The sequence below is a fragment of the Pseudomonas sp. NFR09 genome (assembly GCF_900111535.1).
In the GTDB taxonomy this organism is placed as follows: Bacteria; Pseudomonadota; Gammaproteobacteria; order Pseudomonadales; family Pseudomonadaceae; genus Aquipseudomonas; species Aquipseudomonas extremorientalis.
On sequence record NZ_FOIH01000013.1, the window covers coordinates 114,521 to 172,191 of the forward strand.

38 protein-coding genes, 1 tRNA gene and 4 pseudogenes (2 of these 43 running past the window's edge) are annotated in these 57,671 nt (G+C 58.7%); 30 read left to right on the plus strand and 13 right to left on the minus strand.

The genetic code is table 11. The features are described from left to right. Positions 1-513 carry the 5' portion of a helix-turn-helix domain-containing protein gene (locus tag BMX59_RS25615; protein WP_093127236.1) on the minus strand. It extends 45 nt beyond the left edge of the window, so the window shows 513 of its 558 coding nt (coding positions 1-513); it begins with the start codon at positions 511-513; its stop codon lies beyond the left edge, outside the window. Positions 514-598: 85 nt separating this feature from the next. Next, on the minus strand, positions 599-4,852 hold the full coding sequence (locus tag BMX59_RS25620; RefSeq protein WP_093127240.1) for a dermonecrotic toxin domain-containing protein: 4,254 nt from the start codon (positions 4,850-4,852) through the stop codon (positions 599-601). Positions 4,853-5,026: 174 nt separating this feature from the next. On the opposite strand from BMX59_RS25620, the gene BMX59_RS25625 reads away from it, so the two are divergent. Then, a complete protein-coding gene (locus BMX59_RS25625) occupies positions 5,027-5,335 on the plus strand; it encodes an RcnB family protein (protein ID WP_092249723.1) in 309 nt (102 codons plus the stop codon). Positions 5,336-5,412: 77 nt separating this feature from the next. Continuing rightward, positions 5,413-6,606, plus strand: a complete 1,194-nt coding sequence (locus BMX59_RS25630; protein WP_092249726.1) for an MFS transporter — start codon at positions 5,413-5,415, stop codon at positions 6,604-6,606. Here BMX59_RS25630 and BMX59_RS25635 read toward each other — a convergent pair. After that, positions 6,569-6,841, minus strand: a complete 273-nt coding sequence (locus tag BMX59_RS25635) for a DUF1652 domain-containing protein (protein ID WP_071489650.1) — start codon at positions 6,839-6,841, stop codon at positions 6,569-6,571. The genes BMX59_RS25630 and BMX59_RS25635 overlap by 38 nt on opposite strands. Before the next feature lie 102 nt (positions 6,842-6,943). Beyond that, entirely contained in the window at positions 6,944-8,440 is a 1,497-nt protein-coding gene (locus BMX59_RS25640; protein ID WP_071489649.1) for a PAS domain S-box protein, read from the minus strand. Between the two features lie 119 nt (positions 8,441-8,559). Here BMX59_RS25640 and BMX59_RS25645 point away from each other — a divergent pair, with 119 nt between their 5' ends. Continuing rightward, the gene (locus BMX59_RS25645; RefSeq protein WP_093127246.1) at positions 8,560-9,180 is read left to right on the plus strand and encodes a transglycosylase SLT domain-containing protein; all 621 of its coding nucleotides are present in this window, start codon (positions 8,560-8,562) and stop codon (positions 9,178-9,180) included. Positions 9,181-9,415: 235 nt separating this feature from the next. Here BMX59_RS25645 and BMX59_RS25650 read toward each other — a convergent pair whose 3' ends face one another. The 3 genes and pseudogenes from BMX59_RS25650 to BMX59_RS25660 form a co-directional block, all read right to left on the minus strand. Further along, a complete protein-coding gene (locus BMX59_RS25650) occupies positions 9,416-10,588 on the minus strand; it encodes a hypothetical protein (protein ID WP_170856120.1) in 1,173 nt (390 codons plus the stop codon). A 14-nt stretch (positions 10,589-10,602) separates the two neighbouring features. Continuing rightward, entirely contained in the window at positions 10,603-11,490 is an 888-nt protein-coding gene (locus BMX59_RS25655; RefSeq protein WP_092249731.1) for a nitrilase family protein, read from the minus strand. Positions 11,491-11,602: 112 nt separating this feature from the next. Then, positions 11,603-13,551: pseudogene (locus BMX59_RS25660) on the minus strand (flavin monoamine oxidase family protein). 524 nt (positions 13,552-14,075) lie between these two features. Between BMX59_RS25660 and BMX59_RS25665 the strand changes: the two are divergent. The 8 genes and pseudogenes from BMX59_RS25665 to BMX59_RS25705 all read left to right on the plus strand — a co-directional run. After that, a pseudogene (locus BMX59_RS25665) lies at positions 14,076-14,203 on the plus strand (type II toxin-antitoxin system HicA family toxin); the annotation flags it as partial. A gap of 11 nt (positions 14,204-14,214) precedes the next feature. Beyond that, positions 14,215-14,349, plus strand: a pseudogene (locus tag BMX59_RS25670) (type II toxin-antitoxin system HicB family antitoxin); the annotation flags it as partial. A 39-nt stretch (positions 14,350-14,388) separates the two neighbouring features. Then, on the plus strand, positions 14,389-14,733 hold the full coding sequence (locus BMX59_RS25675) for an FKBP-type peptidyl-prolyl cis-trans isomerase (protein ID WP_092249737.1): 345 nt from the start codon (positions 14,389-14,391) through the stop codon (positions 14,731-14,733). 446 nt (positions 14,734-15,179) lie between these two features. After that, positions 15,180-17,885, plus strand: coding sequence for a magnesium-translocating P-type ATPase (mgtA, locus tag BMX59_RS25685; RefSeq protein ID WP_093127253.1), 2,706 nt, complete (start codon positions 15,180-15,182; stop codon positions 17,883-17,885). Positions 17,886-17,901: 16 nt separating this feature from the next. Continuing rightward, on the plus strand, positions 17,902-18,618 hold the full coding sequence (locus BMX59_RS25690) for an MgtC/SapB family protein (RefSeq protein ID WP_092249743.1): 717 nt from the start codon (positions 17,902-17,904) through the stop codon (positions 18,616-18,618). A gap of 301 nt (positions 18,619-18,919) precedes the next feature. Continuing rightward, on the plus strand, positions 18,920-19,546 hold the full coding sequence (locus BMX59_RS25695; RefSeq protein WP_093127259.1) for a response regulator transcription factor: 627 nt from the start codon (positions 18,920-18,922) through the stop codon (positions 19,544-19,546). Position 19,547: 1 nt separating this feature from the next. Continuing rightward, a complete protein-coding gene (locus BMX59_RS25700) occupies positions 19,548-23,162 on the plus strand; it encodes a transporter substrate-binding domain-containing protein (protein ID WP_093127262.1) in 3,615 nt (1,204 codons plus the stop codon). 134 nt (positions 23,163-23,296) lie between these two features. Next, positions 23,297-23,719, plus strand: coding sequence for an ANTAR domain-containing protein (locus BMX59_RS25705; protein ID WP_092249752.1), 423 nt, complete (start codon positions 23,297-23,299; stop codon positions 23,717-23,719). Here BMX59_RS25705 and dkgB read toward each other — a convergent pair. After that, positions 23,716-24,531 carry a 2,5-didehydrogluconate reductase DkgB gene (gene dkgB, locus BMX59_RS25710; protein ID WP_093127267.1) on the minus strand — a complete coding sequence of 272 codons (816 nt, stop codon included), beginning with the start codon at positions 24,529-24,531 and terminating at the stop codon, positions 23,716-23,718. The genes BMX59_RS25705 and dkgB overlap by 4 nt on opposite strands. Positions 24,532-24,717: 186 nt before the next feature. Between dkgB and BMX59_RS25715 the strand changes: the two genes are divergently transcribed. The 6 genes from BMX59_RS25715 to BMX59_RS25740 all read left to right on the plus strand — a co-directional run bounded on the left by BMX59_RS25715 (position 24,718) and on the right by BMX59_RS25740 (position 31,918). Beyond that, positions 24,718-25,356 carry a TetR family transcriptional regulator C-terminal domain-containing protein gene (locus BMX59_RS25715; RefSeq protein WP_092249758.1) on the plus strand — a complete coding sequence of 213 codons (639 nt, stop codon included), beginning with the start codon at positions 24,718-24,720 and terminating at the stop codon, positions 25,354-25,356. A 150-nt stretch (positions 25,357-25,506) separates the two neighbouring features. Next, positions 25,507-26,298, plus strand: coding sequence for an enoyl-CoA hydratase/isomerase family protein (locus BMX59_RS25720; RefSeq protein ID WP_093127272.1), 792 nt, complete (start codon positions 25,507-25,509; stop codon positions 26,296-26,298). A 27-nt stretch (positions 26,299-26,325) separates the two neighbouring features. Beyond that, on the plus strand, positions 26,326-27,486 hold the full coding sequence (locus BMX59_RS25725; RefSeq protein ID WP_093127277.1) for an acyl-CoA dehydrogenase family protein: 1,161 nt from the start codon (positions 26,326-26,328) through the stop codon (positions 27,484-27,486). 18 nt (positions 27,487-27,504) lie between these two features. Then, positions 27,505-29,613, plus strand: a complete 2,109-nt coding sequence (locus BMX59_RS25730; RefSeq protein WP_093127282.1) for an acetate--CoA ligase family protein — start codon at positions 27,505-27,507, stop codon at positions 29,611-29,613. Further along, positions 29,603-31,210 (plus strand): 5-guanidino-2-oxopentanoate decarboxylase, encoded by a 1,608-nt coding sequence (locus BMX59_RS25735; protein ID WP_092249770.1) that lies wholly within the window; start codon positions 29,603-29,605, stop codon positions 31,208-31,210. Before BMX59_RS25730 ends, BMX59_RS25735 begins: the two co-directional genes overlap by 11 nt. A gap of 9 nt (positions 31,211-31,219) precedes the next feature. Continuing rightward, positions 31,220-31,918, plus strand: a complete 699-nt coding sequence (locus BMX59_RS25740) for an NAD(P)H-dependent oxidoreductase (RefSeq protein WP_093127286.1) — start codon at positions 31,220-31,222, stop codon at positions 31,916-31,918. 15 nt (positions 31,919-31,933) lie between these two features. Here the strand turns inward: BMX59_RS25740 and BMX59_RS25745 are convergent, their stop codons facing one another. After that, a complete protein-coding gene (locus tag BMX59_RS25745; RefSeq protein WP_092249776.1) occupies positions 31,934-33,004 on the minus strand; it encodes a 3-deoxy-7-phosphoheptulonate synthase in 1,071 nt (356 codons plus the stop codon). A gap of 608 nt (positions 33,005-33,612) precedes the next feature. Here BMX59_RS25745 and BMX59_RS25750 point away from each other — a divergent pair. Then, positions 33,613-34,362: a carbon-nitrogen hydrolase family protein gene (locus tag BMX59_RS25750; protein ID WP_092249779.1), complete on the plus strand. Its 750-nt coding sequence runs from the start codon at positions 33,613-33,615 to the stop codon at positions 34,360-34,362. Then, the gene (locus tag BMX59_RS25755) at positions 34,363-34,794 is read left to right on the plus strand and encodes a GNAT family N-acetyltransferase (RefSeq protein WP_092249782.1); all 432 of its coding nucleotides are present in this window, start codon (positions 34,363-34,365) and stop codon (positions 34,792-34,794) included. It abuts the gene before it with no gap. A 35-nt stretch (positions 34,795-34,829) separates the two neighbouring features. Here the strand turns inward: BMX59_RS25755 and BMX59_RS25760 are convergent, their stop codons facing one another. Then, entirely contained in the window at positions 34,830-35,069 is a 240-nt protein-coding gene (locus BMX59_RS25760) for a DNA-binding protein (RefSeq protein WP_071489635.1), read from the minus strand. 82 nt (positions 35,070-35,151) lie between these two features. Between BMX59_RS25760 and BMX59_RS25765 the strand changes: the two genes are divergently transcribed. From BMX59_RS25765 to BMX59_RS25790, 6 genes and pseudogenes are all read left to right on the plus strand, one after another. Then, positions 35,152-35,517 carry a helix-turn-helix domain-containing protein gene (locus BMX59_RS25765; RefSeq protein WP_092249785.1) on the plus strand — a complete coding sequence of 122 codons (366 nt, stop codon included), beginning with the start codon at positions 35,152-35,154 and terminating at the stop codon, positions 35,515-35,517. A 151-nt stretch (positions 35,518-35,668) separates the two neighbouring features. Further along, positions 35,669-36,310 (plus strand): response regulator transcription factor GacA, encoded by a 642-nt coding sequence (uvrY, locus tag BMX59_RS25770; RefSeq protein ID WP_003190387.1) that lies wholly within the window; start codon positions 35,669-35,671, stop codon positions 36,308-36,310. A 1-nt stretch (position 36,311) separates the two neighbouring features. After that, positions 36,312-38,135 (plus strand): excinuclease ABC subunit UvrC, encoded by a 1,824-nt coding sequence (gene uvrC, locus BMX59_RS25775; protein WP_092249788.1) that lies wholly within the window; start codon positions 36,312-36,314, stop codon positions 38,133-38,135. Between the two features lie 32 nt (positions 38,136-38,167). Continuing rightward, complete coding sequence (gene pgsA, locus BMX59_RS25780) at positions 38,168-38,728, plus strand: CDP-diacylglycerol--glycerol-3-phosphate 3-phosphatidyltransferase (RefSeq protein ID WP_003232771.1); 561 nt, start codon at positions 38,168-38,170, stop codon at positions 38,726-38,728. Between the two features lie 63 nt (positions 38,729-38,791). Then, positions 38,792-38,867: transfer RNA gene (locus BMX59_RS25785), tRNA-Gly, on the plus strand. Between the two features lie 235 nt (positions 38,868-39,102). Beyond that, positions 39,103-40,614: pseudogene (locus tag BMX59_RS25790) on the plus strand (tyrosine-type recombinase/integrase); the annotation flags it as partial. A 168-nt stretch (positions 40,615-40,782) separates the two neighbouring features. Here the strand turns inward: BMX59_RS25790 and istB are convergent. From istB to BMX59_RS25805, 3 genes are all read right to left on the minus strand, one after another. Beyond that, positions 40,783-41,586 (minus strand): IS21-like element ISPsy20 family helper ATPase IstB, encoded by an 804-nt coding sequence (gene istB / locus BMX59_RS25795; RefSeq protein ID WP_093127298.1) that lies wholly within the window; start codon positions 41,584-41,586, stop codon positions 40,783-40,785. Further along, positions 41,579-43,078 carry an IS21 family transposase gene (gene istA / locus BMX59_RS25800; RefSeq protein WP_139212934.1) on the minus strand — a complete coding sequence of 500 codons (1,500 nt, stop codon included), beginning with the start codon at positions 43,076-43,078 and terminating at the stop codon, positions 41,579-41,581. The genes istB and istA overlap by 8 nt, the downstream gene beginning before the upstream one ends. A 103-nt stretch (positions 43,079-43,181) precedes the next feature. Further along, positions 43,182-44,528 carry a hypothetical protein gene (locus tag BMX59_RS25805; RefSeq protein WP_175486710.1) on the minus strand — a complete coding sequence of 449 codons (1,347 nt, stop codon included), beginning with the start codon at positions 44,526-44,528 and terminating at the stop codon, positions 43,182-43,184. 88 nt (positions 44,529-44,616) lie between these two features. Here BMX59_RS25805 and BMX59_RS25810 point away from each other — a divergent pair, with 88 nt between their 5' ends. The 5 genes from BMX59_RS25810 to BMX59_RS25830 form a co-directional block, all read left to right on the plus strand. Beyond that, a complete protein-coding gene (locus BMX59_RS25810; RefSeq protein ID WP_093127301.1) occupies positions 44,617-45,393 on the plus strand; it encodes a dermonecrotic toxin domain-containing protein in 777 nt (258 codons plus the stop codon). Between the two features lie 132 nt (positions 45,394-45,525). Next, positions 45,526-47,928, plus strand: a complete 2,403-nt coding sequence (locus BMX59_RS25815; protein WP_139212932.1) for a hypothetical protein — start codon at positions 45,526-45,528, stop codon at positions 47,926-47,928. A 677-nt stretch (positions 47,929-48,605) separates the two neighbouring features. After that, entirely contained in the window at positions 48,606-49,631 is a 1,026-nt protein-coding gene (locus BMX59_RS25820; RefSeq protein ID WP_093127309.1) for a GNAT family N-acetyltransferase, read from the plus strand. A gap of 646 nt (positions 49,632-50,277) precedes the next feature. After that, positions 50,278-50,658: a bleomycin resistance protein gene (locus BMX59_RS25825; protein ID WP_054097938.1), complete on the plus strand. Its 381-nt coding sequence runs from the start codon at positions 50,278-50,280 to the stop codon at positions 50,656-50,658. Between the two features lie 163 nt (positions 50,659-50,821). Continuing rightward, positions 50,822-57,671, plus strand: the 5' portion of a protein-coding gene (locus BMX59_RS25830; RefSeq protein ID WP_093127313.1) for a non-ribosomal peptide synthetase. Its footprint extends 2,576 nt past the window's final position; only the first 6,850 of its 9,426 coding nucleotides appear in the window; it begins with the start codon at positions 50,822-50,824; its stop codon lies off the right edge, out of view.

Sequence of the window (57,671 nt, forward strand, 5' to 3'; positions counted from 1 at the left end):
GGCGTAACGGCAGTGAGCGAAGCTGGCCAGGTGAAAGCTGTCGCCAGGACCGAGGGTGACTGAGCCGGCTTCACCTTCCACCCACAACGTCAACTCGCCCTCCAGCACAAACCCGGCTTGTTCGGCGCGGTCGCTCATGGTCTGTTCACCGCTGTTGGCACCGGGGGCCAGCAGGCTGTCGAGCATCGAGAAGGCGCCGTTCATGCTTGGCGAAACGAGGATGTCGGTGATGCCGTTAGCGTAATACACCGTGCGCCGCTCGTTCGGGCGGGTGATCCAGTCCACGGCCTTGGGTCTGGGCTGGCTGTAGAAGTACGTGGTAGGTACCCCGAGGGCGTGGCTGATGGCGGTCAAGTCGGCCACGGTCGGGCGTGACAGGCCGCGCTCGACCTGGGACAGGAAGCCCACCGAACGCTCGATTTTCTGTGCGAGTTGGGCGAGGGTGAGCTTCTTGTGCTTGCGCAGGTCATGGATCAGCGCGGCAAGGGTTGCAAGTTCTTCTTGAGGCGTCATGAAATTAATTTCAAATAATTTCATGAAAAATTACAGGAATTATTTCACGCAGACAAGCCGCTTTGTCTCCATCCACTCGCGGTGCTCAGGGTCGGAAGATGAAAGGTGATACCTGCGCCTGGCCGCTGCGTTGCACACCACCGATCAGCAGCTGCAGGTTGCCTGTGTTGCGTGCCTGGACAAGCATATCGCTCATCGGCGCCTGCTGTTTGCGCAGGTTGGCGGAAGTGGGAACCTCAGGGTTGTATTTGCGCGATGAAAGGACCCGGGCGTCCGTGTTGCGCAGCGTCATCCAATACACGGTCGGTTGGCCGGGTCGACGGAAGACCAGCTCGGTGTTGAACGCAGAGTCGAAGACTTCATAGTGACTGCCCACCAGCAGCTCTTTCATCAGCATCTTGGTGTTGGTGTTGGTAGTGCGTTCCAGCAGGTTGGCCATCAAGGTGGGTCGCAGGCCCTCGGTGTTGAACCGTATCAGTTCGAATTGATTGGAAACGTCCAATGACCATTCGAACGGGCTCAGTCCCCTGGACAACGTGGGCATCAGCGCCAGCGGGTCGCTCGCCAACACCGCGCTTTGCTCAGTCAGTGCCGCACCAACGCCCTTCGTCCAGGCCCTCCAGTCATGCACGTTCTTGATCAAGTGAGCGAAGCCATTCGCGTTCAACCCCAATGGGTTGGCCCGGTCGAACAGGCGCTGGCTCAGTTGCCCCAGCGTGTGCGGGGTGAAAAGAGGGAACATCTGGCTCATATGCCGGGTAAGGGGACGGGGAAAGGGCACTTGGGGGACCACGAGCCAGTTATCCAGTTGAGCGTTGTATTCCACGATTCTGGGTTGTTCCAGGTTGGCATTCGCGAGGACATCTTCGAACTGCGCGAACGTCGAGTGCGGTCGGTTTGTCGGTGTAATGACGGTCTTGGCGCCTTGTACGGCGACGACGGTATCGCCGGGCAGAATCGCGTAGTAATGCTCGCCGATCTTGATGTAGTCCCGTAACGCGTGGCTGGGGGTGGCGTTGCTCCGCCGCCAGATGCCCGGGCGTCCCGGTACGGCGGTCATTGCCTGGTGTTCAAAGGCTTGCCCCCACTCCAGGAAGCGCTCGGCGGCCGGGCGTTGGGTGACCGTGGGCGGCGCGGGCGGCCGGTGCGGGCCGGGCGCGGGGTCGATTGTGCCGGCCGCGTGTGAGCCCGGCAGGTCTGTGCCTCTCAAACGTGCCCAGAAGCGCTCCTGGGAAATGCGCAGGTAGGTGAAGCTTGTATCGAGCTGGTCTGGCGCCAGCCTGAGGTGCAGCACCGTTTGCATTTGATGTTCCAGCACGCGGTTCACGGGAAAATCGAATGACTCGAATACCCGTCGGGCCTGCTGCTGATCCAAATGCGGGAAGAGGTCTATCAAGGCTCTTTCGGGCTGGGTCGGGTAAGAGTTTCCACCGCGCAAGCCCAGGTACGGAGAGCGTATTTCCCACACACCTTGTGCGGTGCGGAAAAGCGGGTCGCCTTTGTAAGCGCTGGGCGCCCGCCGTGGGTCCCTCAGCCGCCAGACTTGCGCGTCGTTATCCCGGCGGATCGAATACCAACGCTTGTTCTCCAGCAGAAAATGCCGGGGCGCCTCATAGGTGCCCGGCGTCACAGTGTCTTGCACGTAAATCTGCTGACCCGCCCAGCCCGCCAGGGGGGAGATGCCTTCCGGCTTCTTCCTTAATGCCAGCATTGGGTTGATCGCACGGCCGCGGCCTATGGCAGTACCTGTGGGCGTGACGCGTGCAGCCCCCATGACGCCATCCAGCACGGCCCCGACCATCTCACCCAAGGCACGCACGACGTACCCAGCGGCGGCCGCACGGTCGCCGAGCTGTGCGGCTTCCACGGCATTGATGATCGACAGCAGACTTCTGGACAGACCGATAGGCAACATCACCTTCACCGGGAAAAACAGGGTCGCGAAGTCCAGGGCCGCGGTGAGGACGGTCGTCGCGCTCTCGAGATTGGCCTCCTGGGTGCTGGTCGACTGTGCATTCGCGTCATTGATCACCGCCGACGCTTCTGCCTGGTAGGCCTCTTCAAGAAAATGATCGGCGATGCGGCTCAAGGCGATCACTGTCTCGTTGGCGCCGCCTTTGAGCAGGCGCTGGATACGCGGGCGTGCGCTGAGTTCTACGCGGGCGGTCAAGTAGTCACGCCACGCCGCATGATTGATGAAGTCGCGGTGCATGGCCGATGCGTCGGCGTACTCGTGAAACAACCGCCCATTGGCGGCACCAGGGGTATACACCACTAGTGACGCGACACTCTGCGTCGCAGTGGAAAACACCAGGACGCCACGAACGCGTTCACCGCGCAGCTTCAGGCGGCTGACCATGATCCGGTGTTCTTCGACGGTAGGGCGCTTGTCGTCATCGACAGGCCCGGCGAGGGCGCTCATCACCCACTTGTAGCCGCGGTCCAGGCGGTCCGGCAGGAAGTCACCGGCGATTTTCGCTTCGATGGCGTCCACCCGCAGTTGCAGGGCCATGCACCGGACGTAACGATCTTGCTCGGCTTGCGCTTCGTCGGAACTGATCAGGCGCTTTTTCAGGAATTGCTCGTAGCTGTTGCCAATGTTGACGCTGCGCACCAGGTCTTTGATTTGCTGCATCGTCAAGGCGGAGTAAGGTTTCTGTTCGGTGTCCGTCAGCCGCGAAAAGTGGGTGAAGTTGAGATCCAGCCATTCGACGTTTTCAAGCGCCAACTCCGTCAGGCTGAGTGCGCGCTGCGTGTAGACCGGCGTGCCTGGCTCAGATGGATGCGGCTTGCCGCCGGGCACATAACTGCCGGTAGGCCGAAGCGCATAGGTTTTGGTGTGGATGATGAGGGTGTCGGGGTCGACCGCCAGGCTGTGGTCGTCGATAAGTCGCTGGCGCAGTTGTTCATTGCTGTAGGACAGCAATACGGAGGGATCACTGAATTGGGACAACGAAGGCAGCCCTTCCGACACGGTCAGGCCTTGTAATTCATCGGTGTAGTCCTTCACCGCATGCGCCCAGGTCTGCTGGTCGTCACGGCTTGCTTCCTTGAGAAACTGCTGGAGTTGGCGCCGCAGTTTCTTGGTGTGCCGGGCTATCAATACCCCACCGACGTCGAATGCGCGGGTGAAATCGGTCACCCTGTCGAGACTTGCCGGCAAGAGCCAGGCATCCAGCGTTGCGGCCTGACGCTGGTAGTGAGTGACCATCCAGGTGAAGTCCGCTTGCGTCCGTTCATGCAGTGAGTCCTGGCTATAGAGGAAGATCGATTCCAGCCGCTCGATGTAGCGAAATTGACCGCTGGCGATCTGTTGTTGATGAAACGCCAGGCCGCTCGCCCGGTCGTTTTCGCCCATCAGGCCCAGAATATCGGTGAACGCTTGGGGGTCGTTGAGTCGACGATGCAATTCGCGATCGAGGCTTGCCAGCGAATCGAAGGCTTCGAAGCCGCTGTTCGGCAGAAACAGCAAGACGCTGCCGACATTGGCCTGGGGTGTGATGTCACGCACCTGCGGTGGCGGCTCCTCACCCGCGCGGTGTACCTGGTCATCGTCCTGGTCACGGGCCGTGAGCACGAATGCGCCATACAGCGGGATATCCCGGGACAATTTGTCCTTGACCGCCAGCCCGTAGGCACAGGGACGATAGCCGTTCAAGGCACGACGGGATGCGGCATCCGGGTAGCCCATGACGCGCAGGAGCAGCAACTCGCTCGCTACATCGAGCACGCCATCAAGCTTCAACAGTTCCGCTTCGGCCCTCATTACGTCCAGGCGTTTCTCGGCCAGCCATTGCTTGCAGGTCTGCGTATCGTGGGGGCCGATGGGGGCGTTCCAGAAGTGCTCCACATAGGTCTTGAAGCCCACGGCCAGGGTGCTGGTGAAGGTGTCGAGAAAACGGTCGAATGCTTGCGGGGTAAGACCCTGTACGGCACCGTCGTCACGGCCGTCGCTGGTCAGGTGGAAATGGGTCGGTTGCCCGGCATAGTGGGCGGACTTTCGGGTTACCAGGCGTTCCACGACCGCATCCAGGAGGGTGGGTAGTAACGGGGTGGATGCGTCCTGCCGTGCGGTGGTGGTCGTGTTTGCTCCATGAGCTGTGGGCGCGGGGTCGATCCTGAGAAATGTCTTGGTCAGGTCGAGGGGCGTGGCCAGTGTGTTGAACGATTGATTGAACGCGTCCTGCACAAAGCTGCGGAAGGTGGGTTGTCGTTGGAACTGCTCGTTGATTTGGGCATTCAGCGTCTGGATTTTTTCGGTCAGGCGCGTTTCCCGGCGGCTGTCGCGTGTGTGCAAAGTGGTGAGCATCGGGCTGGATAGGGCGTTGCTGTATCCCATGGCAATTACCTGCAAAGAAAGGTGAGCGGCCATGGTGGTGCTGGCGCGGGCACGCCGTGCGCTACTCAGGTAACACGTCAAGGCGGCACCTGGGAGGCGTCTGTCGCGGCGACGGAATGTTTGCGTGGCGCAGCGGTCCCAGCCTGGTAAGCCCCCATCATTGAAGGAGCACCCATGAAATCCAGATCCCTCGCTGCCTGCCTGCTGGTCGCCACCAGCCTGTCCACCGCCAGCTTTATCGTGCAGGCCGGTGACACCCCACAGGAAACCGTACAACCTTCGAACATCAATACCCGTGACTTGAAAGAAGGTGACCGTGCCCCGGATATCCTGATGCGCAAGGAGTCGGCCGTCAGCGACTGGAAAAAGCGCGGTCTCAAACAGCCTGAAGAAGACAGCCAGTGGGCGCGGGTAGGCGATAAGTTCGTGCTGCTCAAAACCACCAACGGCACCATTCTCGAGATCACCCCTGTCAAGAAATGACCTTGCATTTGTGCCCTGTTCCTGAGTTAAGGTAGCCGGCTGAAACGGCCGTGTTACCTTCAAGGAAAGAGAGCAGGATGCTTGCGACAATAAGAAACTACCCCCGCACTGTTAACCTGTTGCTGTCCGCCACATTGCTGCTCACGCTGGCCAAGGCAATCACGTTTCCCTACCTGGTGATCTACCTCACCCACCATTTTTCCCTCGACATCACCCAGGTTGGCCTGGTGATCGGCAGTTCGTTGATCGTCGGCTCGCTGCTCAGTGTGTATGGCGGTTTCCTGGTCGACCGTATCAACAGTTATCGGTTGTTGCTGACCTTCAGCGTGCTATTTGTGCTGGGCTTTGTCGGTACTGTTCTGGCCCAGAACATCTGGGCGTTCTACAGCTGCCTGATCCTGATCAACCTGGCTTATGCGGTGATCGATATCGCGGTCAAGGCCGGTTTTGCCAGCCTGTTGCCCGAAGACGCCCGCAGCGAAGTGTTTTCCATCAAGTACACCCTGACCAACATCGGTTATGCGGTTGGGCCCGCTTTCGGGGCGGTGCTGGCCAAGCTGGATATCAGCGTGCCGTTTATCCTTTCGGCGCTGTTGGGGGTAGGGTTTTTCCTGCTGTATTGGCGCTGGGGCGACCGTACCCTGGCCACCGTTGACGCCACGCAAAAGCCGGTGCCATTCCTTGCCGTCGGGCGAGTACTTTTAAGGGATCATCGTCTCGTGTGCTTCACCCTCGGCGGTGTACTCAGTGCCGTGGTGTTCGGCCAGTTCACCGCGTGGCTGTCGCAATACCTGGTGACCACCACCACCGCCGAATACACCTACACCGTGGTCAGCGCCGTGCTGACCACCAACGCGGTGTTGGTGATTGCCCTGCAATACCTGATCGGGCGGCGTATATCGCACCGTTACCTCGGCCAGTGGCTGGTCGCGGGCCTGGGCATGTTCATGCTGGGGATCATCGGGTTTGCGCTGTCCACCAGCGTACTGTGGTGGGTGCTGGCGATGGCGGTGTTCACCGTGGGGGAGATCATTGTGTTCCCGGCCGAGTACATGTTCATCGACCGGATCGCTCCGGACCACTTGCGCGGCATGTACTACGGGGCACAGAACCTGTCCAACCTGGGCGCCGCGCTGGGGCCGGTGTTGTGCGGGCTGGTGCTGGCCAGCCTGCCGGCCCATTACATGTTCTGGATGCTGGGAGCGTTTATCGTCGGGGGCGGGGTGTTCTACTTTATTGGGGCGTCGTTGAAGGCAAGTCATCCAGCGTGAGCTTGCCCATGGTGTTGCTCTGCAGTTCGTAACGCAGCTCTTCCACCATCTTTTCCACTTCTTGCGGGGTCTGCAGGCGGTTGGTGCTGATCCCGGTGACGACCAGGTCGACCCGGCCGGTTTCGGCGTCATAGACCTTGAGGGTCAGGGACGCATCCCGGCACAGGGTGAACTCGCACGTCAGCGGCGACAGGCCTTCTTCGATGCAGTTTCGCAGTTGAGAGAGGGTAAACATGCGGGTTCCTTCAGGCATTCAGTTTGATACCTTGAAGGTTATTGACTAGCCGTCGCCGCAATAAGGCGAATTCGCACTAGGTGCACTAGTGCATTTGCACTGTCACGGCTTGTTTTTGACCCGCAATTCCCCGGCGAACAGCCCGCGTTCACGGGCCCAGACGATGGCAGCGCTGCGGCTGTGCACCCCCAGTTTGGAGTACACCGTGGCCACATGATTACGCACGGTGTTGGGCGCCAGTTTCAGGCGCGAGGCGATCTCCTTGTCGGCCAGCCCCTCACAGATCAGGCCCAGTACATCGCGCTCGCGGGCGGTAAGGTCGGTAAAGGCCACGTTCGTTTGGCTGGCGCTGTTGACGCTCTTGGCGTTGGCCAGTTTTTCGATCAACGTCTGGCTGAACCACGAGGCGTCCTGCATCACTTCCTCGATGGCCGCCACCAGCTCCAGCTCCGAGCGTTTGCGTTCGGTGATGTTCATCATCACCATCAGGTAGCAGGGCACGTCCTGGATGATCACGGTGTCGGCGGAGACCACGCAGTCGATCACCTCGTTGCCTTTCTTGCGCACCTTGAGGTCCTGGCCGTCGAGGTTGCCGGCTTTTTCCAGGCTGGCGAACAACTGTGCGGCAGCCTGGGGGCTGTCGATAAAGTCGATGTCCTCGATCGATTTGCCGATCAGCTCTTCACTGATGTAGCCGGTGATGCTCATGAAGGCTTCGTTGATATCCACCACCTGGCGGTTACCGGCGCTGCACACCAGGGTCGGCACCGGAGTCAGGCGGAAGGATTTGGCGAAGCGCTCCTCACTCTGACGCAGGGCAATTTCCGCTTTGCGCCGTGGCTCCAGGTCCATGAAGGAAAACAGCATGCAGTCCTCTTCGTTCATGTCCAATGGCTGGCCAGCAACGATTACCAGCTTGCTGCCGCCTCCGGGCAGCCGTAGCTCCGCCTGCATCTGCGGGATGGTCGCGCCTTCGCCCAGGCGCTGGATGGCCAGGTCCTTGCGTTCGGCCTGTTCCAGTACATCCAGTTCATACACCGATTTGCCGATGACCTGGTCGCGGTTGTAGCCGGTCATCTCCAGGAAACCCTGGTTGACCTTGATATAGCGCAGGTCGCTGAGGCGACAGATCACCGCCGGCGCCGGGTTGGCATTGAAGGTTTTTTCGAAGCGCTGCTCGGCGCTGGCCCACTCGGTGGCGTCGCTGAGGATCAGCACCAGCAGTTCCGGTTCACCGTGGGAGTCGGTGATCACCAGGCTGCGCAGGCGGTGCACCCAGGTTTTTTCTTCGTCGGCGGTGGGCGTGACTTCCACCACCACGTCGCTGAACTCATCGCCCGCCGCGGCCCGGGCCAGCGGGTAGTTGTCTGCCTGCACCGGGTGGTTGTTGCGGTAGCGCAGGGCAAAGCGTTCGGCGTATTGCTGCCCGTTGGCCCCCAGCCCCATCACGTCACCCACGCCATGCATGGTCAGCGCGGCCTCATTGGCCCACAGGATGGTCTGGTCGACCTCGGCCAGAATCACCCCGTCGGACAGGCCGGAGATGATCTGCTGCAACTGGCGGCGGTTGGTTTCCTTGGCAAGCACATCCTGGGTCATAGGTCTTCCTGAGAGTGGGCGCATGGAATTACGACACCTAGGGCTCAGGATAGTGCAGGTGCACCAGGCGCAGACCTGCGTAAAATGCCCGTTTCATACGTATCAGGCACAGGTGCATTTTGAGCGCAGGCAAAGCCGTCGGACTGTTGTTACTCACCTCACTGCTGACGGCGTGCGGCACCTCGCCGCCACGTACGCCAAATGATCTGTGCGGCATCTTCCGCGAAAAAGACGACTGGTACGACGCTGCCAAAGTCACGCAAAAACGCTGGGGCGTACCGATCCAGGTGCCGTTCGCGATCATGTATCAGGAGTCCGGCTTCCATCAGGACGCCTTGGCCCCGCGTAAATACCTGCTGTGGATCATTCCCTGGGGCCGCGTCTCCACCGCCGCCGGCTACGCCCAGGCCAAGGACGAGGTGTGGAACGACTACCGCAAGAGCACCGGCCGCAGCGGCGCCAGCCGCCAGGACTTCGACGACGCCATCGACTTTGTCGGCTGGTACATGGACAAGACCTACACCATCAACGGCGTCTACAAATACGACGCCTACGGCCAGTACCTGAACTACCACGAAGGCTGGGGCGGCTATCGCCAGCGCACCTACGCCGCCAAGGCCTGGCTGCCAACGGTAGCCAGCAAGGTACAGGCGCGGTCGCAGATGTATGCGGCGCAATATGCGCGGTGCAAGGATGACTTGGGGCGGGGGTTCTGGAGTCGGTTCTGGCATTGGTTTTAAGGGGCAGCCCTTTCAAGGTCTTAAGGTCACAGGCGGTAAGTACCCTGTGGCGAGCGGGCTTGCCCCGCGTTGGGTCGCGAAGCGACCCTGGAGGAAGGAATGCGGTGAATCAGGCACTCCTCGGCCGCTGGTTTTGGGGCCGCTTCGCAGCCCAACGCGGGGCAAGCCCGCTCGCCACAGTGGCAGTGACCGCCCTATTGGGAGGGTATCGTGAAGAGCACAGCGTGGGGATGAGCTACATCTGAATCAACCAACCCACCAAAGGCACTATCATCAGCGTACTCAACGCCATTGAGGTGACATTGCCAATGTACGGGTGAAAGTGTGCGGGCAAGCGACCTGCAATTGCACAGGCCAGTGGCGGCGCGATCAAAGCCCCGAGCAGTGCACTTGAACCGATGACGGTCCAACTGCCACCGTGGGTCAATACAGCCGCCGGGACCACTGAGACCAGTGGAACGTAGGTCGGATACCATCCGCGTTTCTTCCACTGTTTTCGCCAGATCGCGACACCCAGTGCCGATGTCAGCGCCTGGGCCGCTATCAGGGGCAACACCAGGCCTGATCCATACGCCGGGCTGATCGGGTTCAGCGCATAGGCTACCAGTACACCTGCCAGCAACCCGAGACTGGCAAGTTCGTTCCCGAAAAAAGGCGCTTCGGAAAAATCTGCGAGCACCCGACGCAGACTCCAGGCAATACCATAAGTGGGGGGCGGGGCGGGGGCCGGTTTGGCGAGGGCTATGTAATCAGAACTCACCAACGACGGCACTCGGCGACAAAGTACAAACGCAATGACGCTGCCGAGTGCCATGCCCACCACGTTGCCGATCACCACTGGAAGACCCAGTGGAACGCATACGAAGTTCACGATCAGCAGACAAAGGGGGGTCACCAGCAATGCGCCGAATACCGCACCGTTTACGGCAACTTTCCAGCCGCCGCCGAACATCAGCACCATGGCTGCCGGTAACGAGACGAATGCCGCAAACGTGGGTTGCCACGTTTGTGCGGTGACGCTCCAACCCCACAGAAGATTGCTCAACATCAGCCCCAGCAGTGAACTTGTCACCAACCAAGGCCATAGCCCTGTTCCGTAGGAAATAGAAAACCCTTGCCAGGCTTTACCGTGCTTGCTCGCCCACCATGCAAGGTAGGCGCCGCCCAACAAACCGAGCGATGCCAGTTCGTGCTTGTAGAAGGCTACTTCACTGATATCCCCGACTATCCACCGCAGCCAGGCAACGGGATGGGGCAGGCTTGTGATCATCTCGGTATAGCCCGGCCAGGACCACTGGTTGCTAAGTGCAACCCACAGCATCAATAGCACGCTGGCTAATCCCAACATCAGGACGGTTATATCGGCCATGGACCGGCGGGGCCTCGTTTCTGTAATGAGTGTTTTCATACAGAGCCCTCCGATCAGCGTGGAAGGGCAGGGTGGCGGGAGTAGCCAAGCATTTGATCGTAGAGATCATTGCGTCGATCACGCTGCAGGTCATTAAGGCTGTTCCAGATCGGAGCACTGCGGGCGCTGGTGATATCAATGTCGGCGAACAGGATTTCCTGGCGATTGGCTGAAGCTACCGGGCCTATAGGCCAGCCGTTGGTTCCGGCAATCAACGAGCATCCGAGGTAGCGCGCTTCCCGCTCTTCGCCAATGCGGCTGGCGGCAGCGATAAACACGTTATTGACGTGGGCGGCGGTCATCGTCAGGTACGACGCCATGCATTTGCCTGCCTCATCGAACAGGGGCGGAGGCGTCCACACCCAGTTGTTCAGGCTGCAAATGATATCGGCGCCCTGCTGGCTGAGAATACGTGGCACCTCCGGGAACCAGATATCCCAGCAAATCAGCAAGCCAATGCGGCCTATCGGCGTTTCAAATACTGGAAATCCGCTATCACCAGGCGTGAACCAGAGCTTTTCCAGGTTCCATAGATGTGCCTTGCGGTATTTGCCGATGAACCCATCGGGACCTAGCAGCACAGCCGTATTGAATAACTGCATACCGTCTATTTCGCACAGGCCCGCCACCAGGTACACCTGGTGCTTGCAGGCAAAATCTGCCCACGCCCGCACACTATCGCCGCCTGGTATCAGCTCTGCATGATCAAAGGCGTCCTGGCGGCTGCTGAAGAAATACCCGCAATTGGTAAGTTCGGGCAGTACGATCAGATTCGCTCCACCGTTTGCCGCCTCGGTCGCCAGTGCAAGACTTTGACGCAGGTTGTTGGTTCGGTTGTTCATGCCAACCTGAGGGTCCAGTTGGATGACGGCTACGCGGGCGGGGCTTGCTGGTTCGCTCATGGCGGTGACCTCTTATTGTTATGCAACCGGGAGTCGGTTGGGCGTTTATAAGAGGCGAACAAATGTTTAATTAAAAGTCAGGTGATTCCCGTTGCGTTGTAGTCTCTTTCTTTTACGGTTCAGCTTTGTAGAGTGGGTAGTCATGCATCGTAAAGTCGCCATTGAAATCGGCTTGGGTTTTACTGCAAATGTTTATCACGGTATCAATTGCTCCCCTGAAGCAAGGTTCCGTCCAACCCGCATCTACGGAGAAAGATTCACCGCAGAGATACAAACCTGAGGTGTGAGAAAAATCTCGATTGTACTTCAGTAGCTTCATGGCGTCGTAATAAGTACCTGCACGATAAAGTTTTGCACAGCCAAGGGAGTTTTTATCATTCATCCACCGTTGAACCACCGCGTTATCGCGTCCGATATACGGTGATATTCTTTCCTTTATATTGGCAGATTTCAAAAGAATTCTGTCGAGGTCTTCGATGCACCGGTCAACCAGTTCTTTGTCAGTAAATATCGATAGTTTGGTAGCGTCGTCTTCCCATGTGTAGCTGAGAAGGATGCAATCGTAGGTATTGGTAGCGTTGTAGCGGTAAGTGTATACGTCATGAATCAAGCTATCTGTGACGATGGCTTGAGGGATTTTTTTATTTTGAGAGAGAAACGACTTTTTGAGAGGTGCGTACACCTTGCAGCTGGTTTCCCAGTGGGCTGACTTATAGGCTTCTATGACTTCAAATGGAAGCATTTCCTGGCTGAAGTTTTCAATTGATATGTGTGTTTCGATCAGCCACGAAGGCAGTGTCATTACCACAGAGTCGTAATCGATGAACTCTTTCTTTGCCTGTTCTTTTTGTGTGATGTTCCAGTCGAAATAGACCCGTATTTTCCCGTTCTTTAGTTTCTTGAGCTTTGTCACTGCACTGCTGGTCATGAAACCTGAATGACTTTTTATGAGGTGCTCGTATAGAGACTCATGTGTTTCTTGGGATTTGATGAAAAGGAGTGATTCGGCCAGTGAACCAAGGCCGATGTAGGTGGGTTTGTTGAATGCAAGGCCTCTTGAATCCAAGGTCTCTGGATGATTCAAGTAAGGCGATGCTATCGGTTTACCGTCCACGTCTACGCGCCCGTGGATTAATTGCAGATGACTGCTGAATCCAAATATCGCCGTGCGAAGTGGGTAAAGCGAGCATACGTCATAGAATGCCCCCCAACTGCCGTCACCAATGCCGATGGCGTAGAAAACAGCGGATTCCTGTGCGGTCATACCCAAACCACCGAAGTTTCCAGGGTCGCTGTGGTGCCAGCCATCAAGGCTTGGCATTTTTACCAATTCGCGGAAGGAAACACTTTCATATTTTTTGACGATTGAATTCCACATGTGCTCCCAGCCTTCACAACCGTAATGCTCGGAGACAATCAGCGTCATTCGCTCGGCGAAGGTTTTCCATTTTGCGAAAACACTAGCCAGTGTTTGACCGGGAGGCGGTGTTTTGCCATCAGTATTTTCCAGATAAGCATTGTGGGTTCGGTGCTGTCATCTATGCTCCCTTCACGTAGAAATATACCCGTGGACCGGACTGCAGGGCTGCCTGGGTTGGGAAAGTCTGTATGGCGCAATTCGAACTCGTTGGCGTAATAGGCCATGAGTGAACGCCCATCTTTAGGCAGTTCGTTTGATTTATTGAAGAACGGCATTCTCATTGCGCCCATTTCGAAAGGTGGTCTTCCAACGGTATCGGTATTGTTATTTCCAAGGGCCGTAAGGTGCCTGCCGCCTATACGTTGTGACTTTTCAATTAACGTTATGTTTGTGAAACCACATCGGTAAAGTTCACGTGCAGTTGTCAGTCCAGTAATGCCAGCGCCAATGATGCAAATTTTATGATGTGGCTCAGTGGCTTGGGCAATGCCATTGAATTGTTCCACCAAGGTGCGGTAGTCAAAACATAAGTCTGGTGGGTTTGGAAAGCTGGCCGCCCATTTGCTCTTGCTGGAGCGCTTTTTTCGATGAGCGTGTTGGGCTGTATCTGCGGGGTAATTAAAGGTGGAACCGATGGTCATTCTGATATTTCCTGTTCAGAGTTAACGGACTCTGAAAGGATGGATGTGAGCGCTGCTGGCCAGAAATAGGTTGCAGTTGGGTTTTGATGAGGGAAGTTCGTATTTTTTTGTAGGGGCGGTGCAAAAAATTTAGAGTGGGAGAGCATGCTTCACCCTTAACGACAGAGTATTACGAGCGAGGCTGCATGCACTCCAGTGAACGAGAATGGGCAGTGACCGACGAAGACTAGCCACGTAATTTGAGCGGCGCAAGCGGTTGGGATTCTTTCGGAAACGTTCTGCGAGATAAAGGGAAATGTCACTGACTTGAGGTGTGTCATCTCTCCAATATTCCGTATGGCGCCATAAGATCAAGGCGCAAAAACTGACATTAGTTCTCTGGCGCAAAGGTTTCGTACATCGTCATCATCACGGCACGCAAGCTTGCTTGAGGGGTAGCGGGCTTTTTTCATTGGTGTGTCATGTGTGTACAAAAAACGCATTGCCATTTAGCGGTGTGTAATATGCACACCTAAAGGTGGGCGATGAGAAGTCGAGAGGTGATTGACCTGTTGGTTGCAGATGGTTGGGTGGCGGTGAAGGGGAGTCATCACCAGTTCAAACACCCTGTGAAGCGGGGAGAGTAACTGTCCCTCATCCCAAGTCGGAGATTGCAGTATTTTCAAGTCAGTGCGGTTTAATGCCTCTTTGCCGGAACACCTGTTGCAACGCATTGATGAGTGTGTGCAGAAGGACCATCGCTATGCATCGCGGTCAGGGTTCTTGGCGACTGCCGCACTGCGCGAGCTTTCAGCGTAAACCAACTCAAGCAAACACTATCTATCCAACGGATTCCCCATGAGCCCCGAAGAACTCCAAATCACCGACATCCGCCCCGGCACCGGCAAAGCCGTGGTCAAAGGCGCGCTGATCACCACCCAATACACCGGCACCCTGGAAGATGGCACGGTGTTCGATTCGTCCTGGGAACGCGGCAAGCCGTTCCAGTGTGTGATCGGCACCGGGCGTGTGATCAAGGGCTGGGACCAGGGCTTGATGGGCATGCAGGTCGGCGGTGTGCGGACCTTGTTCGTGCCGGCGCATCTGGCCTATGGCGAGCGGTCGATGGGCGCGCATATCAAGCCCAACAGTAACCTGCGTTTTGAGATTGAGTTGCTGGAAGTACTGACGCGGGATGATTGAGACCTCCTGGATAAGCACTTCCTGAACCCTCCCTGAAGAATCTTCTTATTCACCATACGGAAACTTTCCTACGGTTTACTCTCCCATCATCGGGGCGTAAGCTTCGCGCGTTTTCATCAATAGCGGAGACCCTCAGTGGGTACTTGTTCGAGTGACAGTAGTCGGCCGGTTTCAGTAACCGGCACAGGCTTGGCAAGGTAACGCGCATTTTTCCGATGCCGTTGTCTCGCCACTAAAAGCGAGAAGCGGCATCCCGGCAGCGGCCAGTCCTGGCACCTGCCCGAATCCCTCTCATCGACGCTGACCAGCACCCGGTTCACCTCGGGATGCTACGGACGCGCCTGTCCTTTGCGGCAGGCGGGCCAAAGTGGCTGTGCCTGTAAACAGGGCGCGGCGCACAGGGCAGTACCTGCACGACGGTTTTTTCCTCGCGCAGGAGTAACACCATGAACCTCACTCTGCTCAAAGAGTTCTTTGCCGGCTTCCTGCGGACCCGGCACATCGCCCGGCATTTCCGCCGCCTGGCGATGCTCGAAACCGTGACCGACGCCAGCGTCAGCCGCGAAGTGCCGCCGACCCTGGCGCAAACCCTGGTGGTCTCGGCCAACAGCAGTGCCGTGCAATTGCTCGGTACCCTGGGCAGTCACGCCGAGGGGTTGAATACCCAGGAAGCCGACGCCCTGCGCGTGCAATACGGCCTCAACGAAGTCGAGCATGAGCAGCCGCTGCCTTGGTGGGTGCACCTGTGGCACTGCTACAAGAACCCGTTCAACCTGCTGCTGACGTTGCTGGCGGTGATCTCGTGGCTGACCGAAGACATGAAGGCCGCCACGGTGATTTTCTCCATGGTGGTGCTGTCGACGCTGCTGCGTTTCTGGCAGGAGGCCAAGTCCAACAAGGCTGCCGATGCCCTCAAGGCGATGGTGAGCAACACCGCCACCGTGCTGCGTCGCGATGAAGCCAAGCGCATCGAACTGCCGATCAAGCAATTGGTGCCGGGCGACCTGATCGTGCTGTCCGCCGGTGACATGATCCCCGCCGATTGCCGCGTGCTCAGTGCCAAGGACCTGTTCGTCAGCCAAGCGGCGATGACCGGCGAATCGATGCCGGTGGAAAAGTTCGCCCAGCAGCAGGACGCCAAGACCCGCAACCCGCTGGACCTGGAGAACATCCTGTTCATGGGCACCAACGTGGTGTCCGGCGCGGCGACGGCGGTGATCCTGACCACCGGCAACAGCACCTATTTCGGGGCGCTGGCCCAACGTGTAACCGCCACCGACCGTGCAACCACCTCGTTCCAGCACGGCGTCAACAAGGTCAGCTGGTTGCTGATCCGCTTCATGTTCGTGATGGCGCCGCTGGTGCTGTTCATCAACGGCTTCACCAAGGGTGACTGGACCGAAGCGCTGTTGTTTGCGCTGTCGATTGCCGTGGGCCTGACCCCGGAAATGCTGCCGATGATCGTGACCTCCACCCTGGCCAAAGGCGCGGTGTTCCTGTCGCGCAAAAAAGTCATCGTCAAGCGCCTGGACGCGATCCAGAACTTCGGCGCCATGGACGTGCTGTGCACCGACAAGACCGGCACCCTGACCCAGGACAAGATCTTCCTGGCGCGCCATGTGGACGTGTGGGGCGAAGAGTCCGATGACGTGCTGGAAATGGCCTACCTCAACAGCTACTACCAGACCGGCCTGAAAAACCTGTTGGATGTAGCGGTGCTGGAGCACGTGGAGGTGCATCGCGAGTTGAAGGTCGGCACCGCGTTCCAGAAAATTGATGAGATCCCGTTCGACTTCAACCGCCGCCGCATGTCGGTGGTGGTCGCCGAACAGGGTCAACCGCACCTGCTGATCTGCAAGGGCGCCGTGGAGGAAATCCTCTCGGTGTGCAACAACGTGCGCCATGGTGAGACCAATGAGGCGCTGACTGAAGAGTTGCTGGCGCGCATTCGTCAGGTGACGGCAGCGTTCAACGAAGAAGGCCTGCGCGTGGTCGCCGTGGCCGCACAGCCGATGGCGTCGGGGCGCGATACCTACAGCCTGGCGGATGAGAAAAACCTCACGCTGATCGGCTACGTTGCCTTCCTCGACCCACCGAAGGAAAGCACCGCGCCCGCGCTCAAGGCGCTGAAAGCCCACGGCGTCGCCGTGAAAGTGCTGACCGGTGACAACGAACTGGTCACCGCCAAGATCTGCCGCGAAGTGGGCCTGGAGCAACAGGGCCTGCTGATGGGCAACGACATCGAGGACATGACCGACGCCGAATTGGCCAAGGCCGTGGAAACCACCAACGTGTTCGCCAAGCTGACGCCAAGCCACAAGGAGCGCATCGTGCGCCTGCTCAAGGCCAATGGGCATGTGGTGGGCTTCATGGGGGATGGCATCAATGATGCGCCGGCACTGCGTACTGCCGACATCGGTATTTCGGTGGACAGTGCGGTGGACATCGCCAAGGAAGCAGCCGACATCATCCTGTTGGAAAAGAGCCTGATGATCCTGGAGGAGGGCGTGCTGGAAGGCCGGCGCACCTTCGCCAACATGCTCAAGTACATCAAGATGACCGCCAGTTCCAACTTCGGCAATGTGTTTTCGGTGCTGGTGGCCAGTGCGTTCATCCCGTTCCTGCCGATGCTGCCGATGCATTTGCTGGTGCAGAACCTGCTGTATGACATTTCGCAGATTGCGATCCCGTTCGATAACGTCGATGACGAGATGCTGAGCAAACCTCAACGCTGGCAACCGGGAGATGTCGGCCGTTTCATGCTGTTTTTCGGGCCGATCAGTTCAATCTTTGACATCACCACGTTCGCACTCATGTGGTATGTCTTCGATGCCAACACCCCCGACCACCAGACCCTGTTCCAGTCCGGCTGGTTCGTGGTGGGGCTGCTGACCCAGACGCTGATCGTGCACATGATTCGCACCCCGAAGATTCCGTTCCTGCAAAGCCGCGCGGCGATGCCGCTGATGGCGATGACCGGCGTGATCATGGCGGTGGGGATTTTCCTGCCGATGGGGCCACTGGCGCACTACTTCAAATTGCAGGCGCTGCCGTCGCTGTACTTCGTGTTCCTGCCGGTGATCCTGCTGGCATACATGGCGCTGACCCAGGCGGTGAAGGGGTACTACATCCGTAAGTTTGGCTGGCAATGAACAGGGAAGATTTCCTATGCAAGCAATCAACAACATCAACCTCGAATCCCTGGTCGACACCCTGGTCAGCCTCACCGCAGCCTTCATCCTGGGTGGCCTGATCGGTTTTGAGCGTCAGTACCGCCAGCGCACGGCGGGCCTGCGCACCAACGTGCTGGTGGCGGTGGGCGCGGCGATTTTTGTCGACATGGCCAGCCGGCTCGGCGGTGCGGAAGGTGCGGTGCGGGTGGTGGCCTATGTGGTGTCGGGCATCGGCTTTCTAGGTGCCGGCGTGATCATGCGCGAAGAAGGCAATGTGCGCGGGCTCAACACGGCGGCCACCCTCTGGGCGTCGGCGGCGGTGGGCGCTTGCGCGGGTGCCGACCTGGTCCTCGAAGCGCTGCTGGGCACGCTGTTTGTGCTGGCGGCCAACACCTTGCTGCGTCCCATCGTCAATAACATCAACCGTCAGCCACTGGACGTGGTGTCGGCGGAAGTCACCAACATCTTGTACGTGGTTGCCCGGCGTACCCAGCAAAAGGCCGTTCTGGCTTTGCTGGAGGCCGAGCTGGCGCGCTGTAACTACCCGGCCAGCGATGTGGATGTGCGGCCTTTTGGCACGGAAGAAGTGGAAATCGAAGCCACCCTGGCCGTGACCTCGGTAGACGGTGATGAGCTGGACGCCCTGGTGGCGCGAATCTCGATGTCGACCCTGGTGGTGCAAGCGTTCTGGAGCCCCAGTACCACCGAGTAGTCCCCGCCTGTCAGGCCTTGCCCCGCGCTCAGCTGGTCATGCTATGACTAGGAAAAGTCCTACAAGCATTGGAGACTATCCCTTCATTTGACCGGACACGCCGTTGTTAAGGTTGCGCGCTTGCGTCTTCCCAGGAGGCAGGGCGCAGCTCTACGTGTTTAGCGTGTTCTATCAAAAGGAGGGGTCTGTACTGCCTGAGGTGTCATGCAGAGTAATCAGTACCGTTTGTCGGAACTGTTACTTTTCACAGGTAGATAGGTCCCGTGTGATATGTAAGCGTACTGATCCCTCGGGGAGTCTTATGAGCAAAGCTTTAATTGTGGACGATCACCCTTTTATCCGCGCCACCGTGAAGTACCTGTTGAAGCAGGAGGGCTTCGTTACCATCTTTGAAGCGGGCAACGGCGCCGACGCCATGCAGATTGCTCGGGAGGAGCGCCCGGATCTGGTTATCCTCGATCTGGCAATGCCAAAGCTTGGTGGGCTGGAGGTGATCAGCCGGATAAAGGCGCTGGGACTGCCCTGCAAGATCCTGGTGCTCACGTCCTACCTGGCGGTATTTTTCTCAACTCGCTGCATGCGTGCCGGGGCCATGGGCTTTGTTGCCAAGACCGGTGAACTGGACGAATTGCAAAAGGCGATCAGGGCCATCAGGGCCGGTTACAGTTGCTTCCCGAGCACGGCCACCAGTTCAGTTCGCCGCGACGATTTGCAGACCACCGAACAGGAGTTGGTGGAGGCGCTGTCCGACCGCGAATTGACGGTACTGCAAAAACTGGCGCTGGGCCTGGGCAACAAGGAAATCGCCGAGGATATGCTGTTGAGCCACAAGACCATCAGCACCTACAAGACCCGCCTCAAAGAGAAGCTGCGCATGTCCTCGGTGGTGCACCTGTCCAAGTTTGCCCAGCGCAATCATCTGATCTGAAATGACCACCTCCCGGCTGGTGACATTCACGGCCATCCTGCTGATGGGGCTGTTGCCCTGTGCAGCGATGGCCCTGGACGAACCGCATGCCCTTCGACTGCTCGGCCATTCCACCCTGGAGCACCCAACAGTAGCGCTGGATGAAAGCGACTGGCAGTGGTTGCGCGAGCGCCGCAGGTTGGTGATGGGCGTGTCGGCACCCGACTACGCACCGTTCGACCTGAGCAACGACAACGATTTTGAAGGCATCACGGCTGACTACACGTGGCTGATCAGCCTGATCTTGAATGTACCTATCGAGGTTCGGCGCTACGACACCCGTGATGAAGTGATCGAGGCGCTCAAGCTGGGCGAGGTGGATTTGGTGGGGTCGGCCAATGGTTATGAGGCGGCCGACAAGGCGTTGGTACTGTCGCGTTCCTACGCCAATGATCAACCGGTGCTGGTGACCCGCACGGGTGAAAGCCATTCCTTGAGCGCCGACCTGGCCGGCAAGCGCGTGGCGATGCTCTACCACTATATGCAACCCGAAGCTGTCCAGGCCTTTTACCCCCAGGCGCAACTGTTGTTGTACGGTTCGACTCATCAGGCTATCGGCGCCGTGGCTTTCGGCCAGGCGGATGTCTACCTGGGCGATGCCATCAGCGCCCGCTATCTGATCAACAAGAACCACCTTAATAACGTGCGCATGGCAGACTTTTCCGCGCTGGAGGTCAACCCGTTCGGGTTCGCGTTTACTGCCGACAACCAGCGTCTGTTGACGATCATCAATGCCGCGCTGGCTGTTATCCCGGCCAGCCAGCAGATGGAAATCCTGCGTCGCTGGAGTGCCGGCGGCAGTGGGTTCCTGGAGGCTGACCGATTACGCTTGAGTGACAGCGAGCAGCGTTGGCTGGAGAAGCATCCCCGGGTGAGAGTGGCAGTACTGGATAAGTTCGTGCCGCTGTCATTTTTCAATGAGCAAGGGCAGTTCATGGGGTTGAGTGACGAGGTATTGTCGCGGATCAGCTTACGCACGGGCTTGAAGTTCGAAGTGGTGCAGGGCAGTTCGCTGCCTCGGCAAGTCGACGAGGTCAGCGCCGGCCAGATGGACATGCTGGCGGTGATTACGCCCAGTGTCGAGCGTTCCGAAAAGGTGCGCTTTACCCGGCCCTACCTGTCCAATCCCTATGTGCTGGTGGTGCGCGCCGGCGACGAGCGTCTGCTGACTCTGGAGGACATGCCTGGCAAACGCCTGGCGTTCATTGGCGGCAACAGCCTCGCCGCGCAGATCGCCCGGGACTATCCAGGGATCGAGTTTGTCGACGTCGAGAACCCGGAGCAGGCCATGGAATGGGTGGCCAAGGGGAGTGCCGACGCGACAGTCATTTCATTGATCAGCGCACGCTACATGATCACGCGCAACTATCGCGATCGGCTGCGTATCACCAGCACGGTGGGTACGGAACCGGCGCGGATTGCCTTCGGCGTCAACCGCAGCCAGTTGGAGTTGTATTCGATCCTCGAGAAGGCGTTGTTGAGCATTACGCCGGAAGAGATGGACGAACTGACCAATCATTGGCGCAGTGAAATCATTATTGAAGACAGCTACTGGGTCAGTCATCGCAACGTGATTATCCAGGGGTTTGGCCTGGCCGCGCTGTTGTTGCTGATCACCCTGGGCTGGGTGTTCTACCTGCGCAACCTGATTCACAAGCGTGCCCAGGCCGAACGCGCCTTGAGCGACCAGATGCGCTTTATGAGCGTTCTGATCGACGGCACGCCTCACCCGATTTATGTGCGCGACCGCCAGGGGCGCTTGATGGCGTGCAACAACGCGTACCTTGACGTGTTCGGCTTCAAGCTGGAGGACGTGATCGGCAAGACTGTTGTGGAGACCGATACGGGCAACCCGCCCCAGGCCCAGTCGTTCCATGCGGACTACCTGGACTTGATGGAGCGCGGTGAGCCACAGATTCATGACCGAGTGCTGAAGGTGCCCGGTGGCGGTGTGCTGACGATTTACCAGTGGATGCTGCCGTACCGTGATAGCAACGGCAACGTGGTGGGCATGATTGCCGGCTGGGTGGACGTGAGCGAGCGCCAGCGCCTGTTGGGTCAGTTGCGGGAGGCGAAGGAAGACGCGGACGCCGCCAACCGTGCCAAGACCACGTTCCTGGCGACGATGAGTCATGAGATCCGAACGCCGATGAACGCAGTAATCGGCATGATCGAACTGGCGCAGAAAAATGCTGAGCAGGGGCACGTCGATCGAGATGCGCTGGAAGTGGCATCGATGGCCTCGCGCAGTTTGCTGGAGTTGATCGGCGATATCCTGGACATTGCGCGAATCGAAACCGGTCACTTGTCCCTGACTCTGGAGCCGGCCAACCTGCACGAGCTGTTGGCCTCTGTGGCGCGGGTGTTCGAAGGGCTGGCGCGGGATAAAGGCCTGTCGCTGAACGTAGAGCTCGACCCGATGATCGACCGACTGGTACTGATCGATCCGTTGCGCTTCAAGCAAGTGGTGTCGAACCTGTTAGGCAATGCGATCAAATTTACCTACTCTGGCCAGATACGCCTGTGTGCCCAAGCCGCATCGGTGTTGGCCGGTGAGCATTTGAACCTGCGGCTCTGCGTGGAAGATGCGGGGATTGGCATCAGTGCCGAAGATCAGCAGCGTTTGTTCAACCCGTTTATCCAAGGCAGCAATAACGAGCAATCGGCACGCAGCGGCTCGGGCCTGGGGCTGGTGATCAGCCGTAACCTGTGCGAGATGATGGGCGGCCAACTGCACCTGAGCAGCGTGCTGGGCAAGGGGACGCGGGTGGATGTGACACTGGCACTGGCGTTGACCACGGCAGCACCGGTTGGCTCACCGGTCCCCTGTGTTCCTGCCACGCAGGCATTGCAGCTTCTGGTGGTCGATGATTATCCGGCCAACCGCTTGCTTCTGGCTCGACAGTTGACCTTCCTGGGGCATCAGATCGTTACAGCCGAGGATGGCGCCGAAGGCTTTGCACGTTGGCAAACCGGGCATTTTGATGGGGTGATCACCGACTGCAATATGCCTGTCATGGACGGCTACACGTTGGCGCGTGATATTCGTGCCCAGGAACGGCAACGTGGCCTTGTGCCCTGCCTTCTGCTGGGATTCACCGCCAATGCCCAGCCGGAGGAGGTCGAGCGCTGTCGACAGGCCGGTATGGACGGTTGCCTGTTCAAGCCGACGGGGCTTGACGATCTACGTGCGGCCTTGGCGTCGCGCACGGCCAGCGCTGCAACGGAAGAAGCCAAAGCGCAATTTGATTTGAGCTCGCTGGTGATGCTGACAGGCGACGACACGGCCGTGCTCAACGAGTTGCTGGCACCCTTGCTCATTAGCCTTGCAGAGGACCTCCGAATGCTGTCGACCCTGCAGGACCGGGCCGATTTCGCCAAGTTGTATGACCTGGCCCATCGTGTCAAAGGCGGTGCGCGCATGGTCAAGGCCCAGGCGCTGATCACCTGTTGCGAGGCTTTGGAGGATGCGTGCGAAAGGCGCGACGGCGATGCGGTGGCGGTGGCGGTTGCGGCATTGAGCGTGGCTATCGATGGTTTGCATCATGACCTGAGCCAGTACTGCAAGCAGGCTTGACCGAAGCGGGCAGCCGTTCGGCGAATTTGGGAGAACTCCTACATGGAACGGGAACAAGCCTGATTTTGTCGTCGGTATATGTCTGGAGAATGGGCCTCGCTCACTGACGAGCACTGCCTGCCCAGGGGTTCGCCATGCCAAACAAAGCACTGACCATCCTGATTGCCGATGAGCAACACCTGCAACGCCTGTACATCGAAAAAATGCTCAACCAGTTGGGTTATCACCGCATCGTACCGGTGCAGACCTTCGAAGAGGTCCAACTGCTCACCGCCATTCCGGCACAGCCTTTCGATGTGCTGATCATCAACGCGGGGCTGGCGATCCACACTTGCGGTCCTCAACCCCAGGTGCATCATGTGCTGGTCTATGACCACCTGGACCTGGGCCTGTCTGCCGACGCAACGCCGGCGGTGCTGGTACGCCTGCCCGGTGTGCCGGACAACGTCAATCTCGAACACTTCATGGACATCATCGACCCACCCGCGGCCGCTACGGGCCTGCGCGTACTGCCGTGGCTGCGGGAATTATCCCGCACGCCTGTGGCCGGGGTTTAGTCCCACTGGGGGGCGATACCCTTGGGGCTGGTGAGGCGATAGCCGCGTTCCAGCTCGGCCATCTGCGCCATGTCGGCAGGGCTCAAGGTCAGTTGCAGGGCCTTGAGGTTGCTTTCCAGGTTGGCGCGTTTGGTCGACGAAGGGATGACTGCATAACCCAGTTGCATCGCCCAGGCCAGTGTCACTTGCGCCGGGGTCGCCTGATGGCGCTCGGCGATTTGTCGGATCACCGGGTCCTTGAGCACTTCGCCGTAGGCCAGGGTCATGTAGGACGTGATCTGGATACCGTTGGCGGTGGCGAAGTCCACGACCTTGCGGTTTTGCAGGTAGGGGTGCAGCTCGATCTGGTTGGTGGCGATATTCTCCGCACCTACTGCCGCAATCGCTTGTTTCATCAGGTCGACGGTAAAGTTGGAAATGCCGATCCGGCGGGTCAGGCCCAGGCGCTTGGCCTCCAGCAACTGGCCCATGAATTCGGCGACAGGCACCTGGTCTTCCGGCGAGGGCCAGTGGATCAGGGTGAGGTCAAGGTAATCGGTTTTCAGTTTGCGCAGGCTCTCGCGCAGGCTGGGAATCAACTGGCCTTCGGCGAAGTTGGCGATCCAGATCTTGCTGGTGATGAACAGCTCATCGCGCGGGATGCCACTGTCGGCAATGGCCTGGCCAACATCGGCTTCGTTCTCATAGATTTGCGCGGTGTCGATGACGCGGTAGCCCAGCTCGAGGCCGGTGCTGACGGAATCGATCACCACCTGGCCTTGCAGACGGAAGGTGCCGAGGCCAAAGGCCGGAACGTTTTGCGTAGTGGACATCAGTAACTCCTGAAGGGGGGTGAACAATGGAGTCGAGTATCCGCCTGTCGTTCCTTCGGAAAAACCGTCGAATCCGAAAAGGACTCTTTACCGCAGATCACGAATTTACTGGGGGGGATGGGTGTCGCCGGGCTACCGCGACTGATGTAGAGTCGTGCTGCCGACTCAACCCAAGGAAATCGCCGCATGACCCAGGAATCCCGTTTCTCCCGGATGGACCCGGAAGTGCGCAAGGCCCATCTGGTCCAGGCCACGCTCACCTGTCTCAAGCGCGATGGTTTTCAGGGTGCGTCGATTCGCAAGATCAGTGCCGAGGCCGGGGTGTCGGTGGGGCTGATCAGCCATCACTATTCGGGCAAGGATGAGCTGGTGGCCGAGGCCTATCGCACCATCACCGACCAGGTCATGGGCCTGTTGCGCGCGACCATGGCCAAGGCGCCGCCGAACCCTCGGGAGCGCCTGTCAGCGTTGTTCCAAGGCTCGTTTTCCGCCGAACTGCTCGACCCGCACCTGCTGGACGCGTGGCTGGTGTTCTGGGGCGCGGTAAAGACCGCACCGGCGATCAACCTGGCGCACGAGCATTCCTACGGCGAGTACCGCACCATCATGCGCTCCGCCCTGACCGACATGGCCAGGGAGGAGGGCTGGAAGCACTTCGACGCCGACCTCGCCGCCATCGGCCTGAGCGCATTGCTCGATGGGTTGTGGCTGGAGTCGGGGCTCAACCCCGGTACGTTTACGCCCGAACAGGGCATCCAAATCTGCGAAGCCTGGGTGGATGGCCTGCAGGCTGGCGGTCGCCAGCGTTACCAGCTCAAACCCTGAGCCTTCTCCAGCCACCTGAACGCCAGGTTCAGGCAGGCCGTTTCCCTCCTGAAAAAATTTGCTGTTTGCTGATTGCCTTCTTGCTGAACACTTGTTTAGTATCGCCTCATGTCGCACCCCTCAGGCCAAATAAAACAATTCGAGGACGCCATGACTGCCGAATCGCCCGTGCTCACTCATGTAGAAGCTGGTGTTGCCTGGATCACCCTCAACCGTGGCCCGCAGCGCAACGCTCTGGACATCCCCACCCTCGAGCACCTGCATGCCTTGCTCGATGCCTTCAATACAGACGTCGCTGCGCGCGCGGTGGTATTGACCGGTAATGGGCGAAGCTTCTGCGCCGGTGCCGACCTGGCCGAGTGGGCGGATGCCGAAGCTCGCGGTGCCCTCGAAACCTACGGCTGGACCGAAACCGCCCACGCGCTGATGACGCGCCTGCACACTCTCGATAAACCCACGATTGCCGCGATCAACGGCACCGCCGTCGGTGCGGGCATGGACCTGACCTTATGCTGCGACCTGCGCATAGCGGCCCAATCGGCGCGCTTCAAGGCTGGTTACACCCGCATGGCCTACTCGCCGGACGCGGGCGCCAGTTGGCACTTGCCGCGCCTGATTGGCAGCGAACAGGCCAAGCGCCTGTTGTTTCTCGACGAGCTGTGGAGTGCCGAGCGTGCCTTGGCCGCGGGCCTGGTCGGTGAAGTCGTCGCCGATGACCAGCTCAATGCCTACACCACCGAACTCGCCACACGCCTGGCCAACGGCCCGACCTTCGCCTTCGCCCAGACCAAGACCCTGCTGCGTGAAGGTGCCGGGCGCAGCCTGCCCGAACAGTTGCAGGCCGAACGGGCGGCCGGCCTGTTGTGCGGGCGCAGTGCTGATGGCGCCGAGGCCTTGCGCGCGTCCGTGGAAAAACGCCTGCCGACTTTTTACGGCCAATAACACCACCACCTCCGAGCAGGTAGCGCCATGCATTTCCAACTCAGCCAAGAACAAGACATGTTGGTGGACGCGGTACGCAGTTTTGTAGCCAAGGAATTGTTGCCCCATGAGGCGGCGGTGGACCGTGCCGATGAGGTCTCTCCCGAGCTGGCCGCGCAGATCCGCGACAAGGCCATCGCTGCTGGCTTCTACGCCTTCAACATGCCGGAGGCGGTGGGGGGCGGTGGCCTGGACTATCTGTCCCAGGCCCTGATTGAGCGGGAATTGTCCAAGGTGTCGTGGGCGCTGCATGTGTTTGTTGCGCGGCCGTCCAAGATCCTCATGGCGTGTACGGGAGCACAGATTGGCGACTACCTGCTGCCGTGTGTGCAGGGCAAGAAAATCGACTGTTTCGCCCTCACCGAACCCGGCGCCGGCTCCGACGCCAATGCCATCAAGACCCGCGCCGTACAACGTGGCGATGAGTTCGTGATCAACGGCAGCAAGCACTTTATCAGCCATGCCGGGCACGCCGATTTCGCCATCGTGTTTGCGGTCACCGACACTTATGAACACAACGGTCGGCAGCGCAACGCCGTGACCGCGCTCCTGGTGGATCGCGGCACGCCCGGCATGACCATCCGCCGTGGCCCCAAGTGCGTTAGCAACCGGGGTTATCACACCTATGAACTGTTCTTCGACGACTGCCGCGTACCGGCTTCCAAGGTACTGGGCGAAGTGGGCAAGGGCTGGGACGTGGCCAACGCCTGGCTCACCGCCGGCCGTGTGATGGTGGCCGCCAACTGCGTCGGCCAGGCCCAGCGCGCGCTGGATGTGTCGCTGCAATGGGCGGCGGACCGCAAGCAGTTTGGTCAGCCCATCGGCACTTATCAAGGCGTGAGCTTCAAGCTGGCGGACATGGCCACACAGATCCGCGCAGCAGAACTGCTGACCCTGCACACCGCCTGGAAGATGGACCAGGGCAGCATGACCGATGGCGAGGCCGGCATGGCCAAGCTGTTTGCCAGTGAAACCCTGGGCAAGGTCGCCGACGAGGCGGTGCAGATTTTCGGCGGCATGGGCCTGATGGAGGAAGGGCCGGTGGAGCGCATCTGGCGCAACGCACGGATCGAGCGGATCTGGGAAGGCACCTCGGAAATCCAGCGCCATATCATCGCCCGTGAACTGTTGCGGCCGCTGTTGCGCTGATCGGCGCGGAGAACGCTTATGTCTCAGGCTATTCGCGACAACCTCAAGCGCCTGCTGGCGCCCCGGCACCTGGCATTCGTCGGCGGCCGCAGCATGGCCCGTGCGCTCAAGCGCTGCGCCGAAGGTGGTTTTAACGGGCCGATGTGGCTGGTCAACCCGCAGCATGACCGCCTCGACGGCATCCCTTGTGTACGCCGTGTGGCGGATTTACCGTGCGGGCCGGACGCGGTGTTTATCGCCACCAACCGCGAACTCACGTTGGCCTGCGTCGCCGAACTCGCGGCCATCGGCACAGGTGGCGCGATTTGCTACGCCTCAGGGTTTGCCGAGACCGGGGCCGACGGTGCCGTCCTGCAACAGCAGCTATTAAAGGCGGCGGGTGAGATGGCCTTGCTTGGCCCCAACTGCTACGGCCTGCTGGATTACCTGCACGGCGCAGCGCTGTGGCCGGTGGCCCATGGCGGCAAGGCGGTGGAGAAGGGCGTGGCGGTGCTGACCCAGAGCGGCAACTTCGCCTACAACCTGTCGATGAGCGACCGTTCGCTGCCGGTAGCCTACATGGCGTCGGTGGGTAACCAGGCGCAATTGGGTGTTGCCGAATTGATGGAGGTGCTGCTCGATGAACCGCGCGTCACCGCCATCGGCCTGCACCTGGAAGGGTTGAAAAATGTGCCGGGGTTTGCCCGTGTCGCCCACAAGGCCCTGGAAAAAGGCATTCCGATCATTGCGCTGAAAACCGGCGTGTCGCAGATCGGCGCCGAGCTGGCCTTGAGTCACACCAGTTCGCTGTCCGGCTCCGATGCGCTGTACGACAGCCTGTTTGCACGCTTGGGCGTGATTCGCGTGAGCGGGCCGGTGAGTTTTGTCGAAACCCTCAAAGCTGCGGCATGCGGCAACCTTCCTGCGGGTAACCGCCTGATCGCGCTGGCCTGTTCCGGGGGCGATGCGGGGCTGATTGCCGACTATGCCGAACGCAATCACCTGGCCTTGCCAACGCTCGACGCAGGCCAGCGCCGTGAACTGGCGCAGGTGCTGCCCAGCTACGCCAACCTGGTCAATCCGCTGGATTTCACCACGGCCATCTGGGGCAACCGTGCGGCCCTCGATGCCATGCTCGACACCGCCCTGCGCACCGAAGCCGATGCCGCCCTGTTGGTACTGGATTACCCGGCCGAGTCCACGGGTGAGCGCAAGGAGTGTGACCTGCTGCTGGAGTTGTTCTGCAACGCGCTTGGCCGGCATGGCAAGACGGGGTTTGTCACCTCGGCCTTTCCCGAGTTGCTGCCGGCCCATGCCCGCGAGCGCCTGCATGCTCAAGGCATCGCAGCGCTGCAAGGCGTGGAAGACGCATTGGCGGCGTGGGGACGGATTGCCGGTTACCCGGGCAATCGCCGCGTGCTGCTGGAGCGCGGCGAATCGATCCTCGAACCGCTGTGCCCGAAGGCCCTGCAAGGCAGCGGCGAGGCCCTCGACGAATGGGCTTCCAAACAAGCCTTGCGCGTGTTCGGCCTGGCCACGCCAACCGGGGTATTGAGTACTCCGGCCAGGGCGATCAGCGATGCCGCGGTGGTTGGCTATCCCCTGGTGCTCAAAGCGGTCAGCGCGCAGTTGCCGCATAAAACCGAAGCCGGTGCAGTGGTGCTGAACCTGCAAAACGGTATGGCGCTGACCACTGCACTTGAGCAGATGCGCGAGCACATCGCCGCTTATGCGCCGGATGTCGCGTTCGATCAACTGCTGCTGGAGGCCATGGCTGCGCCGCCTTTGGCGGAGTTGATCGTGGGCATCAAGCGAGAAAACGAGTTTGGCCTGGCACTGGTCATCGGTACCGGTGGCATCCTGGTAGAGCTGCTCAAGGACAGTCGCAGCCTGCTGCTGCCCACCACCGACAGCGCCATTTGCAATGCTCTGCTCAGCCTGCGCAGCGCCCCGTTGCTGCAAGGTTATCGCGGCCGTGACGCGGCGGATATGCATGTATTGGTCGCGGCCATTCGGGCGGTGGCCGACTACGCCTGCGCCAACGCCGGGCAGTTGCTGGAGCTGGATGTGAACCCATTGTTGGTCAGTGCCCAGGGCGCTACGGCGGTCGATGCATTGATACGTCTAGGAGATGAGCATGCACGATAAGGTGATGACCGGCGGCCAGGCCCTGGTGCGGTTGCTGGCCCATTATGGGGTGGACACCGTGTTCGGCATTCCCGGTGTGCATACGCTGGAGCTGTATCGCGGCCTGCCCGGCAGCGGCATTCGCCATGTGCTTACGCGCCACGAGCAAGGCGCCGGTTTCATGGCCGACGGGTATGCGCGGGTCAGCGGCAAGCCAGGGGTGTGCTTTGTGATCACCGGGCCGGGAGTGACCAATGCCGCCACCGCGATCGGCCAGGCGTATGCCGACTCGATTCCGCTGCTGGTGATCTCCAGCGTCAACAGCACCGCCAGCCTTGGCAAGGGCTGGGGCAGCCTGCACGAGACCCAGGACCAGCGGGCCATCACCGCACCGATCACGGCGTTTTCGGCGGTCGCACTCAGTGCCGAGGATTTGCCCGAACTGATCGCCCGCGCCTATGCGGTGTTCGACAGCGAGCGGCCTCGGCCGGTGCATATCTCGGTGCCGCTGGATGTGTTGGCGGCACCGATCAAGCGCGACTGGAGCGATGACGTGGTGCGCCGCCCGGGTCGCGGCGTGCCGTCGGCTGACGTCTTGGGCCAGGCGGTGGCCAAGCTCGCAGCGGCCCAACGGCCCATGATTATCGCCGGGGGCGGTGCACTGGCGGCAGGCGAGGCGTTGCAGCGTTTGAGCACGCAGTTGGCCGCGCCGTTTTTCACCAGCGTGGCCGGCAAGGGGTTGCTGCCGATCGATCACCCGTTGAATGCCGGTTCCACCCTGTGCGTCGAGCCCGGCTGGCAACTGATCAGCGAGGCCGATGTGGTGCTGGCGGTGGGCACGGAAATGGCCGACACCGACTATTGGTGCGAGCGTCTGCCCCTCAACGGTGAGCTGCTGCGGGTGGATATCGACCCGCGCAAATTCAATGATTTCTACCCCAGTGCCGTGGCGCTGCGTGGCGATGCCAATCAGACGGTGCTGGCGTTGCTGGAGCGTTTGCCAACCGTGTCGGCTGACGCGGAAACGGCAGCCAAGCGTGTTGCGGCATTACACCAGGCCGTCGAGCGGGGACACGGCCCGTTGCAGTCCATCCACCGTGCCATTCTTGACCGCATCGAAGCCGAACTGCCCGCCAATGCATTCATCAGCAGCGACATGACCCAACTGGCCTACACCGGCAATTACGCCTATCGCAGTCGCGCCCCGCGCAGTTGGCTGCACCCCACCGGCTACGGCACCTTGGGTTACGGCCTGCCGGCGGCCATCGGTGCCAAGTTCGGCGCACCGCAGCGGCCAGGCCTGGTGCTGGTCGGTGACGGTGGTTTTCTCTACACCGCCCAGGAACTGGCCACCGCCGTGGAGGAATTGGACAGCCCGCTGGTGGTGCTGTTGTGGAACAACGACGCACTTGGCCAGATCCGCGACGACATGCTCAACCTCGACATCGAACCCGTCGGCGTGCTGCCGCGCAACCCCGACTTTGGGCTGTTCGCCCAGGCGTTCGGCTGCACCGTGAACCAGCCCCACAACCTGGATGAATTGCAGACGCACCTGCGCAACGCTTTCCAACGCAATGGCGTAACCCTGATCGAACTGAAACAGGCCTGCGCTGTTTGAGGAACTCACATGAAGGTTTTGATTGTTCACGCCCATCCCGAGCCACAGTCGTTCACGGCGGCACTGCGTGACCAGGCGCTCGTCACGCTGCAAGGCCGGGGACACACCGTCAAGGTCAGTGATTTGTACGCCATGCAGTGGAACCCGGTGGCGTCGGCGGCGGATTTTTCCATGCGGGAAAACCCCGATTACCTGGTGTATGCGCTGGAGCAACGCCTGGGAGTGAGGAAACAGTCGATAGCGGCGGATATTCAGGCTGAGTTGGACAAGCTGCTGTGGGCCGATCTGTTGGTCCTCAACTTTCCGATCTTCTGGTTCTCGGCGCCGGCCATACTCAAGGGCTGGATTGACCGGGTGCTGGTGTCGGGCGTGTGTTACGGCGGCAAGCGCTTTTACGATCAGGGTGGGTTGGCGGGGAAGCGGGCGCTGGTCACCGTGACCCTGGGCGGGCGCGAGCATATGTTCGGCGAGGGCGCGATTCATGGGCCGCTGGAGGATATGTTGCGCCCGATCCTGCGCGGCACGCTGGCGTATGTGGGCTATGAGGTGCTGGCGCCGTTTGTGGCGTGGCATGTGCCGTATATCAGTGCTGAGGCGCGGCAGGATTTCCTGGTGGAGTATGAGCAACGGCTGCAAGGGCTGGCGGATGAGCAGCCCTTGGTATTTCCGAAACTTGAGCAATTTGATGAGGCGCTGTACCCGCTGTAGCAGCGCCTTGGTCGTTCAGCCTTGTGCGCGCAAGCGCTCGGCGGCGCTACGCAACAACTGCTCGGTGGCATCCCAGCCCAGGCAGCCATCGGTCACCGACACGCCGTACTTCATCGATGTGCTCAACGGCTGGCAGCCTTCGAACAGGTGGCTTTCGAGCATCATGCCGATCAGCGACGTGTCGCCCTGCAAGCGCTGCTCCAGCACGTCGTTGAACACCGCCGGTTGACGCAGCGGGTCTTTGCCGCTGTTGGCATGGCTGCAATCGACCATGATCCGCGCCGCCACCTTGGACTTGGCCAGGTCGTGTTTCACCTGCGCCACGCTTTGCGCATCGTAGTTCGGCCCACGGTGGCCGCCGCGCAGCACCAGGTGGGTGTCGGGGTTGCCCGGGGTCTGGATGATCGCCGGGTGCCCCTGGCTGTCGACGCCGAAGTGACGGTGCGGGTGGGACGCCGAGCGCATCGCGTCGCAGGCAATCGCCACGCCGCCGTCGGTGCCGTTCTTGAAGCCCACGGGCATGCCCAGGCCGCTGGCCATTTCGCGGTGGATCTGCGATTCGGTGGTGCGTGCGCCAATCGCGACCCAACTGAGCAGGTCATCGAAGTAGCCGGCGGCCATCGGTTGCAGCAGCTCAGTGGCGACCGGCAGGCCCAGGCGCAGCATTTCGCGCATCAGTTCGCGGGACAGGCTGAGGCCGGCGGCCATATCGTCGCTGCCGTCCAGGTGCGGGTCGTAGGCCAGGCCTTTCCAGCCGATGGTGGTGCGCGGTTTTTCGACGTAGGCGCGGATCACCAGCAGCATCTGGTCGCTCACTTCGAGTGCGAGTTTCCTCAGGTTGCGTGCGTATTCCATGGCCGACTCCGGGTCGTGGATCGAGCACGGGCCGACGATCACCAGCAAACGTGAATCCTGGCCATTGAGGATGGCGCGCACGGCGTGGCGATGGGCGTGGACTTGTTCATTGAGGAACGGGCTGAGCGGCAGCTTGAGCTTTAAATCAAGCGCGCTGGGCAAGCGCTGGGTCAGGGCTTCATTGGCGCTGGTCAGGGCAGAAACGGGCAGAGCGGCGGTGGCAGAGTTCATATTCAAGGCTTCCTGGGCAAGCGGCGGGCTGTTCCCGCGCGCCTGGCCCTACTGGGGTGTTCGACAGTGGGCCGTACTGGCTGTGTGTGTTGGCTTGCCACCCATAGGTGACCGATCGGAGGCGGCAGGCTGTCCCGAGCGGAGCTGGCTAAATCGCCATGCAGTGGAAGTGTCGTAGCGGTAATAGGTGGCGTAGTTCATGTCGTGTGTCCTTTAAGTGTTCATCAAAAAATATTGGGGCCTGAAAAAACAAAACCCCCGGTCGGGGAGCCGACCGGGGGTTTGGATTTCTCTGGTAGGCGACCCCTTGAGTAGTGGGCGCCGATTTCAGGTATCAGGCGCGCCAGTGGCTAAACCAATACCCAAAATAAAAGCTGACCAGTGCGCTCGAACCGTTCACACGGGTAGCCGATACCGAGCGCGGGGCGCTGGCAACAGGGCAGACCTGAGGGGTGGTGAGTTGCAACATGGTGTGTCTCCAAATGATGGGGGGAGCTTACTAGAGGCACGCAGGTGGATTCAATCAGTAATTTCTATTGCGCGGGGGTACTGGCCGCTATCGACCGCGATATGCTTGTCACACCTTGGATGATTGCCTGGACGCGACCATGACTGCCCTGACCCTTGCTGCTGCTCAATCTGTTTCCATCGCGGGCGACGTGCCGGCCAATATCGAACGTCACTTGGCCCTCATGCACGCGGCGGCCGAACATGGCGTGCACGTGCTGGTGTTTCCGGAACTGTCGTTGACCGGCTATGAGCCGTCACTGGCGGCCGCATTGGCGATTGCTCCCGAAGACGCGCTGCTCGCACCGCTGCGCGAAATGGCACGGGAGTGGGGCTTGACGGCGGTGGTCGGCATGCCGATTCGCCTGGCACCTGGGGCAGGTGTGCTGATCGGCGCGCTGGTGTTGGGGGCAGACGGTTCTCTTGCGGTGTACACCAAGCAGCATCTGCATCCAGGCGAAGAAGCGGTGTTTGCCCCAGGGCAGGGGGGAGCGGCGCTTGACATCGGCGATGAGCGGATTGCGCTGGCGGTGTGCGCGGATTTCTCCCGCGCCAGTCACCCGCGCCAGGCGGCCCAGATGGGCGCCACTGTCTATGCCGCCGGTGTGTTGATCAGCGAAGGCGGCTACGCAGCGGACAGCGCGTTGCTCCAGGGATATGCGGCCGAGCATGGCCTGGTGGTGCTGGTAGCCAACCATGGCGGGCCATCGGGTGGCTATGTGTGTGCCGGTAGCAGCGCCATTTGGGCCGCAGATGGCCGTTTACTGGCTGCTGCGTCAGGCCTGGGTGATGCGCTGGTAATCGCCCGTCGTGATGGCGCCGTGTGGGCTGGCCAAGTGGTAGCGCTGTAAATGGCGTTTCACCTGCGCGCTGCGACGGACCAGGACTTGCCGTTCGCCCGAACCCTGACCTTTGAGGCCATGAGTCGCTATTACCTGCAATACGATCTGGTGTGGTCCAACGACGGCTTCGATGTGGCTTGGGCGGGCCGCGAAAACTGGCTGATCTGCAACGACGAGACCGTGTTGGGCTTTATCAGTTTGAGCCGCGACAGCCGCGCACTCTATATCCGTGAGCTGCATATGCTTGCGGCATGTCGTGGGCAGGGCGCGGGCAGTTGGGTCTTGGAGCAGATGGCGCTCAAGGCTCAGGCCCTGGGGTTGCTGCGTCTGACCGTGTTCAAGACCAATCCGGCCCGAAGGCTCTATCAGCGCATGGGGCTGAGTATCGTCGGTGAAGAAAACTGCTTCTGGCGCATGGAACGTCTCTGTCCATCAAGCTAAACCACGCACCCAATTCTAATAAGCGCATACTGGCTTCAGGAAATGACCTCCTGATCGTTTTTTTGAGCATCAGCCTCAGAATGGATGATCCCTTCTTTCATGCCCAGGAGGACCGCTACCTTATGGGCCTCTCCACGTCGTCCCTTTTTGCGCCCAGCGAGCACTTGATAGGTGGTTGCCGGATCAACGCCATGTTCACGGGCGAACGCTTGAACTGACTTTCCTTGATGTTCCAGCCAGGCCTTGGCTTGTGCGGCAGTACGGATTCCGGGCATAGTTCAAAACCGTTCAAGTTTGTTCAGCAAAATGATGAGTGTGTCACCTCTTGGGGTGTCCCAACCAGGATCATACATCCAAATGAGTGGAATCGGTTCGCGTTTGAGGCAAGAAAGGGAGCGACTTGGCTTGTCGCAAAAAGTTTTTGGTGAAATAGGCGGCGTTGAAGCCAACGCACAAGGTAAATACGAAAGTGGAGGACGGGCGCCTAAAGCGGACTACCTGTCGCGTGTCGCCGAGAAAGGTGTGGATGTGCTGTACGTGTTGACCGGTACGCCTACCCCGATTCAACTGGACAACCTGAGTCAGGTTGAAGAAAAAGTATTGGGTGACTACCGCGCGATGTTCAAGGAAGACCAGGCTGCAATCCGTCGCTTGACGTCAAGCCTGGCCGAGCACTCCGTGTCACTGAATGGAAAAAGCAGACCGCAGCCCCAGGAATCCTGACCTGCTGCCCAACAAATAGAGCCGTCCACCGCAGGGTGGACGGCTGCTGTGTATTCAAACTCTATATATATGACGCTTGCAGCTAGGTCTGCGCCTTGGTTTTTTGCTAAGGTGTTCAGCAACCTATAAGACCATATCGCGAGGTGTCTGCTTGATTAGGGTGCTAGTAGTCGATGACCATGATCTCGTTCGTACAGGCATTACACGAATGCTGGCTGACATCGATGGCCTGCAAGTAGTCGGTCAGGCCGAGTCCGGGGAAGAGTCCCTGATCAAGGCCCGGGAGTTGAAACCCGATGTGGTACTGATGGACGTCAAGATGCCCGGTATCGGTGGTCTTGGCGCCACGACCAAATTGTTGCGCAGCCACCCGGACATTAAGGTCGTGGTGGTGACCGTGTGTGAAGAAGACCCGTTCCCGACGCGCCTGTTGCAGGCCGGCGCGGCCGGTTACCTGACCAAGGGTGCCGGTCTGGCCGAGATGGTGCAAGCCATTCGCCTGGTGTTTGCCGGGCAGCGTTACATCAGCCCGCAGATCGCCCAGCAACTGGCCATCAAATCTTTCCAGCCCACCAGCGACTCGCCGTTCGATGCGCTGTCGGAGCGGGAAATCCAGATCGCCCTGATGATCGTCGGCTGCCAGAAGGTGCAGACGATCTCCGACAAGTTGTGCCTGTCGCCCAAGACCGTCAACACCTACCGTTATCGCATTTTCGAGAAGCTCGCCATCAGCAGTGATGTTGAATTGACCCTGCTCGCGGTGCGCCACGGCATGGTGGACGCCAGCGCCTGACATGACCACACCGTTTGATCCCAGTGCCTTCCTCTCGACCTGCAGTGGCCGCCCCGGCGTGTACCGCATGTTCGACAGCGAGGCGCGCCTGCTGTATGTCGGCAAAGCCAAGAACCTGAAGAACCGCCTGGCGAGCTACTTTCGCAAGAGCGGTCTCGCGCCGAAAACCGCCGCGCTGGTGGCGCGCATCGCCCAGGTCGAAACCACCATCACCGCCAATGAAACCGAAGCACTGCTGCTTGAGCAGACGCTGATCAAGGAATGGCGGCCGCCTTACAACATTCTGCTGCGCGATGATAAGTCCTACCCCTACGTGTTTTTATCCGACGGCAACTTCCCACGCCTGAGCATTCACCGGGGCGCGAAGAAGCAGAAGGGCAAGTATTTCGGGCCCTATCCCAGCGCCGGCGCGATCCGCGAAAGCCTGAGCCTGCTGCAAAAGACCTTTTTTGTGCGCCAGTGCGAAGACAGCTTCTACAAGAACCGCACCCGGCCGTGCCTGCAATACCAGATCAAGCGCTGCAAGGCACCCTGTGTGGGCCTGGTGGAGCCGGCCGAGTACGCCGAGGATGTGCGTCACTCGGTGATGTTTCTCGAAGGGCGCAGCAATGCCCTCACCGACGAACTCTCCGGCGCCATGGAGCAGGCGGCCAGCACCCTGGATTTCGAAAAGGCCGCCGAACTGCGCGACCAGATCTCCCTGCTGCGCCGCGTGCAGGACCAGCAGAGCATGGAAGGCGGTACCGGTGACGTCGATGTGATCGCCGCCTTCGTCAACCCGGGCGGTGCCTGCGTGCACCTTATCAGCGTGCGGGGCGGGCGGGTGTTGGGCAGCAAGAACTTCTTCCCGCAGACCGGTATCGACGAAGACGTGGCTGAGGTCATGGCGGCCTTCCTGGGCCAGTACTACGTGAGCAGCCCGGAGCGCGATTTGCCATCGGAGCTGATCGTCAACGTGGTGCACGAAGACTTCCCCACGCTGATCGAGGCGATCCACGAATTGCGCGGCCGCGAGCTGGACATCAGCCATCGCGTACGCGGCACGCGAGCCCGTTGGCAGCAACTGGCCGTGACCAATGCCGAGCAGGCCCTGGGCGCACGCCTGGCCAATCGACAGCACGTCGCCGCACGCTTCGACGCCCTGGCCGAAGTCCTCAACCTGGACGAGCCGCCGCAGCGCCTGGAGTGTTACGACATCAGCCACTCCAGTGGCGAAGCCACGGTGGCGTCCTGCGTAGTGTTCGGGCCGGAAGGGCCGATCAAAGCCGATTACCGTCGCTACAACATCGAAGGCGTCACCGCCGGCGATGACTATGCGGCCATGCACCAGGCCCTGACCCGGCGTTTCAGCAAGTTGAAGGACGGCGAGGGCAAACTGCCGGATATCCTCCTGGTGGACGGTGGCAAGGGCCAGCTGTCCATGGCCCGCGACGTGCTCAACGAACTGGCGGTGCCCGACCTGATCCTGCTCGGCGTAGCCAAGGGCGCTACGCGCAAGGCCGGTTTCGAGACGTTGTACTTGAATGATGCCGCCCATGAGTTCACTTTGAAGGGCGACTCACCGGCGTTGCACCTGATCCAGCAGATCCGCGATGAGGCGCACCGTTTCGCCATTACCGGTCACCGCGCCCGACGCGGCAAAACCCGGCGAACCTCAACCCTGGAAGGGGTGGCGGGCGTCGGGCCGACACGGCGACGCGACTTGCTTAAACATTTTGGTGGCTTGCAGGAGCTATCCCGTGCCAGCATTGACGAAATAGCCAAAGCTCCCGGTATCAGTAAAAAGCTCGCTGAGTTGATTTATGCGAATCTGCACAGCGAATAGAATGCCTTTCCACCTCGTAGCCAGTTGTGCCGATGAATATCCCTAATCTGATCACCGTTCTACGCGTCCTGCTTATTCCTATTTTCATCCTGTTGTTTTATTTGCCGTACGAATGGAGCTATGCGGCCTCCAGCTCCGTCTTTGCCTTCGCGGCTGCCACCGACTGGCTCGACGGCTACCTGGCCCGTCGCCTGGAACAGAGCACGCCGTTCGGCGCGTTCCTCGACCCGGTTGCGGACAAACTCATGGTGGCCGTCGCCCTGGTCCTGCTGGTGCAGGAACACGGCAACCTGTGGCTGACCCTGCCGGCCGCCGTGATCATCGGTCGCGAAATCGTGGTGTCCGCACTGCGCGAATGGATGGCCGAAATCGGTGCCCGCGCCCATGTCGCTGTCTCCAACATGGGCAAATGGAAAACCGCCGCTCAGATGCTCGCGCTGGTGATCCTGCTGGCCAACCCGTCGGACTTCTCCTTTTGGGTGTTGACCGGCTACGCCCTGCTGCTCATCGCCGCCGGCCTGACCTTGTGGTCCATGCTCCAGTACCTGCGCGCTGCCTGGCCGCATCTGCGCACCACCGTTGAAAAGAAATAAAACATTTTCGAATCAAGGGGTTGACCGGTTCTGATAATTCTATAGAATGCGCATCACCAAGACGCGGGAATAGCTCAGTTGGTAGAGCACGACCTTGCCAAGGTCGGGGTCGCGAGTTCGAGTCTCGTTTCCCGCTCCAAATATTGCGCTACAGAGTTCCGCTGAATTCTGTAAGTGATTGAAATCAGGGCCTTTAGGCCCTTTTTTCGTTCCAGCGGGAACCACTGAAATCCAGCTCCATCCAGTGCTTTTAAGTCCCGATTTAAGTCCCGAACGAGGATCTTGGATTTGGATGTGCACTGAATCGGTTTTTTGCTGGAGCAGCTTGGATAGCGAGACGAGCATCTGGCCCTGACTCTGTTCAGGAGCTCTCGATGGCACTCTCAGATACCACCGTTCGGCAAGCCCGAATCACCGGCAATGACTACACGATAGGCGACACGGATGGGCTCGCGCTCAACGTGACCGCACGCGGCGGGAAAATCTGGCGTTTCAGATATTACTGGGCGGGTGTGCAGAAGCGCATGTCTCTCGGCAGTTATCCGCAAATCAGTCTCAAAGAAGCCCGTACTCGACGTGACGAGGCGCGCGCCTTGGTCGCCCAAGGCATCAATCCCTATGAGCACCGTAAACAACAGCGTCGTGCTGTTCGTTTTGCGGCAGAGCATACCTTCGAGGCCGTGTTCAATCTGTGGGTGGAGTTTCGCAAACTGAGCCTGAAGGAAGGCCGGCAAAGCACGCTCTCGCAAATCTTGAGAATCTTCAATAAAGACGTCCTGCCCACGCTGGGTGGGCGGTCCATCTACGATATCAATCGTCACGATCTGTTGGATTTGCTGAGCAGGATTGAGCAGCGCAAGGCCTTAACGACCGCCGAAAAATGCCGGACCTGGTTCAACCAGTTGTTCCGCTATGCGTTGGTGAAGATCGAGGGGCTGGAACACAACCCAGCTTCAGACCTTGATGTGGTCGCACTTCCCAAACCTCCCGTGACGCACAATCCATTTCTCCGAATGGATGAGCTTCCGGCATTGATGGCTGCTCTTCGAAACTACGGTGGCGCCAACCATACTCGGCTTGGCCTTCGGTTGTTGTTGCTGACCGGTGTCCGCACGGGCGAATTGCGGTTGGCGACACCCGACCAGTTCGATCTGGAGAAGCGCTTGTGGGTCATACCGGCGGAAGTGGTGAAACAACTCCAGCTAGCGATGCGGAAGCCTGGAAAGCAGACCCAAAACGTACCGCCTTATATCGTGCCGCTGTCAGTTCAGGCGCTGGAGATCGTGCGTCACTTGCTGGATCAGGTTGTCCCCGCACAGCGCTACTTGTTTGCGCATCGAAGCGACCTGAGCAAGCGTATCAGTGAGAACACGCTGAATGGCGCGTTACGTCGGATGGGGTACGCCGATCAACTTACCGGGCATGGGATGAGGGCGACGATCTCGACGGCGTTGAACGAGATCGGATACCCGAAGGTTTGGGTGGATGCTCAGCTTTCTCACGCCGATCCGGACAAGGTGAGTGCGGCCTACAATCACGCGGAATATGTCGAGCAGCGCCGGACCATGATGCAGGATTGGGCGAACCGTCTGGATCTTTGGGGGCAAGGCCAGCTGAAAGCGGCTAGCTCTCCGCTTACTATTCGTTTAGAAGGTGCAGCTTCGTTACCTTCGTTGGAAAGCGCGAACGCAAACGCCGTTCTGTACAGCAGTGGCTTCCCTGCGACGACGGCCCCAGTCTCCAAAATGTCCGTCAGCAACGAACAGGTCCTTAACGCGGCTCAGTATTCACCTGTCCTACCTATTCCAATGCAGACTGAACAGCTGCGCGAACCCCAAGTATCTGACATTCAACGCCAGCGCGCCGAGATGCTAGCCACCTATGATGTTGGCGCTGATTGAAAACTGACCCATCCTGCCGATTGAAAATTGACCCAGGACGGATTGCTGATTTCTGTCCCAGCAATTGTGGATAAGCTTAGCAGCAGTGTGCCGATTTAAGACGCATCAACCCCCACCGCATGTATGCATGCAGCAGGGTATTTATGGTGCGGATCAAAATGGCTCATCGTCCTCGATATCATCTCCGTCCTTGCGCTTTCGTTCCCGTGACTTGATCTTTGTCTGGGCCGCCAAGGTGCTGTGTTGCAAGCGGTAAGACTCGTTGCCCGTTTCGACGATGTGGCAGTGATGTGTCAGCCGATCCAACAACGCTGTGGTCATCTTTGCGTCGCCAAACACACTCGACCATTCCGAGAAGCTCAGGTTGGTGGTGATGACCACGCTGGTGTGTTCGTACAGTTTGGACAGCAGGTGAAATAACAGGGCACCGCCGCTTTGGCTGAAGGGCAAATATCCGAGTTCATCCAGTATCACCAGGTCTGTGCGAAGCAGTGCCTGGGCGATTCGCCCTGCCTTGCCATCGTACTTCTCACGTTCCAGCAGATTCACCAGATCCACCGTGGAAAAGAAGCGCACGCGTTTGTTGTGGACCGTGATTCCGGATACAGCCAAGGCACTGGCCAGGTGTGTTTTCCCGGTTCCAGGACCTCCGATGAACACGACATTTTGCGCGGTTTCAGTGAACGCTAAGCTGGATAGATCGCTGACCAGCCGGGCATCAGCGCTGGAAGCGCTGAAGTCAAAGCCAGCTAAGTCACGGTGCATGGGGAGTTTTGCCATGTTCATCTGATGATTCACCGAGCGCACCGCGCGATCCGCATGTTCCTGCTGAAGCAGATGTTCCAGCAGCCATTTCGATGAAGCCGTCGACGCTGTTCCTTGAGATACCAGTTCTTCCCAAGCACTGGCCATGCCGTGCAGGCGCAGTTCTTTGAGTTCAGTCATCAGGTCACGCATTGCGATTCTCCTCATCGGTCGTACGGAGCCGGTCGTAGCGCGCCGTATTGGCAACAGGCGCGACCTTGAGTTGCAGGCTGGTTTCTACACAGGGAGGTGGTGCGGTGGGGGTCAGGCGGGCAAGGACATTGAGGATGTGATCGGCGCTCAGACTTCCCGATTCAAGTACCAGTTCCACCGCCACCAGCACAGGTTCGAGACCCGCAATTGGCACAGCAGCCAGTACCTGCATCATGATTCGATCACCGTTGGTGTGACGCCTCAGTCCTCGTTTGAGAAGCCGTAACGGTTTTGGCAGATCAGCAAATGGCGCGCCATTGCGCAGTGCACCAGGCTTGCGTTCGATGAGTGGGATGTAGTGCTGCCAGTCAAAACTGACCTGATCTCGATCAAAAAGGCGCTCATGGCTGGCGATCACCGTTTCGTCGGCAATGACCACGATCCGCGAAGGGTACAAACGGCTGCTGACCCACTGACCAACACGCTCGCAAGGCACCGAATAACGATTGCGCGCCACGCTGATCAGGCAGGTGCTAGAGACACGGACGGTGCGTTCCACGTAGCCATCAAAGGCCGTCGGCATCGGCATCATTTCAGCCTGCTCCAGCTCCAGGACTTCTGCCACTGTCAAACCGTTGTACTGCGGATGTACAAGTTCGGCCCAGAGCGTACGACAGCGTTGGCCGAGCCAGACGTTCAGCTCCTCGAAGGTATGGAACATGCAGTTTTGAGCATCGAGCCAGATTCGTCTCCGGCTGTCCTGCACGTTCTTTTCGACGATGCCTTTCTCCCAGCCAGAGGCCACGTTGCAGAAGTCCGGATCGAACAGATAGTGCGCGCACATCACGGAAAACCGGGCGTTAACCGTGCGGCCTTTGCCTTTGTTGACCTTGTCCACAGCCGTTTTCATGTTGTCGTAGATGCCGCGACGTGGCACGCCACCCAACGCTCCAAACGAACGGGTATGGGCATCAAACAGCATCTCGTGGCCTTGGCTGGGGTACGCAACCAACCAGAATGCGCGACTGGCGCACAGCTTCATGTGGGAGACCTGGATACGTCGAAACAGGCCACCGATCAGCAGACTCTCTTCGCTCCAGTCAAATTGAAACGCCTCGCCGAGCGCAAAAGTCAGCGGTACAAAAGCGCGTAAAGACTTGCCTTGCTCACCTCGCCAAGAGCGCACAAACGCCGTGAGCTGGCTGTAGCCGCCGTCGTAACCCTCGGCCTTGATCTGCTCGAAAAGCGCTTTGGCGCTCCTGCGGTTGTGTTTTGGCCGGAACGAATCGGCCTTGAGCGCCTGTTCCAGCGTCTCGTGGAAAGGGCTGAGTTTGTTGAAGGTTGCGCGCCGTTGGTACGCCGGCTGATTGGCTTCGGGGGCTCTGACCCATTTTCGGATGGTGTTTCTAGACAGCCCGGTACGCTTGGCTATCTGATGCAGCGAGAGCTTGTCGCGGAAGTACATCCGCCGGATTTTCCCCAACATTTCCATGCTGATCACCCTGTGTTCTCCTGCTCAAAAAGTGAGCAGAAGCAGTTGAACACCTGGGTCAGTTTTCAGTCGGCAGAACAGCCTCTACTGGGTCAGTTTTCGGTCAGCGGCAACAGTTCTGCACGAAGATGGTGTCTTTGAACTCATGCCACATCCCGCAGTATTGGTTTTGCAGTCCCAGTTCGTCGGCTGGCACCAGGCACTCGCCATTGGGACCGAAGATACTTTTGGGCTTCTCGCCGGGCTTGGCGTAGAGCACGTCCATCACTTGGAACGGATTGACGTGTATATGAAAGATGTGGGGTTCACCCTGCGAGGTCAGCACCCAGTCGTCGGTGGTGTTGACCTGGCGAGTGAAGTCGATGCGGTCCGGATCATAGGACTTGTAGTTGATGTAAAAACCGAACGCGCCTGTCCAGGGTTCTCCCGGTTTTTTCGGCGGGGTAGCGGGCGGTGAGGGCGGGAATGGCGGAGTGCCGATGAAGAAGTCAGCCTTCTGGATGTCGTTGTTGACCACCGCATCCTTGAGGTCGTCCATCCCGCGCCAAGGTTTCAGGTTGCCGCTCCGCAACCCTTCGAGGGCCTCGGCGGGCAGCGACGGGTCCGTTTTGTTGGCGTTATAGAGCGCTTGCTGAATATAGCTTTGCGGGTCGTCGGTCACGACCTTGCCGCCAGAGACGATCACCGTCGCCAGCAATTGGGTTTCGTTCGGGCGCTGGCCATCCGGGCCGCCATCGGGGCCGGCATTGGCGCGTTCTGCGGGCGTGGCCGCCTGGTTCAGCACACAGTAGGTGCCGTCGTGGGGGAACATCAGCAACACATCACTGCGATAGCCGGGTTGCAGGAAGTTGCTGCCGATGCCACCGCTGACGCTTTTTTTGTTCGCGCCGATGGGGCGAATGGCAGTGCGTGTGAGTCCGTCGGCGGCGATCTCGAATTGAGGGACGAGCTCGACCGGTTTGCTGGCGTCGGGCACGGTCACCGGACACAGGTCGGCGATCAGCGCAGCCTGTTCCTTCGGTGTACCACTGAGCACACCTTTAAGCGCGAGACTGGCTTTGGGATTGGTCGTGTTCATGGGCACGATCTGCAGGTTCACGGTGTCGTGGATACCCCCGTGAATGAAGCGCCAGCGTTGGATTTCTCCCGCGGCAATGCCCTGGAGGGTCGGTTGCACCACGCCGTTGATGCTGGTGAACCGACCGCTCTCATCCCAGGCAGTGGGCGAGGAGAGTTGCGCATCGAAGTTCTCTACCACACCTGTCTTGCCGCTGGGACACGTCCAGGTGCCATCTTTTTGCTTAATGATGTCGCCCTTGTCGTCGAAACAGGCATAGGGGATTTGCTGGAACAAAAAGACTTGTTCGGTAATGGGCTTGCCGGCGGCATCCTTGAGAATGGTGTCGATGTCGCCTGGCTTGCTGCCGGTGTAGGGGCGGTTGCCGCGCACAATCAGGGCGCCTGCGGCACCGCTGGCAACTTGCAGCGCTGTAGAACCATGCCGGTGCGCGTGGTACCAAAAGGTACCGCGCCAACAGTTGTTCGGCGAGCAGTTGCGCGCTCAACTGCCGATGAAGGCGTTGGAGCTTTCGATCCGGGGCCAGCAAGGTTTCACTGTGCAGGGCTATCGGTATATCGCTGCGCTGATGCAACTCAGTGAGCCTGAGCGCGTTGTCGAAGACCGCCCGATTGTGATCCGCTCGCTGGCGCTGGTGCGTCGGCCCGGTGCCCAGCCGGATAAGGTCGACAACATGTTCGTGATAGAGCCGCAGGACCTCCAGCCAGGGCCGGTGGTTCTCTATCGGCCCCTGTACCCTCAGTTGCTCACACAGTATCCCGACCGCGAAGCTTTACTTGCCGCGATTGCCCAGCCCGGTCCACTGCAGAACAGCGTACTGATGTGGCTACACGAGCACGCGCGGCTGGTGTATGCCAACGGTGGATTCATTGAGCCGCATATCCTGCGTTTCGGACTGGGCTCGGAATTCGATGGGCTGGAAACACCCGCGCCCGCCATGTTGGCCGTGGATGAGGGCAGTGAGGAATTGCTGCAACACCTGCGCTCCAACCGATTGCCGGGGTATTTGTTTGGTGAGCATGCACGGGCGCTGATCGATCTGGCGGACCGTGAATCCGTGTCCAATGCCGAAAGTCGCTGGGCGCTGTTGCTCGAAGGCGGGGGGTTGCTGCTCAACACCTTGCTGTTGCCCCTGCTGCAAGGCTCCGCCATGTCGATTGCCTGGTTGTTGATGCTGACTCAAAGCCTGAGCCAGGACATACCGGCGCTGGAAAGTGGCGATCCGTCTACGCGGTAGCGGGCGTGGGTGGACCTGTTGAGCAGCCTGAGCCTGGCCCTGCTGCATGTGGCCCAGGGCCCGGCGCCTCGCGTTGCAGGCCCGCGCAATACCGCACTGGCATTGGCGCCCCTGCGTCGCCCCAGTGGAATCTTGCCTGCTCCGGCAAAACGAGGAGCAGTCACCGTAGCGCTGCTTGACGTGGCAATTGCTGATGGTCGAACCGCCTTCGATTTTGCTTTCTCCAACCCGCTGAACCATCTCAGCAGCAGCCAGCGCGCCCACGCCCACAGCTTCAGCATGCCTCGTCCCGCCACGCTGCCGACGCCAATCATGAGCGGGCCTTTGCAAGGTCTTTATCGCCTGGAGAATGGATTGCATGCGTTGGTGGGCAAGGGCTTTTTTCGTGTCAGCCGCGAGTCTAACCGTGTGCTGATCGTTGATCCCAAAGACCTGTCGCGCGCCGGGCCCTGGTTGAAAAGTACGGGCAGTGGCCGTTGGATCTTTGACCTCGCACCCAAGCTTCGGGCGGGCGCTCCGAGTGACAGGATCAAGGCGCAACAGTTGAGAAATAGCACTGCACGGAAGGCGATGCAGGCCGAACAGGGCCGGCTCACTCTGCAAACCGAGCAATTGGCCAGCGTCATGAAGGTGCATTTCGATCAGGTCGAAACCCAGCGAGAACTCTATCTATCGGCGCGAAGAAAACTGCGCAAATGGTGGGCATTGCTCACGCAAAACACCGATGAGCGGAAAGTCGCGTTCTTGAAAAAACAGCACGAGGATGAGCAAGCTACCTGCCAGGCACTCCTTCAATCACTCAATAACGCACTCGATGCGTTCACATCCAAGGCCACGCTTCTGATTGATGCACGACGCGCGTTGATCAAGGCGATTAAACCCGCCGAGGCCGTACTCGACACCAGTGACTTCGAAAAGGCCCGCTCCGGCGAATATGCCTCCATTAGCTCCACGCAATTGCTTATTCACAACCTGCACTTGACGTTGGCCATGGACAGTAGCCTTTCGCCGCGGGGTGAAACCCTTGGTGAGATCGCCAGACGTATCAACGCCCACGCGCCGGCTCAGACCCCAGAGGCCTACCAGGATCTGATCATCCGCTTGATGGACATGAGCGACCGTGAAGAACAGTTGTTGCAAGACACCTATGCGCTGGAGGCGACACTTAATGAACACGCCCACGACTCCACTCGGGGCTTGGGCGCCAGTCGCGTATTCATCAAGTCACTGCCCACCCAGGAGATGGCGGACCCCTTCAACGTTGTGCTGAATAATCTTAACCTGCTGAGAAGCCTGAGTATCGACCGGCTCAAGCTGACGGACGCCCCTCACCTCCAGCACTTTTACCAGTTGCTCAACGAGCAGAACTTACGATCGGCGACGTCGTCCCACATTGCTCTGAGGACGTATTCGCATTTTTCCGCCAGCGAGCGCAAGGCGGTGCTGACCACCTTGATCAACCAGTACACCAGCCTGGCCAGCGCGTCTGGCTCACTGCATGAGCTTGAGCCCGCGCTCAGTCGCCAGATCTATCAGGCCCGTTTTCTGAAGCGATTGGACCAAGCCCGCAGCAATGCCGAGTCCGACCTGGCGGCCTTGGTTCGCGAGGAGGAGGGAATACCCGTGCAGACGCGTGGGCCGTCACTGCGAGCGCTCACACGTTCGACTCAGCGGGTGTTCAAGACCCAGCGACGCGGCACCCTGATCGGCGATATTCGTGAGGCGCAGGCCGATGAGCCGGTGGTGATCATGGATATTCGCGATCCGCTCAACCAGCAACCGATCGCCAGTTTTATCGAGCACCCCGTTGAGGGGGTGTGGAAGGAGCTGATCATTGCTCGTCCTGAGGCGCCGGCACCGGCGCCGATCCAGCGTTCCCTTGCCAACTTGAAGAGTGTCGTCAATCAACTGATGGAGCAAAAGACCGGCATAGAGCGTTCTATCCAATTCCAGATGAAAAAGCTGCACGACCCGACACGTCGCGAACAGGTCAATCCGATGGATTGGGGCATCATGTTGACGCAGCACGCCGACAAGCTGGGCAGTGTCATTCTGGAAATGGAAGCTGCTCATGCAGGTAAGCCCGGTGTGCCTGCGTTGTTGACCGAGTATCGAGCCACGGTCGCCAGCATGCGCGAAGCAGCACATGACTACTGCAGTACAGGCTACAAGGCCCAGCGCCCCACCCAGGAAAACGTGGACTACTTGTGGACCCACCGAAAGGTCGATATCAACCTGGTGCACCACCGAGAGCCCACTGCGAGCGGCGACTACGTTGCAGAGTTCGCCATTCAGGAAAAAAACCAACCCGATGTGCTTTGGTATGCGCACTTTCACTATGCGGACACCCAAGCGGCGGACAGCGACTACCGCGTTGCCCATCTGAAACTGGCAGGCCAGCGCTACTTGCTGCAAAAAGACCTGGTGCGCGAGGCTGGGCCCAGCGACGCAGCTGTGGTGAGGGTGATCTATGCTCCGGTGACGCCACCACTGGACCACAAGTTGTTCCTCAATTTGCTGGGGCAACCACACTAATGAAGGTATCCATGCTCGAACGTGCCGATCACAGGTTTGCGGTGCCTGAGGAAATCGTCCAGAATCGAGTCCATCGAAAGCGTTTAAGCAGTGGAAATATCAATAAATTCAAGTGCTTAGATGGCTGGTAGATGTCTCGTTTCCCGCGCCAATTATTTTTCCACAGACTTCCATTGAAGTATGTAGAAAACCAAAAAAGAGGCTTATGCTTCTTTTTTCGTTCCAGTAAGTTCTTCTTTAAACTACTAGCCGCCGCGGTTTTTTAGTACATTATCTAGTCCATTAATCCGGCGCTTGGTAGATCACTTTTTCGTGGGGCTCGCTTCGCTGGAAACCGTAAAAATCTCCTCTATTCAAACGAGACGGAGATTGTACGATGGCTCTCACCGATACCGCGGTCAGACACGCCAAACCTCGTGCCAAGGACTATACCCTCTCTGGCTGCAACGGCCTCGCGCATATCTTGGGAGTTGTATCTGACGAACTGAGTCGACAGGTTGATCCGTCGCGCCGAACCGAGCGTGCTAGCCCATACTGCATGCAGATCGTGATAGATGACTTTTGAACTGGTCGCTTGCCGGGGCTGGCCTTCATTTTCGTGTTATGTAATGATGTTGCCTAGTTAGTTAGTCTAAACAAAGTTTTTATCTATCTGGTAAGTGTGAGGGTGAGGCGTCATGGATGCGAAATTATTTACTGTTCCGCTACGAAATGGGAACCAGCTGATTATAAAAATGGAGGAGGAAGTAGTTGAGCTGTCGTATGGTGAGAGCCCTATGCTGATCGCCAGGATAAATACGGTAGATGAGGTGTGTGGAGCTTCAGTTAAAACAGTCGAGTTGTCGTTACGAGATGAGGCGTTGTGGTCTTTATTCTATGCCTTAATTATAATTCGGCCTGAGGCGAAATTTTTTTTCGTTGAAGTTGATTCTCTTCCAGTTGATCTTTCTGTCGCGGTGTCGGAATGTGTTGCGCTCGGTGAGGGGTGGCAGCGTTATGTGTTCTCAAGTGCTGATTTTTTACAAGTCGCCAGTCCATGGTTGTCGCCCAGGCGAATACTCCAGCCTGCTATAGATGTGGAGAGAGATAAGGGGGGCGCTCCTGTCAGGCTCCCGAAGCCCCGTGGAGAGTGCTATCGTCGCTTCGATCCGGCATTGCAGGATATTTTAACATTTCGACGTCTGGAAATTGAAAGTGATCTCGTGATGTTTAATAAATGGCAGAATGATCCGCGAGTGTTGCCATACTGGCAGGAGGGTGGAACTCTTGATGATCATTTTGAGTATTTGAGTCGGATTGAGAGTGACCCTCATATATATTCAATGGTTGCCTGCTTTTCAGGCGAACCTTTTGCATACATTGAAGCTTATTGGGCAAAAGAGGATCGAATAGCTCCCTTTTGTGAGGCGCAAGACTATGATCGTGGTTTTCATGTCTTGGTAGGAGAGAAACAGTTCTTGGGGCGCCGAAGAACCGATTGCTTGATGTCTTCGATTGTTCATTATTTGTTTCTCGATGATATAAGAACAGATCGTATTGTTGTCGAGCCGCGCGCGGATAATTCGAAGGTTATTTCGCTGCTTAGGCGTCATGAATTTGTACTGAATAAATATTTCGACTTTCCGCACAAGCGGGCCGCTTTGATGACTGTCGGCCGGAAAGCTTTTTTTACCCGGAATCACCTGTGCGGCACTCCTGATTGACGCATCAGGTAATTCAAGTCTTGTCAAGGCATGGTATTGGCTGCTGTGTCAATATTTTTTGTTCGAGGTCCGTGATGTCGTTATGCCGTCGTGGTCAGTTCTGTAGTGGGTTCGGGGTCTGACGAGTGTTATTTCTGCTGGCGGGGCATTCCGCCTTCCCTTATTCGTGATGTCAGGAAAGTTACGCCTCGTGTCTGGCCGGCGTTGGTGTATTTGAGAGCGAGTTGCAGTCGTCCAGCAGCTTTGCGAATCACACGGCGTGTCAATAGTCCAATTTGAATTCGTATGTTGATTTTTCACGGAGGGCAGGTACTATTGCGTTTCTGCCTACACCGTACAAGGATCGTATATGACAGAAAAAGTGAAAGTCGTCCCCATCCTAGGCGCCTCCGACGCTCGGTTCGGCACTGCCTCCAAGACATTTGGCTTCATGCGGAATGCTACTTTCGCTAATGGCTAATAAGTGGCAGGCCTGCCCCCCCGGTTCTAACGATCCCTTTAGAATATCGCATTCATCTGTGTGCTTCTGTGTGGGGCCTGCATTGTCTAAGGTGTATAGCCGGTATATGGTATTGCCTCATCAAGTGAATCAAATCCGATTGATAGTTGGTAGCGGGTTTGGTAGATGGTTACTGTGGAGAAAGTTATGACTGATCACAAAGAGCGTTTGCCCAAGGCTATCCCTATCCTGGCGTCGACAGATATTGGGCGTACGCTGGATTTTTACAGATCTTTGGGATTCAAAGCGCATCAAGTTGACGAGTTTTCTTATGGAATGGCGGCGTGGGGCGAGATAGAACTGCACTTTTGGAAGTGCGATGACAAACGCATTGCGGAGAGTACGTCTTGCTATATTCGAGTAGAGGACATACGCGAGGTTCACGCTAATTTGAAAGCGGCGTTACCAGAAATACGGGACGTTGTGCACACTGGCTGGGGAACCCTGGAATTGTACGTTTTGGATCTGGATGGCAATCTCCTAAAGTTCGGCCAATCTTTAGAAGACGAGCACCATGACCACGACTGATTTTCATGTCAGCGATATCGTCTTCTCTCCCGTTGAGGGGGCGGGGGTGTCGCTGGGTGAGTGATGGGTGTTAAAAGATTGCTGGATATCTGCGCGGCCCCCTGTGCCTGTGTTGGGTAGTGTTCCTGCAAGCCCGTGTTGAAACGACTGTAATGGAATTGATATGTTCAAGTCTGGACCCAGTAATCTACGGTCGGCTGCCAAGGAAGAAAGTTTTCGCGTTTCACACTTGCAGGAATCTATTTGGCTTAAAGAGCAGCGCGCTCCCGACGAGGCTGTCTACAATTCACCTATTGCCGTTCACATCAATGGCGTTCTCGAGGAAGATAGGCTTTTAGCGGCTGTTAACAGCGTTATTGAGACTAATGACTCATTGCGGGCGTGTTTTGTTGAGCGCGACGGTATGCTTTGGCAGTTTGCTGGTGCTTATGTACCTGTCCCTCTGTTGGTCGAAGATCTGTCAATGTTTCCTGCTCCGGAGCGTTGGCGCAGGCTTTACGCAGCGATCAAAAAGCATGTAAGCAAACCATTCGATTTGAGGCGGGGGCCTTTGCTCCGCTGTGCGTATTTCGCACTCAGTGCAAACGAAAGTGTGCTCGTGTTGACGGTGCATCATATCGTCTCGGATGGTTGGTCCCAGGGGGTGTTGGTCTCTGAGCTCGTTTCCCGCTATTTAGGAAGTGCAGCACAGGCATCAAGCAAATTGCAATTCTTTGAGTACGCGCATGCCCGGCGTATTGAATTGGAGGCTAACCCCAGCGTGTTTGAGGCTTCTCGCACGTATTGGCATCGCTTCATCGAGGGGCAGCATTGTGCTGCGTTACCTTGTGATCGTTCACGGGCCATGGTTGAGTCCGGAGGGGGGCGCAAGCAGTTTTTCGCGCTCGCGCAGCACAGTAGCCTTGAATTAAGGGCGCTGTGTTCCTCTGCGGGAGTGTCGCCATTTACCGTGTTTCTCGCGGTACTTGGTTTATTGCTGAAGCAAGGAGAGGCGGGCTCGGGCAGTTGGTGCCTTCCGGTAACTGTCGGTTATCGCGATGATGCACGCTGGTTCGATGTCATCGGTTGTTTCGTTGATCATGTATTGGTAAAGCCGCATGCCGACCCAGGCTTACCGTTCTTATCTTACCTGCAGCAGGTATCGTCCGCCTGGCAAGATGCTTTTGCGCATCGTGATTATCCCTTTGACCAGTTGCGCATGGAGGCTGCCAAAAAAGGTCAACTGCTGGATGCCTCTGTAGTTTTCGTCTACCAGAACGGTGCGGCAGTCTCCAGGATTGACAGCGTCGAGTTTACCCCGCTGACATTACCTGAAGCGCCGGCCAAGTTTGATTTAACCGTTATGGTTGCCGAGCAGTCGAATGCATTTTCTCTCTCTCTAGAGTACGACTCGACGCTTTATGATGAAGCGACAGTGAAGAGTCTGGGCACGCGATTTATCCATTTGTGCGAGCAACTGATAAGCGCCCCTGGGCAACCTGTGGATAGCGTCATGTGCAACGCTGGCTTGCTTTCGCAAAGCAGTGTCATTGAGGGTGAGAGGAGGCAGTGGCCCCAGCAAACGGTTGCCCAGTTATTCGAGTCAACCGCCCGACGCTGTGTTGATGAGGACGCCATACGTTCAGGAAGCACGGTGGTTTCCTTCGGCCAGTTACAAGAGCGTGTCGAGGGGGTCGCTGCCAAGCTGCGATCACTGAAAGCGCATAGCTTGAGGGTTGGCGTGCATCTGGATCGCTCTATAGATCTGGTAGTATCGCTACTTGCGATCTTGAGTGAGGGGCACTGCTATGTGCCGTTGCCGCCGTCGTCTCCCGATGCCCGTTTAGAATTACAAATCGCGGACTGTGCTCCTGCATTGATCATTACGGATGCACAGGGCCTTGAACGGCTGCGCACATTGAGTTCTGATTGTGCAGCTTTCGACATACACCTGGCCGAACCAGGCGAGCCTCGTGCGGTGCCAACGGCTCAACGGCAGGCGCGCGCGGCGCCTGCCTACCTTATTTACACCTCTGGCAGCACTGGTCAGCCCAAAGGTGCCTATGGGTTGGTGGAATCCGTACTCAATCGACTTCATTGGCAATGGAGCAACTACCCGTATGAGCCGGGTGATAGGGTCGTACTGCGTAGCCCGCCAATGTTTGTCGATTCGATCATTGAAATGCTTGCGCCGATCCTCGGTGGTGCCTGTGCAGTAGTGGCGCCTGACGATGCCGTTCGTGATCCTCGGCAGTTCTGGGCGTTGCTTGTTCGCGAGCGCATCACGCACTTGACAGTGGTGCCGACGTATCTTGAGTCGCTTCTCGATACCCATGAGCCTAGGCTGCAACCTGTCTTGAAAAGGGTTCACTGCAGCGGCGAGTCGCTGTCTCGCTCCGTCTCGCAGGCGTTTCGAGATGTATTTCCAAGTGTGCCGCTGCTCAATATCTACGGTTCTACTGAAGTGACGGCAGATGCCACCTGTCACCTCGTCGACGAAGCGGAACCCCTAATCGGTCGGCCGATCGCCAATACAGCCCTTGCCATCATAGATGCCCGCGGTAATGTGGTCCCTCGCGGGGTTGCAGGCGAGATTGTCATCTGGGGGGTGCCAGTGGGTGGCGGTTACCATAACGCGCCTGAGCTGACCGCAGATCGATATTGGCCGGCGCTTCAGGATGGTCGCATGTTTCGCACCGGCGACTTGGGCCGCGTCGATGAGTCGGGGGTTTGTCACTACCTCGGGCGTTCCGATATGCAGGTGAAGGTGCGCGGAATGCGCACCAGCCTACTCGAGATAGAGGAGGCCATTGGCACCTGTCCGGGAGTGCGCGACATTGCAGTCATAGTGGATGAGCAAGATGGCAGGCGGTTGACGGCCTTTTACTCAGCGCACGCTAAGCTGTCCAAATCCCAGCTGCTCGAGCATGCACGTAGCTTGTTGCCGGCGCATGCTATCCCTGGCCGCTGGGTGTTAGTGAGTGCGATTGCGCGTACCGACTCGGGCAAATTACTGCGCGATGGCAAAGCACTTCATGCGCTGGCGCTACCGGTTGAAGATAAAACCCTTGGTCACGCCAGCCTTACAGTACTGGAACGCGAAGTCTTGGGTGTTTGGATCCAGGTCCTGGGCGATACCGCCGTATCGATTGACGATCATTTCGAGCAGGTCGGTGGTCATTCCCTCATGGCGATCCGCTTGGTGGATACGTTGAACTTGCATTTCGGCTGCTCAGTGCGCCTCGCTGATTTTTTTGCAGCACCTACCGTTCGTGGCACTGTCTTGCAGATCAGCAAGCAGGTTGAGAGCGGGCGGATTGTCACCCGGACTCCTTTGAGCGCCGATGTGCAATCGCGCCATGAGCCTTTCCCGCTGCTGCTCATGCAACAGGCTTATCGGATCGGGCATGACGTGAACGATAAGGCGCAGATGTCTACGATCTGTGCGTTCTCCATGGACTATGACACCTTGTCGTTGCCTGCATTCACGCAGGCACTCAATCGTGCTATTCGTCGCCATGATATGTTGCGTGCTGTTCTCGTTGGCGAGGATGGCCAGCGTATCCTGGCTGAAGTTCCCCACTACTCAATCGAGACGTGGGACCTGTCTCGGCTGGCCGGGCAAGCGCTGGCAACTGAGCTAGAGCACCGGCGGGACTCGTTCTCCAGGTTGCGCTTTGAACCAGGGCGATGGCCCTCGTTCCGTGTTGCGGCAGGCTGGCTCGGCGGTAATCGTTACCGGCTTTTTTTCGCGTTCGATATGCTCTTCATTGACCTCTTCAGTGCGCGCCTGCTGATGCGTGAACTGGAGTTGATCTACCGTCAAGAAGACGTCGTGCTGCCGCAGGTTGCGATCTCATTTCGTGACTACGTGCTCGCGACCCAGTCCGCCCGTCAAGGGGCCGAGTTTGATCGGGCCAAAGCTTACTGGCTTGCGCGCATAGATCAGTTGGGCAAGACACCGCAGTTGCCAATCGCGCGGAACCGACCGGCTGATGAAGGACTGTTGCGCTTCAAGCGTCGCGGGATGCGCATGTCGCGAGACCAATGGCAGGCCCTGCAGGTCAAAGCGGCAGCGGCCGGCGTTTCGGTCACCAGCGTGTTGCTGGGTGCCTACGCATCCACCCTTGAAACCTGGAGCGGCAATGAGGCTTTCTCGCTCATCCTGACGCTGTTCGATCGCCAACTTCTGCATGCGGACATCGACAAGCTGGTGGGCGACTTCACCTCTTCGTTGGTCTTCAACTGCGAGCCCACAGGTGATGAAGTCGCTGCCGATACTTTTATTCGAATGCAATTGCAATTGCGCGAAGTTCTAGAGAACCGGACGTTTTGTGGTGTGCAAGTTCAACGTGAACTGACTCGGCGCAACGGCGGCGAACGAATTGCGATGCCCGTCGTATTCACCAGTGCGCTGGGTCTGCCAGAGGCGGATGCTCATCAGTCGAGTCTGCTGTCCGGGCGACTGATAGACAGTGTCACGCAAACGTCAAATGTGTGGATAGACTGCCAGATCGAGGAGGCGGATGGCGGGTTGGTCGTTAACTGGGATGCCATCGACGACATGTTCCAGCCCGCAGTGGTCGAGGCGATGTTTGCCCACTACCAGTGCCTGCTGACGGCGCTGGCGACCCGAGATGATTCTTGGACGGTCAGTCTTCGTACCACGTCGATGCCAGCCTGTGACTGCAGGCTTGAAGACAACCCGATTGCGAACGGTACATTGCCTGAGCAAGTACTCAAGACCGCACGCACCCATCCGGATCAGGTCGCGCTCATCGCGGCTGGTCGCGAGCTCACCTACGCGCAGTTGCTTGACCTCGCCCTACGGCTGCTGGGGGGGCTTGAGGCTCGTGGCATACATCCTGGTGAACGTGTAGGCCTGCTGTTGGATAAGGGCTGGGAAGCCGTCGTCGCTATGCTCGCCGTCTCCCTGGGCGGCTGCGCATATGTGCCGATTGATCCGACCTGGCCCCCGGCGCGACGTGATGCGGTCATGTCTGCGGCGAAGCTTGCGGTGCTGCTGGTCCACAGCCATTCGGACGTTGACGATGCGACCTGCTGCCCGGCGCTGGTGCTCGACGACTCGGCATTCGCACATGCGCCATGCGTGCAGCCGGTCGGTGCCCGGCCGGATGACGTCGCCTATATAATGTTTACGTCGGGAACCACCGGAACGCCCAAGGGCGTGGTGATCGAACACGGTGCGGTAGTCAACACGATTGACTCGATCAACCAGCTGTTCGATTTGACTGCGCGCGATCGTATCCTCTGTGTATCTTCCCTATGCTTCGACCTCTCCGTGTTCGATATCTGGGGGCCGCTCTTTACCGGAGGCGCCTGTGTGATGCTGACATCGGAGGAGACTGCGCGCCCTTGGCGCTGGCCCGAAATCATTCGAAAGCATCACGTGTCAGTGTGGAACTCTGTGCCGGCGCTCATGGAATTGATGGTCGACGCCAGTGCGGGCCGTGCAGAGGCCTTGGCCAGTCTGCGTCTGGCCATGCTCAGCGGTGACTGGTTACCGTTGACGGTGTACGAACGCCTGAAGCAGGTTGCGCCTGGCGCGAAGTTGATTTCACTGGGTGGAGCTACCGAAGCATCGATCTGGTCCATCTATTTCCCCGTCGAATCGATCGATCCGAATTGGATCAGTATTCCTTATGGCCGAGCGTTGCCGGGCCAGCGAATGTATGTACTTGACGATCTGCTCCAGCCTTGCCCTGTCTGGGCGACAGGTGAAATCTATATTGGTGGGGCAGGGTTGGCTCGCGGCTACTGGGAGTCACCCCAGAAGACAGCTGCGCAGTTCATTGATCATCCTCGAACGGGGGAGCGTCTATACCGCACGGGCGACATGGGCTGTTATCTACCTGACGGCGATATCCGTTTTATAGGCCGACGCGATGGGCAAATTAAACTCAATGGCTTGCGGATCGAACTTGGCGAAGTTGAAAGCGTGCTGCAGGCGCATCCGTTAGTAAAAAATGCCGTATCGACCGTGACGGGTGGCCGCCAATTGAATGCTCATGTGGTGCTTGCGCCTGGCAGCGACGAAATGAGCGGAGCGCAAATCCGTCGGTTGTTACTGGACCATGTCAAAGCCCATTTACCCGGCTATATGGTACCGACTGCGCTGCAAATCCTGGCTGCCTTGCCGATGGGCGCCAATGGAAAAGTCGACCGCGCTGCGCTGCGTGATGAGGTGGTCTGCGAGGCTGGTACCTTGCGGGACCGCGGGTCGAGTGATGTGATTGTCGAACCGGTAGTCGCTGAGCTTTGGCAGGTCATGCTGGGGGTGATGCATCCGCAGAAACAAGACAACTTCTTCACGAATGGCGGGGACTCCCTCGTCGCCACCCGCTTCGTCGCCAAGCTCAATTCGATCTTCAGCCTGGACCTGACAGCACGGGCGATCTACGATTATCCGAATTTGCAAGCACTTGCCGAGTATGTGGAAAGCTGCCGGGACGCCAGAGGCGGGACAGTCGCTCCGCTGCCTATGGCCGTTGCCGCTGATTCGGCGCAACAGTTCCTGCCGTTTCCGTTGACGGACATCCAGCGTTCATATCATGTCGGGCGACGCGACGACATGACCTTGGGCGCCGTTGCCGCCCACTCCTATATCGAGATCGATTATCGTGGGTTGGATCTCGATCGCTTCGAAGGGGCGGTGAACTCTATCGTCGAGCGGCATGGCATGCTGCGTTGCGTGTTCAGGGACGGGGGCGAACAACGAGTGCTTGAGCGGGTACCGCGCTACGTCATTGCGGTGGATGACGTTCGCAGCCAGCCCGCCGAGCAGCAAACGCAGCAATTGGCCGCCACTCGCCGCCGACTCTCGCTGGCCGCCTATGACCCCACCCAATGGCCATTGTTTTCTATTGCAGCCAGTCGGCATGCAGACAACGTGGTACGCGTGCATATCAGCCTTGACATCATCATTGCGGATGCATGGAGCACCAACCTCATTGCCCGGGACCTGCTTGCCTTCTATCGGGAGGATGCAGGTTCGTTGCCAGCTCTGAATTTCG

Excerpts from the sequence above, each read along its gene's own strand:
- istA (WP_139212934.1), bottom strand. The coding sequence starts at position 43,078 with ATGGAAATGTTGGGGAAAATCCGGCGGATGTACTTCCGCGACAAGCTC.
- uvrC (WP_092249788.1), top strand. The coding sequence starts at position 36,312 with ATGACCACACCGTTTGATCCCAGTGCCTTCCTCTCGACCTGCAGTGGC.
- BMX59_RS25765 (WP_092249785.1), top strand. The coding sequence starts at position 35,152 with ATGAGTGGAATCGGTTCGCGTTTGAGGCAAGAAAGGGAGCGACTTGGC.
- BMX59_RS25750 (WP_092249779.1), top strand. The coding sequence starts at position 33,613 with ATGACTGCCCTGACCCTTGCTGCTGCTCAATCTGTTTCCATCGCGGGC.
- BMX59_RS25745 (WP_092249776.1), bottom strand. The coding sequence starts at position 33,004 with ATGAACTCTGCCACCGCCGCTCTGCCCGTTTCTGCCCTGACCAGCGCC.
- BMX59_RS25650 (WP_170856120.1), bottom strand. The coding sequence starts at position 10,588 with ATGAAAACACTCATTACAGAAACGAGGCCCCGCCGGTCCATGGCCGAT.
- istB (WP_093127298.1), bottom strand. The coding sequence starts at position 41,586 with ATGCGTGACCTGATGACTGAACTCAAAGAACTGCGCCTGCACGGCATG.
- BMX59_RS25730 (WP_093127282.1), top strand. The coding sequence starts at position 27,505 with ATGTCTCAGGCTATTCGCGACAACCTCAAGCGCCTGCTGGCGCCCCGG.
- BMX59_RS25720 (WP_093127272.1), top strand. The coding sequence starts at position 25,507 with ATGACTGCCGAATCGCCCGTGCTCACTCATGTAGAAGCTGGTGTTGCC.
- BMX59_RS25725 (WP_093127277.1), top strand. The coding sequence starts at position 26,326 with ATGCATTTCCAACTCAGCCAAGAACAAGACATGTTGGTGGACGCGGTA.
- BMX59_RS25820 (WP_093127309.1), top strand. The coding sequence starts at position 48,606 with ATGGATGCGAAATTATTTACTGTTCCGCTACGAAATGGGAACCAGCTG.
- BMX59_RS25690 (WP_092249743.1), top strand. The coding sequence starts at position 17,902 with ATGCAAGCAATCAACAACATCAACCTCGAATCCCTGGTCGACACCCTG.
- BMX59_RS25700 (WP_093127262.1), top strand. The coding sequence starts at position 19,548 with ATGACCACCTCCCGGCTGGTGACATTCACGGCCATCCTGCTGATGGGG.
- BMX59_RS25695 (WP_093127259.1), top strand. The coding sequence starts at position 18,920 with ATGAGCAAAGCTTTAATTGTGGACGATCACCCTTTTATCCGCGCCACC.
- pgsA (WP_003232771.1), top strand. The coding sequence starts at position 38,168 with ATGAATATCCCTAATCTGATCACCGTTCTACGCGTCCTGCTTATTCCT.
- BMX59_RS25735 (WP_092249770.1), top strand. The coding sequence starts at position 29,603 with ATGCACGATAAGGTGATGACCGGCGGCCAGGCCCTGGTGCGGTTGCTG.
- BMX59_RS25635 (WP_071489650.1), bottom strand. The coding sequence starts at position 6,841 with ATGTTTACCCTCTCTCAACTGCGAAACTGCATCGAAGAAGGCCTGTCG.
- mgtA (WP_093127253.1), top strand. The coding sequence starts at position 15,180 with ATGAACCTCACTCTGCTCAAAGAGTTCTTTGCCGGCTTCCTGCGGACC.
- BMX59_RS25625 (WP_092249723.1), top strand. The coding sequence starts at position 5,027 with ATGAAATCCAGATCCCTCGCTGCCTGCCTGCTGGTCGCCACCAGCCTG.
- BMX59_RS25760 (WP_071489635.1), bottom strand. The coding sequence starts at position 35,069 with ATGCCCGGAATCCGTACTGCCGCACAAGCCAAGGCCTGGCTGGAACAT.
- BMX59_RS25655 (WP_092249731.1), bottom strand. The coding sequence starts at position 11,490 with ATGAGCGAACCAGCAAGCCCCGCCCGCGTAGCCGTCATCCAACTGGAC.
- BMX59_RS25640 (WP_071489649.1), bottom strand. The coding sequence starts at position 8,440 with ATGACCCAGGATGTGCTTGCCAAGGAAACCAACCGCCGCCAGTTGCAG.
- BMX59_RS25755 (WP_092249782.1), top strand. The coding sequence starts at position 34,363 with ATGGCGTTTCACCTGCGCGCTGCGACGGACCAGGACTTGCCGTTCGCC.
- dkgB (WP_093127267.1), bottom strand. The coding sequence starts at position 24,531 with ATGTCCACTACGCAAAACGTTCCGGCCTTTGGCCTCGGCACCTTCCGT.
- BMX59_RS25620 (WP_093127240.1), bottom strand. The coding sequence starts at position 4,852 with ATGGGATACAGCAACGCCCTATCCAGCCCGATGCTCACCACTTTGCAC.
- BMX59_RS25825 (WP_054097938.1), top strand. The coding sequence starts at position 50,278 with ATGACTGATCACAAAGAGCGTTTGCCCAAGGCTATCCCTATCCTGGCG.
- BMX59_RS25630 (WP_092249726.1), top strand. The coding sequence starts at position 5,413 with ATGCTTGCGACAATAAGAAACTACCCCCGCACTGTTAACCTGTTGCTG.
- BMX59_RS25675 (WP_092249737.1), top strand. The coding sequence starts at position 14,389 with ATGAGCCCCGAAGAACTCCAAATCACCGACATCCGCCCCGGCACCGGC.
- BMX59_RS25715 (WP_092249758.1), top strand. The coding sequence starts at position 24,718 with ATGACCCAGGAATCCCGTTTCTCCCGGATGGACCCGGAAGTGCGCAAG.
- BMX59_RS25705 (WP_092249752.1), top strand. The coding sequence starts at position 23,297 with ATGCCAAACAAAGCACTGACCATCCTGATTGCCGATGAGCAACACCTG.
- BMX59_RS25740 (WP_093127286.1), top strand. The coding sequence starts at position 31,220 with ATGAAGGTTTTGATTGTTCACGCCCATCCCGAGCCACAGTCGTTCACG.